At 46.2% G+C, this 57,671-nt stretch carries 41 protein-coding genes (2 of these 41 only partly in view); 11 read left to right on the plus strand and 30 right to left on the minus strand.

What is annotated here, in order from left to right; genetic code table 11:
- Positions 1–83, minus strand: partial view of a ketol-acid reductoisomerase gene (gene ilvC, locus SDE_RS13315; RefSeq protein ID WP_011469016.1) — the 5' portion only. Its footprint begins 934 nt before the window's first position; 83 of the gene's 1,017 nt are visible here — the first part of the coding sequence; its start codon is at positions 81–83; its stop codon lies off the left edge, out of view.
- Between the two features lie 126 nt (positions 84–209).
- Between ilvC and ilvY the strand changes: the two genes are divergently transcribed.
- The gene (ilvY, locus tag SDE_RS13320) at positions 210–1,094 is read left to right on the plus strand and encodes an HTH-type transcriptional activator IlvY (RefSeq protein WP_011469017.1); all 885 of its coding nucleotides are present in this window, start codon (positions 210–212) and stop codon (positions 1,092–1,094) included.
- A gap of 151 nt (positions 1,095–1,245) precedes the next feature.
- Here the strand turns inward: ilvY and SDE_RS13325 are convergent, their stop codons facing one another.
- From SDE_RS13325 to SDE_RS13340, 4 genes are all read right to left on the minus strand, one after another.
- Positions 1,246–3,798 carry a cellulase family glycosylhydrolase gene (locus SDE_RS13325; protein WP_011469018.1) on the minus strand — a complete coding sequence of 851 codons (2,553 nt, stop codon included), beginning with the start codon at positions 3,796–3,798 and terminating at the stop codon, positions 1,246–1,248.
- 76 nt (positions 3,799–3,874) lie between these two features.
- The gene (locus SDE_RS13330) at positions 3,875–7,021 is read right to left on the minus strand and encodes a TonB-dependent receptor (RefSeq protein WP_011469019.1); all 3,147 of its coding nucleotides are present in this window, start codon (positions 7,019–7,021) and stop codon (positions 3,875–3,877) included.
- Between the two features lie 549 nt (positions 7,022–7,570).
- Positions 7,571–8,062 (minus strand): acetolactate synthase small subunit, encoded by a 492-nt coding sequence (gene ilvN / locus SDE_RS13335; RefSeq protein WP_011469020.1) that lies wholly within the window; start codon positions 8,060–8,062, stop codon positions 7,571–7,573.
- Entirely contained in the window at positions 8,062–9,795 is a 1,734-nt protein-coding gene (locus SDE_RS13340; RefSeq protein ID WP_041324693.1) for an acetolactate synthase 3 large subunit, read from the minus strand. Before SDE_RS13340 ends, ilvN begins: the two co-directional genes overlap by 1 nt.
- A 442-nt stretch (positions 9,796–10,237) precedes the next feature.
- On the opposite strand from SDE_RS13340, the gene SDE_RS13345 reads away from it, so the two are divergent.
- Positions 10,238–11,221, plus strand: coding sequence for an NAD-dependent epimerase/dehydratase family protein (locus SDE_RS13345; RefSeq protein WP_011469022.1), 984 nt, complete (start codon positions 10,238–10,240; stop codon positions 11,219–11,221).
- Between the two features lie 149 nt (positions 11,222–11,370).
- Positions 11,371–11,814: a DUF4124 domain-containing protein gene (locus tag SDE_RS13350; protein ID WP_011469023.1), complete on the plus strand. Its 444-nt coding sequence runs from the start codon at positions 11,371–11,373 to the stop codon at positions 11,812–11,814.
- Positions 11,815–11,949: 135 nt separating this feature from the next.
- Here the strand turns inward: SDE_RS13350 and SDE_RS13355 are convergent, their stop codons facing one another.
- Together SDE_RS13355 and clpB are read right to left on the minus strand one after the other, a co-directional pair.
- Positions 11,950–13,785 (minus strand): polysaccharide lyase family 7 protein, encoded by a 1,836-nt coding sequence (locus tag SDE_RS13355; RefSeq protein ID WP_011469024.1) that lies wholly within the window; start codon positions 13,783–13,785, stop codon positions 11,950–11,952.
- Positions 13,786–14,379: 594 nt separating this feature from the next.
- Complete coding sequence (gene clpB / locus SDE_RS13360) at positions 14,380–17,010, minus strand: ATP-dependent chaperone ClpB (RefSeq protein WP_011469025.1); 2,631 nt, start codon at positions 17,008–17,010, stop codon at positions 14,380–14,382.
- Positions 17,011–17,292: 282 nt separating this feature from the next.
- Here clpB and SDE_RS13365 point away from each other — a divergent pair, with 282 nt between their 5' ends.
- Complete coding sequence (locus tag SDE_RS13365) at positions 17,293–17,958, plus strand: DUF3313 family protein (protein WP_011469026.1); 666 nt, start codon at positions 17,293–17,295, stop codon at positions 17,956–17,958.
- A 32-nt stretch (positions 17,959–17,990) separates the two neighbouring features.
- On the opposite strand, the gene pgeF is transcribed toward SDE_RS13365, so the two are convergent.
- Together pgeF and rluD are read right to left on the minus strand one after the other, a co-directional pair.
- Complete coding sequence (pgeF, locus tag SDE_RS13370; RefSeq protein ID WP_011469027.1) at positions 17,991–18,752, minus strand: peptidoglycan editing factor PgeF; 762 nt, start codon at positions 18,750–18,752, stop codon at positions 17,991–17,993.
- The gene (gene rluD, locus SDE_RS13375) at positions 18,745–19,710 is read right to left on the minus strand and encodes a 23S rRNA pseudouridine(1911/1915/1917) synthase RluD (protein WP_011469028.1); all 966 of its coding nucleotides are present in this window, start codon (positions 19,708–19,710) and stop codon (positions 18,745–18,747) included. The genes pgeF and rluD overlap by 8 nt, the downstream gene beginning before the upstream one ends.
- 180 nt (positions 19,711–19,890) lie before the next feature.
- On the opposite strand from rluD, the gene SDE_RS13380 reads away from it, so the two are divergent.
- Positions 19,891–20,796: an outer membrane protein assembly factor BamD gene (locus SDE_RS13380; protein ID WP_011469029.1), complete on the plus strand. Its 906-nt coding sequence runs from the start codon at positions 19,891–19,893 to the stop codon at positions 20,794–20,796.
- 333 nt (positions 20,797–21,129) lie between these two features.
- On the opposite strand, the gene SDE_RS13385 is transcribed toward SDE_RS13380, so the two are convergent.
- Entirely contained in the window at positions 21,130–22,752 is a 1,623-nt protein-coding gene (locus SDE_RS13385; RefSeq protein ID WP_011469030.1) for an NAD+ synthase, read from the minus strand.
- Positions 22,753–22,884: 132 nt separating this feature from the next.
- Between SDE_RS13385 and SDE_RS13390 the strand changes: the two genes are divergently transcribed.
- The 3 genes from SDE_RS13390 to SDE_RS13400 all read left to right on the plus strand — a co-directional run bounded on the left by SDE_RS13390 (position 22,885) and on the right by SDE_RS13400 (position 26,543).
- Positions 22,885–24,471, plus strand: a complete 1,587-nt coding sequence (locus tag SDE_RS13390; protein ID WP_011469031.1) for a sensor histidine kinase — start codon at positions 22,885–22,887, stop codon at positions 24,469–24,471.
- The gene (locus SDE_RS13395; protein WP_011469032.1) at positions 24,471–25,850 is read left to right on the plus strand and encodes a sigma-54-dependent transcriptional regulator; all 1,380 of its coding nucleotides are present in this window, start codon (positions 24,471–24,473) and stop codon (positions 25,848–25,850) included. Before SDE_RS13390 ends, SDE_RS13395 begins: the two co-directional genes overlap by 1 nt.
- A gap of 138 nt (positions 25,851–25,988) precedes the next feature.
- Positions 25,989–26,543 carry a GspH/FimT family protein gene (locus SDE_RS13400; RefSeq protein ID WP_011469033.1) on the plus strand — a complete coding sequence of 185 codons (555 nt, stop codon included), beginning with the start codon at positions 25,989–25,991 and terminating at the stop codon, positions 26,541–26,543.
- 39 nt (positions 26,544–26,582) lie between these two features.
- Here SDE_RS13400 and SDE_RS13405 read toward each other — a convergent pair whose 3' ends face one another.
- The 13 genes from SDE_RS13405 to SDE_RS13465 form a co-directional block, all read right to left on the minus strand.
- Positions 26,583–27,020 (minus strand): type IV pilin protein, encoded by a 438-nt coding sequence (locus SDE_RS13405; protein ID WP_011469034.1) that lies wholly within the window; start codon positions 27,018–27,020, stop codon positions 26,583–26,585.
- A gap of 18 nt (positions 27,021–27,038) precedes the next feature.
- Positions 27,039–32,183, minus strand: coding sequence for a pilus assembly protein (locus SDE_RS13410; protein WP_011469035.1), 5,145 nt, complete (start codon positions 32,181–32,183; stop codon positions 27,039–27,041).
- Positions 32,184–32,207: 24 nt separating this feature from the next.
- Positions 32,208–32,849: a pilus assembly PilX family protein gene (locus tag SDE_RS13415; protein WP_011469036.1), complete on the minus strand. Its 642-nt coding sequence runs from the start codon at positions 32,847–32,849 to the stop codon at positions 32,208–32,210.
- Between the two features lie 7 nt (positions 32,850–32,856).
- The gene (locus SDE_RS13420; RefSeq protein ID WP_011469037.1) at positions 32,857–33,978 is read right to left on the minus strand and encodes a PilW family protein; all 1,122 of its coding nucleotides are present in this window, start codon (positions 33,976–33,978) and stop codon (positions 32,857–32,859) included.
- Position 33,979: 1 nt separating this feature from the next.
- Positions 33,980–34,450, minus strand: coding sequence for a type IV pilus modification protein PilV (pilV, locus tag SDE_RS13425; RefSeq protein ID WP_011469038.1), 471 nt, complete (start codon positions 34,448–34,450; stop codon positions 33,980–33,982).
- A gap of 2 nt (positions 34,451–34,452) precedes the next feature.
- Entirely contained in the window at positions 34,453–35,067 is a 615-nt protein-coding gene (locus SDE_RS21370) for a GspH/FimT family protein (RefSeq protein ID WP_011469039.1), read from the minus strand.
- A gap of 167 nt (positions 35,068–35,234) precedes the next feature.
- Entirely contained in the window at positions 35,235–36,170 is a 936-nt protein-coding gene (gene ispH, locus SDE_RS13435) for a 4-hydroxy-3-methylbut-2-enyl diphosphate reductase (RefSeq protein WP_011469040.1), read from the minus strand.
- Between the two features lie 41 nt (positions 36,171–36,211).
- Positions 36,212–36,667 carry an FKBP-type peptidyl-prolyl cis-trans isomerase gene (gene fkpB, locus SDE_RS13440; RefSeq protein WP_011469041.1) on the minus strand — a complete coding sequence of 152 codons (456 nt, stop codon included), beginning with the start codon at positions 36,665–36,667 and terminating at the stop codon, positions 36,212–36,214.
- A gap of 22 nt (positions 36,668–36,689) precedes the next feature.
- Entirely contained in the window at positions 36,690–37,226 is a 537-nt protein-coding gene (gene lspA, locus SDE_RS13445) for a signal peptidase II (RefSeq protein ID WP_226986426.1), read from the minus strand.
- Positions 37,213–40,011 carry an isoleucine--tRNA ligase gene (gene ileS / locus SDE_RS13450; RefSeq protein WP_011469043.1) on the minus strand — a complete coding sequence of 933 codons (2,799 nt, stop codon included), beginning with the start codon at positions 40,009–40,011 and terminating at the stop codon, positions 37,213–37,215. Before ileS ends, lspA begins: the two co-directional genes overlap by 14 nt.
- Before the next feature lie 46 nt (positions 40,012–40,057).
- Complete coding sequence (gene ribF, locus SDE_RS13455; RefSeq protein WP_011469044.1) at positions 40,058–41,035, minus strand: bifunctional riboflavin kinase/FAD synthetase; 978 nt, start codon at positions 41,033–41,035, stop codon at positions 40,058–40,060.
- A 122-nt stretch (positions 41,036–41,157) separates the two neighbouring features.
- Positions 41,158–42,675, minus strand: a complete 1,518-nt coding sequence (murJ, locus tag SDE_RS13460) for a murein biosynthesis integral membrane protein MurJ (protein ID WP_417750317.1) — start codon at positions 42,673–42,675, stop codon at positions 41,158–41,160.
- A gap of 181 nt (positions 42,676–42,856) precedes the next feature.
- Positions 42,857–43,372 carry a CBS domain-containing protein gene (locus tag SDE_RS13465; RefSeq protein WP_011469046.1) on the minus strand — a complete coding sequence of 172 codons (516 nt, stop codon included), beginning with the start codon at positions 43,370–43,372 and terminating at the stop codon, positions 42,857–42,859.
- 219 nt (positions 43,373–43,591) lie between these two features.
- Between SDE_RS13465 and SDE_RS13470 the strand changes: the two genes are divergently transcribed.
- Positions 43,592–44,284 carry an OmpA family protein gene (locus SDE_RS13470; protein WP_011469047.1) on the plus strand — a complete coding sequence of 231 codons (693 nt, stop codon included), beginning with the start codon at positions 43,592–43,594 and terminating at the stop codon, positions 44,282–44,284.
- Between the two features lie 82 nt (positions 44,285–44,366).
- On the opposite strand, the gene nhaD is transcribed toward SDE_RS13470, so the two are convergent.
- The 5 genes from nhaD to SDE_RS13495 all read right to left on the minus strand — a co-directional run bounded on the left by nhaD (position 44,367) and on the right by SDE_RS13495 (position 52,288).
- On the minus strand, positions 44,367–45,614 hold the full coding sequence (nhaD, locus tag SDE_RS13475) for a sodium:proton antiporter NhaD (protein WP_041324698.1): 1,248 nt from the start codon (positions 45,612–45,614) through the stop codon (positions 44,367–44,369).
- A 117-nt stretch (positions 45,615–45,731) separates the two neighbouring features.
- Complete coding sequence (gene aceF, locus SDE_RS13480; protein ID WP_011469049.1) at positions 45,732–47,645, minus strand: pyruvate dehydrogenase complex dihydrolipoyllysine-residue acetyltransferase; 1,914 nt, start codon at positions 47,643–47,645, stop codon at positions 45,732–45,734.
- A gap of 16 nt (positions 47,646–47,661) precedes the next feature.
- Positions 47,662–50,316, minus strand: coding sequence for a pyruvate dehydrogenase (acetyl-transferring), homodimeric type (aceE, locus tag SDE_RS13485; RefSeq protein WP_011469050.1), 2,655 nt, complete (start codon positions 50,314–50,316; stop codon positions 47,662–47,664).
- 647 nt (positions 50,317–50,963) lie between these two features.
- A complete protein-coding gene (locus tag SDE_RS13490; protein ID WP_011469051.1) occupies positions 50,964–52,034 on the minus strand; it encodes an AI-2E family transporter in 1,071 nt (356 codons plus the stop codon).
- A complete protein-coding gene (locus tag SDE_RS13495) occupies positions 52,031–52,288 on the minus strand; it encodes a sulfurtransferase TusA family protein (protein ID WP_011469052.1) in 258 nt (85 codons plus the stop codon). The genes SDE_RS13490 and SDE_RS13495 overlap by 4 nt, the downstream gene beginning before the upstream one ends.
- A gap of 258 nt (positions 52,289–52,546) precedes the next feature.
- Between SDE_RS13495 and SDE_RS13500 the strand changes: the two genes are divergently transcribed.
- Positions 52,547–54,058, plus strand: coding sequence for a M48 family metalloprotease (locus SDE_RS13500; protein WP_011469053.1), 1,512 nt, complete (start codon positions 52,547–52,549; stop codon positions 54,056–54,058).
- 51 nt (positions 54,059–54,109) lie between these two features.
- Here SDE_RS13500 and SDE_RS13505 read toward each other — a convergent pair whose 3' ends face one another.
- Positions 54,110–56,278 carry an EAL domain-containing protein gene (locus tag SDE_RS13505; protein ID WP_011469054.1) on the minus strand — a complete coding sequence of 723 codons (2,169 nt, stop codon included), beginning with the start codon at positions 56,276–56,278 and terminating at the stop codon, positions 54,110–54,112.
- A 373-nt stretch (positions 56,279–56,651) separates the two neighbouring features.
- Here SDE_RS13505 and SDE_RS13510 point away from each other — a divergent pair, with 373 nt between their 5' ends.
- Positions 56,652–57,473, plus strand: coding sequence for a UDP-2,3-diacylglucosamine diphosphatase (locus tag SDE_RS13510; RefSeq protein WP_216065763.1), 822 nt, complete (start codon positions 56,652–56,654; stop codon positions 57,471–57,473).
- Positions 57,474–57,487: 14 nt separating this feature from the next.
- Here the strand turns inward: SDE_RS13510 and SDE_RS13515 are convergent, their stop codons facing one another.
- A protein-coding gene (locus SDE_RS13515; protein ID WP_011469056.1) for an ion transporter crosses the window boundary here: on the minus strand, positions 57,488–57,671 show its end. Its footprint extends 713 nt past the window's final position; the window shows 184 of its 897 coding nt (coding positions 714–897); its start codon lies beyond the right edge, outside the window; it ends in the stop codon at positions 57,488–57,490.

Consider the following 57,671-nt stretch of genomic DNA (forward strand, 5'->3'; position numbering starts at 1 on the left):
CCTTGTGAACCGTAACCAATGATGGCTACTTTTTTGCCTTGGATAATAGAAAGATCGCAATCTTTATCGTAATAAACCTGCATGGTGTAACTCCAAATTGAGTGTAAGTAAATTTGGGACGCATTGTAGGTAGTTTTTAATGTTACGTAAAATGAATTATTTGCAATATAATGTTGCACTTTACGCAACAACAAATTAGGCGGCAAACCATGGACATTGAGAAGCTAAAGCTATTTATCTCTCTAGCAGAAACCTTAAGCTTTAATCGCACCAGTGAGCTGTGTCATGTAAGCCCATCCACTCTAAGCAGAACAATCCAACAGCTAGAAGCTCAACTTAATAACCGCCTATTCGAGAGGGACAATCGCACCGTAACTCTCACCCATCAAGGCAATACGTTTTTGGGGTTTGCGCGCGATATTGTTCAACAATGGGAAACCGCTCAAGAATCCATGCAGGCCGATGCCAATAAACTCAAAGGCTCGCTAAGCATTTACTGCTCTGTAACAGCGAGCTACAGCTTTTTATTCGACATGCTGAAAAATTTTCGAGCTCATCAGCCAGATATTGAAATTAAGCTACATACGGGGGACCCAGCCCTCGCCTTGGAGCGGGTAATCTCCGGCAACGAAGACATGGCGATTGCGGCTCAAACACCCAATATGCCCAAAGACGTGTGCTTTAAACGCTTCACTGCGTCAGAACTAATATTTATAGGCCCCAGCGGCAGTGAAGCTTTTTTTAGAGAAGAGAAAGAACACGAAAAAGACTACTTGCAACGATTACCATTAATCGTTTCCGAGCGAGGGCTAGCAAGGCAACGGTTAGATAGCTGGTATAAAAGTAACGCCATAAAACCCAATATATACGCACAAGTATCGGGTAACGAAGCGATTGTAAGCATGGTGAGCTTGGGATTAGGTGTAGGACTTCTACCTAAGATAGTGCTAGACAACAGCCCCCTCGCAAGCAAAGTAAAACCCTTTACAGGCTTGCCTAACCTCGGGGCATTCAACGTGGGCCTCTGCGTTTTAGAAAAGCGGTTACGCAGCCCAATCATTGATGCTTTTTGGTCACAAATTAAATCTAACTAATAACCAAACTAACAGCTATTACCCCACATACAAAAAGCCCCTGCCTATAGGTGCCGCTCTAGGATCGAGCTTGCAATATAAGCAAGGGCTTGCACTGTGAGCTTAGCCTTGTGGGCTAAGCTCCATTAAAGAATAGAAAGCGGTTAGCGGGCTAGTTACCTGCAATCCCACCTTTACCATTTACGATATCTTCACCACGTTCAGTCAAGGCTGTTGCGTCGCCAACTATGGTGGTCATATCCCAGTCAGAATTTTCGATATCATTTCCGTACCAAGACCAAGCTATCCAAGAGAATGGCTCGCTGCGCTGATGAATATAAGCAAGCTCCAGAATGTCGTCCTCTAATATTTCACCCTCAATATAGTCGATAGCAAAATCTGTAAAGTGGTTAGTGTAGAAGAAATCTACCTGATCAATGATCACAACTTCTTTTTCTACTGGAACCATGCCTTCAAAAACTATTTCATCAATTAGTATTGGGTCTTGTGGTAAAGCAACTTCGGAGGACAGGTCAAAACCGAGGTATTGAGGAATTCCAGCCCGATCGAATTCAGCAGGAAACTCAACCTCAACCACCAAGTCCATCCACTCACCAGGGATAAGCTCATCTTGGTTCCAAATTTTCGCTGCAAAATGATTTTGCCAGTTAGCATCTTGTAGAAACAGCTGATACTCGAACGCCTGTCCTGTGTAGCTATCTGGAATCAATACTCGCGTTTTAATGGTGAACGGGTCCTGCAAATCCAAGTCGTCTATAGCACTTAAGTCGGTTTTATAAAGTACTATTCTCACCGCATCATTGGCATTTGGATAGAAATTCAAAGCGCCATCAATGGCCTCTACAGTAGCAGACGCCCCCCAACTCAAGTAAGCCCAGCCATCTTCAGATTCATCGAACGACGCCATATACTGCGTACCAAGTTCGAACGAGTCATTAGCTGCTACGCCACTTATAGCAAAGTCGTCCAGCAAAAAAGGCTCTGTGGAATCTGTAATGGTTGCCCCATCAGCAATACCTATGTTGCCAATCTGAATGCCTACACTGGTAGCAGCTGCAGGAAATTCGGTTTCGACGGAAATTTCTGTCCACTCTCCAGGAGTAAGCCCAGTAATTCCAACCTCTGTCCATGCCTCGCCGTTATTGAAAAATTTAGCGTACATCCATGAACCAGCATAATCCGCAGGCACAAAAAACCTGCCACTAATAACAACCGGCTGGGCAAAATCAACTACACCACCAAGCCCGTCCAGCTGGGCAATAATTTCTCCATTGTCATGGGTTAGCGATAAAGCACCGTCAGCGTGCGCAGCAACTGTGCCAGTCCAAGGCACGCCCCAACCTGCAATATCATCATCAAAGCTTTGACTGTATAACTCGACTGCACCACTACCTTCAGCCACTCGAAGGTTGTCGATAACAACGCTGCCAGCAACCTCGGCGAGCTTGCCATTTGCAACCAACTCAACACCAACTTTAGCGACGGCAGTAATATCAAACGCCTCACTTGCCCAGCCGAAAGATGCATTATTCTGAATCGCATAAGATTTAGTAGCCCATTCACCAGCCGGAAATTCAGAGGCAGAGTGCCAAGCTAAGTTTGCATATTCTCCATTTACATCTCGGAGGTACATTACAACCCCCATTTGACCATCCGTGACATATGCTTCATCCAGCTTAACGTCAAAGCTCACATCAGTGTTTGTCAGATTGATAGGTGCTGAGAATGGCACATTCATAGCCACTTTATCTGTAGCGCTCGCCCATGGCAGAATAATTTCTGCGGCGTAATCTCCTGCACCTTTATCAAGGATCGCCATATGTTTAACAGGCTTTTCACCGACACCAGAGCCACCAAACTCGCTCATTAGCACAGGGATATTTTGCGCAGCAAGCTGGCTAATTGCATCCGTAACTTTAGTAGCCGTGTTCCACTGCGAACCATAACCGTGCACGGACAACACAAGATTGTCTTTATCATCCGCAGCCATAAGCTCTTTACCGCGATTACTTAAAAAAGCGTTAAAGTCAGCACCACATCCAGGGGCATCAATTACCAAAGGCACATTAAACCCAGCCTTTCGGAACTGACGAATAGCTGCTTTATAGTTATCGGTATACGTTTTGTAACCTACACTATACCCATCAAAAATGGCTTCAGGCCCCCAGCCACTTGCGATGTTAATCATAATATTTGCTTGATAACGATCTTGAGCAATAATTGGAAGAAAATCGGTAAGCCATACTTGCTTAACTGCATCCGTAAATGCCTCATCATCTTCTTTACAATGTAAAGCTTCGTCGTAGAGACTAAGTACAGCTATTAAATTATGCTCAACAACTTTATTTAGCACCGCCTCTAAATTTGCTGTAGATGTATCTGCTAACAATTGAATTCGCACAACGTTTGAACCTGTTTCGCGAATAGCCTGTATGCCATCTATTTGCTCAATAGGATTGTCGCCAAATTGAAGGTTAATACCTCGCAGCAGCACTGGTGTACCATCTGGTAGCTGTATAGTAGTACCACTCGTTTTTAACACGGGGGCATTTTCAGACGGCCTAGCTTTAGTTGGATCTTCCGTTACTTCTTCTGGAATCAATTTATAGTCTTCGCTGTCAGAGGTGCCCAGCATGTCACCACCACATGCCTGCAACAGCATTGCACTCGCAAGAAATGAAAGTAATTTTATTTTTGTGTTCATATCAAACTCCAAATATTCAGTGTATTCGGCCTCGCTGCATTATTATTTACAAGGCCGTTAGGTTCAGGGTTAGCCATTAAAGCGATAGATTTACACCTATGCTGTAACGTGTTTCCTGTACCCATAGAGAGTGAAATTGCCCTTCGTATTGGGCATAACTTTTTCTACTTTGCTCTGTTAAGTTGTTGCCGCTCGCGAAAAAGTTAAGGTGCTCGTTCACCCAATAATTCACAGAAAGATCTAAGTAACCAGCAGGCTCTAACCACTGACCAAGCTCCATAACCGCAGCGTTAGAATTCACGCCTACACGGCCAAGGTACTCTTCACTGCGCCAGTTATACGCCAAACGAACATTCAACCCTGCTCTGTCGTACCACAAAATGAAGTTAGATTGGTGTTGCGAGTTTGATGGCAACGGGAAAGCATTGCCTTCCACATCCTCACCGCCCGACTCACTATCAGAATAGGTGTAGTTAAATTCTACCCCAGTAGAACTTAAGAACTCACCAGGTAAGAAAGTAAACGGCTGCTTGTAACCTAGCTCAGCACCAAATAAGTCGGAAGCACCAACGTTTCTAGTCGTCCAAACATTAGCTACACGGTCGCGGTCGATACCATCTAAATCTACAAATGGACGCTGCTCTTGAAAGCTTTCTACAGAACTATCAACCTTAATTAAAAACACACCTAAACCTAGGATGGCATTTTCATCGAAATACCATTCTGCAGACGTATTAAATACGGTAGCGGTCCAAGGCTTGATGTCTGGCTGGCCATTATCACTACCACCACCAATACACCCTACAGTATCTTGCACCTGTGTACCGTTGGATGGGTTTAGCACCATTACAGGCTCGCCATTCTCATCGGTTTTAGGACACTGTTGATACCACAGCGCCAAACTAGAACCCACATTTTCAAGATCGTTACGGGTCATAGTTTTAGATGCACCAACACGCAATATCACATCGTCGCGAGGGAATAAATTTAAATTTATTGACGGCAAAAGCTCAGTTTGAGAGTTTTCATGTGTAGCCACTTCAGAAACAAAAGCAATTTTTTGCCAATCGTCATAACCAATGGAGTTAAATGAATCCAAAGCCTCTGGCACAACTATTTGTTCTACTGTTCGGTCGACAGTAACAACTTGCAAACCGACATTACCTTGATATGGAATGCCAAATAGCCCTTCGCTCTCGTTACCAAAATCAAGCTGCGCGTAGGTATTGATTGACGCCTCTTTAACAGAGTATGTGTAACCAGGGTCGCTTGCGGTTTGAGTACCAGGGTACAGGCGGTTCATAAACTCATAGGGATTATCCCAATCGGCCGGGTCCAAAGATGCAACGCCAGCTTCAAAACCTTTGATTGGGCCAAAATCTCTAAACGCGGTTGTGTCTGCTGCGGAGAAACCATTGTCTTCTAGTCCGCCTATATCAATTAGACTAGGGTTTGTCTCTGCATAATCAAACTTCAACCAGTTAGGGTATTTTTGCCAAATTAAATTACCTGGCAATAACCGGTAGCGCTTATCCACCGGCACTCGAGGGTCTTCCCAATCTGTGTAACGCCCTGTACGCGTTACATAATAGAATTTATTATGATTTGCTTCGCGCTCGCTATATCGCACACCGCCAGATACCGATTGAATAAAATCGCCATCTAACGCTAATTTAATATCGCCACGAAGAGCGCCAAGTGTTGCATCTGTGTTCGCGCCATCAGCAAACCCTTGGTACTGTTTTAATAAACTGGCATTAGATAAATCATCTGTGAAACTGAACGCAGGCATATCACCGCGGTAATCTACAGTTACATGGTAACCATCGATAGGATCTTTCCCTGGAACACCGTTTTCATCGACCCAAAGCCACGCAGGTGTACCCTGCTGAAACGTCGCTTTACGATATTGCTTTTCGGCTTTGGCATATATAGCGCGAACCGATGCATCGATATTGTCGTTATTGGTGTAGTTAAATTCTAAATTGGTATTTAACGCTGCAGTTTTATCTATTTCATTAGTAGATGATGTTTGGAAATCTGCGGCCCATACCTCAGCCACTTGCAGAGTATGCAAATCTCTATATTGCGTGACGCCATCGGAGTCTACAAACGAAATAGTCGAACCTTCACCAACAATAGAATTTGGCTGCAAAGTGTTGTACACATCTGTTTGATACAGCGCAGCATCAGCATCCGCCTGGAATGACTCGGGAGTAGATTTACCGTTAAAGCCCGCTTTTACTCCACGGTTGTACTGTTCCATTGCGGTGTAAAAAATATCGCCGCGAACCGACCAGTTATCATTGATGACAAATTCGGAAGAAATAGAACCACCAGTACGATCACGCTCCACAAAACTACTGCTAGCACCGTACTCCCCAGGCACTATATACCAATCATTAACTAAATCACCGTCGCCATCTAAATCGTAAGGGTCACTAGGCGTACCGCCTTGACCATCTAAAAAGGCCAAACGCTGGTCTTCGTACATTGAATAATTTGCAGCGTATGAATTGGCTGTATATAGGTTTGTGACTACGGAAAAGCGATCATCGTCATTAAAGCCAAGCACCAAGCTCACGCTATGGTCGGGGGCACGAGTACTTTTCGAGCCATCTTCTTCGTATTTATCTTTAGATCTAGATCCGGTCGCGCCTTCAATGCGCAGCTTGCCAGTAAAACCCGCGTCTAAACTTGTTGGGTCCAACGTTTTTAAATCCACAACCCCTGAAATACCGCCTGCAAGTACGTTTGCAGATTGCGATTTATATACGTCGGCGCCACTAATCATGCCTGCTGGCACATCAGAATAGTTCGCTTGCACACCAGTAATTGCCCAAGGGCTTAGGAATTGTTCGCCGTTCAAGGTTGTGAGAACCTGTGGCATACCACGAATATTTAGCGATGTACCTTCACCCGCTGAGCGAGTAATTTGCACACCGGTTACACGTTGAAGCGAATCAGTAATGGTTGTATCTGGCAACTTACCAATATCTTCCGCAACAATAGAGTCCACTACGTTGGCAGAGTTGCGTTTAATATCAATAGCTTTGGCTTGGGAGGCGCGAACGCCGGTGACGATAACCTCTTCTAGGTTTGCGTCGTCTTCCACTGTGCTAGTGTCTTCCTCTTGCGCCAAGGCAGAGGTGTTGTAGAGCGCGCAGCTTATTAGCATCGCCAGTAGTTTTTTCTTATGCTGGATACCGCTGGTGAACGTCATGAAGTTTTCCTCGATATTTTATTATGTTTAAAACGTAAATTCGGTACTCTCGCCTGAAATCTATGCCTCAGGCCGCCGACGCGCCAAAGCGTGCCCGGCGTTTGGGTTACGCGACCACCTCTCACCAACCGCGTAACCGATATGCATTTTTATGTACATGTAGCCTTAAAAAGCTTGTTCAGTTATAGCTTAGAAAAAAAGCGGCTACCTAGTAACCGCCTAAATTTAAGACCTTAGAAAATGCAAACCTACAAAAGCGCCTCTCAGCAACCAATGTAACCGTTTACATGACAACAATAACCAAACCTCTCGCGTAAATCAACATCTGATTAATGAATAAAAAGCGAACAGAGGCAGATTAACAAGCAAAACAAGGGTTTACAGGCAAACTTAAAATCAAATTTATATTGTTTTTCAGAAACTTAGAAGCGTAAACCGCCCCAGAAGAAGGATGCAGACGCCAAAGAAAGGATTAAGAATGCGTTTAAATAAAAGAGGAGGAAATTAGCGCCAATGACCTCTATAGCCATTGGCGCCAACTCAAAGTGATTAGAGACTTAGTACTTTTTCGCCGCGCGCGATGCCAGATACGCCTGAACGCACAACTTCAACAATAGAGGCTTCGCCAACAGCCTGGAAAAACGAGTCAAGCTTTTCACTCGCACCCGTTATTTGAATGGTGTAAACCGATGCGGTTACATCCACTATTTGACCGCGGAAAATATCCACACAACGCTTAACTTCTGCTCGCTGAGCGCCTGTCGCGCGCACTTTAACCAACATGAGCTCTCGCTCTATGTGAGCACCTTCTGTAAGGTCCACCAGCTTAACCACGTCTATCAAGCGATTGAGATGCTTGGTTATCTGCTCTATTTTGTGGTCGTCTCCCATAGTGGTTAGCGTTAGGCGAGACAAGGTGTTGTCTTCGGTTGGGGCCACAGTAAGAGACTCAATGTTATAACCGCGCTGAGAAAACAAGCCAACTACACGAGACAATGCGCCTGGTTCGTTTTCCATTAATAAAGATATGATTCTTCTCATTATGTACGCTCCGACTTACTCAACCACATATCGCGCATAGAACCGTTAGGTGCTACCTGCATGGGGTAAACATGCTCGTTCGGGTCGACATAGATATCCATAAACACAGTTTTGTCTTTCATGGCAAAACACTCTTCTAGCTTGCTTTTAAGCTCTTCACGCTTGGTTACCTTCATACCAACATGGCCGTAGGCTTCCATCAACTTAACAAAATCTGGCAGAGAATCTTCGTACAAGCTTTCTGAGTAGCGGCTTTCGTATTGCATATCTTGCCACTGTCTAACCATACCTAGCGCTTGGTTATTGATACAAATAATCTTAACCGGCAAGTGATACTGCGTGCAGGTAGAAAGCTCTTGAATACACATTTGTATACTGCCTTCACCTGTTACACACACCACATTGGCGTCACGATGTGCAATTTGCACGCCCATCGCAGCAGGTAAACCAAAGCCCATAGTGCCCAAGCCACCAGAGTTGATCCAGCGGCGCGGCTTATCAAACTGGTAGTACTGCGCACTAAACATTTGGTGCTGACCCACATCGGAACACACATAAGCGTCGCCACCTGTCACTTCGTGAACCATGCGCACTACTTCTTGCGGCTTAATCATGCCGCCCGTGTCGTAACGCGGGGTATCTATGATGCTATAGCGGTCGCGCCATTCGTCTATTTGCTTCCACCAAGAGGCAATCGCTGAGGTATCTGGGCGCTCTTTAGTAGCTTTAACCAGCTCGAGCATTTCATCTAACACACCTTCCACGGGGCCAACAATTGGCACGTCTGCGGTTACTGTTTTAGATATTGATGCTGGGTCTATATCAATATGAATAATTTTGGCAGACGGGCAGAACTTTGACGGCGTGTTAGTTACGCGGTCATCAAAGCGAGCACCTACGGCAAATATCACATCGGCGTGATGCATTGCTGTATTCGCCTCTACCGTGCCGTGCATGCCCAACATGCCCAAAAATTGCTTATCGGTACCAGGAAATGCACCTAGCCCCATCAACGTATTGGTAACGGGGAAGTTAAGTAGCTTGGCTATTTCAGTAAGTTGATTACTAGCATTACCCTGCACAACACCGCCGCCGGCATAAATAATAGGGCGTCGAGCGCCTAGTAAAAGCTGAACGGCCTTTTTGATTTGACCAGTATGACCTTTCGCTGCAGGCGTGTAAGAGCGAATTTTTACTTTGTCTGGGTAGCTGTATTCAAACTTATCTACTGGGTTAGTAATATCTTTGGGGATATCAATAACCACAGGCCCAGGGCGGCCAGTAGAAGCAATATAGAAAGCTTTTTTGACAATCTCGGGTATGTCTTTGGCATGCTTAACAAGAAAGCTGTGCTTAACGATTGGGCGCGACACCCCCACCATATCGGTTTCTTGGAACGCGTCTTCACCAATCTTATCGGAAGCCACCTGCCCCGAAATTACAACCATTGGAATTGAATCCATATAGGCTGTAGCAATACCCGTAATGGCATTGGTAGCACCTGGACCAGAAGTCACCAGCACCGTGCCCACCTTACCGGTTGAACGTGCGTAGCCATCTGCAGCGTGTGTTGCAGCTTGCTCGTGGCGCACCAAAATGTGCTGGACTCGCTTCTGACGAAATACTGCATCATATATATGCAGTGCGGCACCGCCTGGGTAACCAAATAAATATTCAACGCCTTCGTCTGCAAGCGCGCGAATTAACATGTCTCCGCCGGAGAGTTTTTCCACCTGCTTTATCCTCTGATGTCCATCATATTTCATCTATGATGGAGTATTTAACGGCTTAATAGGCCCGTACCCCTCTAACCTAGCGATGGAGGGTAATTAGGGCAAATAACTGGAATAGAAGTTCCGGTAAGGGCGATGTGGGCGCACTTCAAAGCAAACATTATTAGGCCAATACACCTATAAATAGTATTTACTTATTACCGGAAGGGCGCATGGTTTAGCACCCTTGCACTTCAGGATGGTTTGGTAAGCGGTTGACTTACCAGAGCAGAGCAAGAGGCCGAGGTTATTCGGCAAATCTACTAGCCACCTGGTGATTGGGGGACATTCTCTCAGGTATGCCATTAATGTCAAGAGAACCGCCAAATCCCGCATCGTCTGATAGACTTAATAATTAGCAAATTTGACAAATAAACGCGCATTTAACCAGAAGTCTCCCATTATGAAAGTACTTTTTATTGGCGGAACAGGAAACATTAGCACCGCGAGCAGCTGCCTTGCGGTTGAAAAGGGCATAGAGCTTTGGCACATTAACCGCGGTAAATCTGTATGCGGCGTGCACGGCGTACGCACAATTACCTGTGATGTAACCAATAGCGCGGCACTAGAAACCGCACTTGCCCCACACAAATGGGATTGCGTGGTTAACTGGATTGCCTTTAACGCCAAAGACGTAGAGCGCGATATTGCGCTGTTTTCGGGCAAGACAAAACATTACATCTATATTAGCTCTGGCTCCTGCTACGACTTACCTCAGCACTCCCCCGTCATTACCGAGAACACGCCACTAGGCAACCCTTACTGGCAGTATTCAAGAGATAAGATTGCCGGCGAACAAGCGCTTATGCGTGCTCACATAGAAAAGGGCTTCCCAGGCACTATCGTCCGCCCCTCCCACACCTATTCGACTATAATACCAATCACCCTAGGCGGCGGGAATAAATACAATGCAGTAAACCGTATGAAGCTAGGTAAACCCACGGTGGTACACGGTGACGGCACCTCGCTATGGGTAGTCACTCACGCAGAAGATTTTGCCCTTGGCCTTGTGGGCTTATTAAACTTAGAAGCGGCAATAGGGGAAGCAGTTCATATAACCTCTGACGAAGTGCTTACCTGGAACCAGATTTATCGCCACGTTGGAGCAGCACTTGGCTTAGAACCCAATCTCATACATGTTGCCAGCGATACCATTTGCACACTGGAACCCAGCTACACGGGCACCCTGCTTGGCGATAAATCCCACAGCGTGATGTTCGATAACAGCAAAATACGCAGCCTAGTACCCAGTTTTGTACCGATTATTCCATTTAGTGAAGGCATACGTACCACCATTGAATGGTTTGAAGCCTCTAGTGACCGGCAATATATTGACCCAGACACGGAGATTTTACTGGATAAATTGACGGGTATCGCAACCACTTAACAAAACAGCAGTAATAATGGACCTCAATTTTGTGGCGTGCAGCAACAACAGCTACAATTATTTGGTTATACTGGCACCAAAGTAGGCATAACTGTGCGGCGCCCCCTCCAATGTAATGAGGTAAAAGCTGCAAAACGTAGGAAGGATTTATGAATAAATTTAAAACTCTTACCATCGGCTGCGTTATTGCGGCCTGCGCACTTAGCAGCGCTTCCACAGTGATGGCTGCAGAATACTGGCGCTGGAAAGGTGCAGATGGCGTTATACATTACGGCTCCACCCCACCCAAAGGTGTAGAAGCCGAAAAAGTAGTGACCTATGGCGGTGTATCTAAATCTGCCAATACGAACACCAACTCACAAACGAATGGCGACACAGCTGAAGACACAGAACCTAAAGTGGAACTAACCCCAGAAATGCAAGCACTAAAAAAAGAGCGCTGTGAAGAAGAAAGAAAACGCCTAGCAGTATTTGAAAAACCCGGACGCATCCGCATGAAACAAGCGGACGGGAGCACTAAATATTTAAGCGTTGAAGAAATCCAAAAAGAAATTGCCACCACCAAACAGGTTATAGCCGATACCTGCAACTAACCTAAATGCAGTTAATTGCTCACCACAAAGAAGCCCGCAGACGCGGGCTTTTTATTTGACTGAACTTCAACCTCATTGCCAAGTAACGCTAACATACAAAACCTCTGCGTTACTCGGTAGTTGCCATTCTATGAGCTAGTCGTGAGTATGCGTAAGCGAGTAGAACGTCGCTTGCACATAGTCTGAACCATTTCCAGTATTGTTCTGATTGTATACGCCCGCTTTGAAATACATCCAATCGTCGGAGTCGTCGTAACCACTATTAACCATGTTGTACTGGCTTGTTACTGTTGATTTACCATCACGGTAAATTTTCACAGTTAACATATTGTTAGTTACATCAATCTCGTAGCTAAACACCTCGTTCAATGCAATGCCATCTGAAGGATTAGAAGCACTACTGCTGCGCGAACCAATCATATCTACCCAAACCTCACCGCCATCGGCATCTTCGTGAGCGTAATAAATACCGCCTTTAGAGTTACCGGGTAGCTTGCGATAGTACAGGCGAATAGGCTCGTTTTTTTCGGCGTGAATCTGACCGATAATGACGCGCCCCACCTGTGAGCTATCGCCCGTGGTTGTTACATAATTCACTGCTAGGGTTGCTTTCATGTTGCCGTCAACACCGCCAGCCGCTGCCTGCGCACTGCTAGGTGCCGAACCAAACACCCAGTTATTTTTATTTACACCACTGGTAGCAATTGATGTATTACCCGCACGCAACATTTCACGCAATTCGGTGCGCGTATAGCTGGTACCAGTAGATGTTTTATAGCCAGAAATTGGACACTTAAATACCATGCCACCATCAGAACCCGTGTAAAAGTAACTGTTATTCTCGTAGCCCGAGTTCAACTCACCTTCTTTAATGCTGTCTGCCGTACCGCTACCATCTGTATCGGTAGGCACGCTGAGGTACCACTGAGAAAGGTTAAAATTACTTGAAGGAGGCGCGTTAGGGTTCAGGTTAAACCCGCCCGAGCTAGAACTTGTGCTGGAAGTAGAACTAGTACTAGACGTAGAGCTAGATGAACTAGAACTGCTAGATGACCCGCCATCAGCCCCATAAATTTCAACCTCGGTAATATTCGTCCAAGTGGTACCAGCAGTATTCTCAAAAGTTTTTACTCGAATTTGCTGAGCATCAATATCAGTAATATCAAACACTTCAATACCCGCCGTCGAACCGCTACTCACATCATCAAACACTTTTGTCCAAGAGCCGCTAGTGCCTGGTCGCGCATAGATTTCGAACGTATACGCGCGAGAGCCGCCCTGCCCCCATGCAATGCCCACTTCAGTTACGCGGCTAGTTTGTTCAAGCTGAATAGTTAGATTTACTGGCGAGCCAGAAGCAGCCCAGCGCGAAGCCCAAGCGGTGTTGCCGTCAATGGCTTTTGATGCTGGGTAGCTGCTGTGACTTGAACCGTCGTCAAATGCAGTTGCAATAGCAAGCTTGCCATCACCTGTATCTTCATCTGTGCGAATAAATTCCCACTGCTGGTTAACGTTATTACTGTTTGAATTCCATAAATAAATCGCCTGCCTTGCAGCCGCTCCACCGTTACCATCTATAGAGAAACCCGGTGCATTGCGCTTTTCCATGCGATAAATTTCGGTGCCCGTGTATACTTTCACTTTGTTCCAGTGCTGGTCGTAATTGCTCGAATCACACACCTCTAGTGTGACAGGCTGAAGGCGGGCACCACCACTGCCACCGTCTAAGCATAAATTCGTATTTTGTTTTTTATAGGAGTAGTAACCGCCACCATGGCTAATTTGAACCCAGTTCTGGTTGACGTTATTGGTATTTGTTTCCCAAAGGTAAACCTGACGCGCCTCCACAGCGCCGTTGCCACCGTCGACGGAAAACCCTGTATTTACCTTTTCTAAAACAAAAGTTGCAGCATTCGCGAGCGACGCAGAAGCTATTAACGCACCTGCGCCCATGATTTTGATGAATGTCATATACAATCCCGTAGTATCTACTTAATTATTTTTTATGAAGCCAAACTGAGTTAACTACACATTCTTCTTACAGCGCATATTTGTAAAAACGGCTTAGAATTTTTTAAATAAAAGAAGACTACAACTCAAGGCACCCAGCCTGAACAGCCGAGCCGCTAGATATTACGGCAAGTGGGCACCACCACAGATATTGTCAATAAAACACTAAGGTTAAATTGATGCACCTTTCGTTACACAAGGTAACGCAGGTAACAAGTTAATCGATTTAATTTAATTGGTTATATTTCTAGCGCGAATATAGAAACAGGAAAGACAAATAGGTTTACATATATAAAACCAATTATTACGACCAATAACCTCTTTTAAGCACTCATTATTGTGACGCATATCACAAATAAAGCAGGTTTAGACAGCGGTAACACTTTTTAAACAAAAAATAAGTACAATCCAGAGCGAGAACGAGCAGAAAAACACCAAAAGGATGGTCGATCAATTTGTTTACCAAAAAGCAACGCGCGAAGGGCAAACACTGTGCAGATAGGAAGAGAGGAAAGCGGGGCTCGTGCTATGCGAACCCCGGCAAGCGAGCAGCCATTACTTTCTAAAGGTAATTTCACCTTCTTCAAGCGTGGCGCTGATGGTGTCACCAGCGATAAACTCCCCTTTCAATATATGTTGCGCCAAGGGGTTTTCTACCAACTGTTGTATAGCTCTTTTTAGCGGCCTTGCGCCGTATACAGGGTCGAAGCCCGCCTCCGCCAGCTTCGCCATTACTTCTGGTGTTACGTTCAAGCGTAAATCTCTTTCTGCCAAGCGCTTGCGTAATGTTTCCAGTTGTATATCGGCAATGCCCGCTATTTGCTGCTGTGCCAATGGGTGGAACACTACAGCCTCATCGATACGATTGATAAATTCTGGGCGGAAGTGACCTGTTACCACCTCCATTACCGCATCTTTCATAGCTTGGTAACGGTATTGGTTCTGCTCCTCGGCACCAGATTCGTTATCGAAACTGATCGTATCGAAAGATTTATTTTGCGCAATATCTTGAATGGCACTGGAGCCTAGGTTCGACGTCATTACAACCACCGTGTTGCGGAAGTCGACAGTTCTACCTTGGCCATCCGTTAAGCGGCCATCTTCTAATACTTGCAACAAAATATTGAATACGTCTGGATGCGCTTTTTCAATTTCATCTAGCAATACGAGCGAATAGGGCTTGCGGCGCACCGCCTCGGTTAAGTAGCCGCCCTCTTCGTAACCTACGTACCCAGGGGGCGCACCAATTAAACGGGCAACGGAGTGTTTCTCCATAAATTCCGACATATCAATGCGTACCATGGCATCTTGGCTGTCGAATAAAAACTCTGCCAACGCTTTGCACAACTCGGTTTTACCTACACCTGTAGGGCCTAAAAACAAAAATGATCCATTGGGGCGGTTCGGGTCAGAAAGGCCTGCGCGCGAACGGCGAACAGCGTTAGAGACAGCCACAACAGACTCGTGCTGACCAATTACACGCTTGTGCAAATCGTCTTCCATACGCAATAGTTTATCGCGCTCACCCTCTAGCATTTTAGAAACCGGAATACCCGTCCATTTGGACACTACTTCCGCAATTTCTTCTTCGGTAACCTTGTTGCGCAATAATTTCATTTCATGCATATCGGCTTGCGCGGCCATATCTAGTTGTTTTTCTAAATCTGGAATAATGCCGTACTGCAATTCAGACATGCGCCCTAAATCGCCAGCGCGACGCGCGGCTTCTAGGTCTAATCGCGCCTTTTCTAAATGCGATTTAATTTCTTGCGACCCCTGCAGCGCGGCTTTTTCTGCCCGCCAAATTTCATCTAAATCTGCAAACGATTTTTCTATTTCATTAATTTGACTGTCTATTTTTTTGAGTCGTTCTTTAGAGGCGATGTCTTCATCTTTTTTAACCGCTTCGCGCTCAATTTTTAATTGAATTAAGCGGCGCTCTAGCTTGTCCATTTCCTCCGGTTTGGAGTCAATTTCCATGCGAATACGGCTAGCGGATTCATCAATTAAATCAATTGCTTTATCGGGCAGTTGTCTATCGGTGATATAGCGTTGCGACAATTTCGCCGCAGCAATAATGGCGGAATCTGTAATATTTACACCGTGATGAACCTCATAGCGCTCTTTTAACCCGCGCAAAATAGCGATGGTGTCTTCTTCGTTTGGCTCATCCACTTGTACTTTTTGGAAGCGGCGCTCAAGGGCAGCATCTTTTTCAATATATTGGCGATATTCATCTAGCGTTGTTGCGCCCACGCAATGTAACTCACCACGCGCCAGCGCTGGTTTTAGCATATTACCTGCATCCATAGCGCCGTCGGCTTTACCCGCCCCCACCATGGTGTGCAACTCATCTACGAATAAAATAATGCGCCCTTCTTGCTTGGAAAGCTCATTAAGCACAGCTTTTAAACGCTCTTCAAATTCACCGCGAAATTTTGCGCCCGCCAACAGCGAGCCTAAATCTAACGATAATAAACGTTTATTTTTTAGGCCTTCTGGCACCTCGCCATTAATAATGCGTTGCGCCAAGCCTTCTACAATGGCGGTTTTACCTACACCGGGCTCACCTATTAGCACAGGGTTATTTTTGGTGCGGCGCTGCAACACTTGAATTGTGCGACGGATTTCATCGTCTCTACCAATAACGGGGTCGAGCTTACCGGCCTCTGCACGCGCAGTAAGGTCCACTGTGAATTTCTCTAAAGCTTGACGGTTACCTTCGGCCTCGGGGTCGTCCACGGTTTCACCGCCGCGTACGGCGGCTATAGCTTGCTTTAACCTGTCTGGCTGGCCGTATGTATTAAGTAATTTACCTAAGTTGCTGGCTTTATCTGAAATGCCGGCAAACAACACCGCTTCGCTAGAGATAAATTTATCGCCCACTTTCTGCGCGTATTTGTCTGCAAGGTTTAGTAAGCGCCCCAACTCCTGCGACATGTTCACATCGCCGGTTGGATTAGTTACGGTTGCCAGCGCTTCTAGCTGCTTGGTTAATTCGTTGCGCAAACCGGGCACATCAAAACCCGCGCGAGCTAATAGCGGCCGCACTGCACCACCTTGCTGGTCTAGCATGGCCTGCATAAGGTGTATGGATTCAATTTGCGAATGATCGCGGCCAACGGCCAGAGATTGAGCATCCGACAAGGCAACTTGAAGTTGGTTAGTTAATCGATCAATTCTCATAAAACAGGGTTCCTACAAAAACCTAACGTTACAACTATAATTGGGGGCATACGCAAGGAATACAACAGATTAAAATAGCGCCATTTTTCACTTTAGAATGCTAAGATTCGTTCACCCTCAATAAAATATTACAATTGGGTACATTTCAATCACCCACCTTCTGTTAAAACTGTTGTCATAGTAGTGGGCCTGCCGCAAGCCTACGACGCCGATTTGAAGCGAGCCGCAGCACAGCCGCATAGGCCATACTTACACGTAGCGGAGAGAAATGAGAGGTAGAAAATGAAACGCTTTAACATTGCCAAAACATGCCAAATACTTACCACGTGCATAGCATTAGGGCTGTTTACCAGCTTTGCGCACGCAGAACCAAAACCCCAGGTACAAACTGTTAAGCCCGAACTTACCGAAGTGAAGCACGACTTTTTTGATAAGTTCTCGGTAGCAGAAAACGTTGCGCTACCTAACGCGAAAAAAGTTTTTATAGAGCCGATTACGGTAAGTTTTGACAAGCGCTGGCTGCGCGACAATCGCACCGAGGTTTCAGAACGTTACAAAGAGGCCACAAAAGAGCGTTATAGCAAACTATTACGCGATCAATTGGTTAAAGCGCTAGAAAAGAACGAGCGCTTCGAAGTGGTTGAAACAGCGGAGGCTGCGGACATTACGCTCGCGCCGGAGATATTAAGTTTAAATATTTTTGGGCCTGACGATGGCTTTAAGAAAACCTACGTTTACACCGCCGGTTACGCAGCACTAGATTTAGATATTTACAACACCAAAACCAATAAACTTATCGCCGAAGTGTACGACCGTCGCGAAACAGACTACACCGACTTTACCCGCACAGAACTGGCCACGCGCGCGACCAATTACCGTTACTTCAAAAGGCTAATGGGTAAATGGAGCAGTAATATTGCGGAGCAATTAGACGCTTTTGCTAAGTAGCCTCTATATTTTACGTGGCTCTCATTAAGCAACTATGCGGCCAGCCATATTAGGCTGGCCATTCTGCCGCACTGCCCATCCCGTCTATACGAATAAAAACGTTGTTCATCTGCATAGGTGCAGTAATCGCCACCATATATAGCATCAACCCCAACGCTATTTAGTGCAGCAGTAGCCAATAGGTAAAGGTCCAAATACGCTTTACTGGTATTTTTTGTATGCGGCTTAATCGCATTTTGCCATTTCGTCGGCCAATTGTTTTTGACAGCCACTTGGCGAAAACTGTTTACAACCTCTGGCCCCACCTCAAAATGCTGTGCCGAAATAGCTGGGCCCAAATACACTAGTAATTCGTTAGGGTTAGTATCGAACGCAAGCGCAGTTTTTTCAATTATCCCCGTAGCTAGCCCACGCCAGCCTGCGTGAATTGCGGCCACCTGCGAGCCTTTTTTGTCGCACATTAATAGAGGTAAACAATCGGCGGTTTGCACTGCGCAAACGGTATTGTATTGTTTGGTTGCAACGGCATCAGCTTGAGGGCTGGCAGCGAGATCGCTTTTTAGTTGTAACTCATAAATGTCTACACCGTGCACTTGCGTTGGCCAGCACACATCTAACCCCAGCTCACGAGTTAGAATTTGCCTATTTTGCATTACGGCTTGTGGCGCATCATCTACATGGGTAGCCAAGTTAAAGCTATTATAGGGAGCTTTACTTACCCCTCCTTGCCGAGTAGTAATTAACGACCTTACATTTGCTGGCGCTGGCCAATGGGGAATAATAGGCTCAATCACCCTCGCCCTCCGCAAGCTGATCAATGAGTTGCACCATATCTTCTGGTAAATCCGCCTCCCAAAAAACCGTTTCTTCGGTTACAGGGTGAACCAAACTTAATCGCCAAGCGTGTAGAGCTTGGCGAGGGAAGGCTTCGGCATGCACAGCACCAGGGTTGTGATTGCGCACCTTTGTAGGGACTTTTTTACCGTATACCTGATCCCCAACCAACGGGTAACCAATGTGGGCCATATGTACCCTTATTTGATGGGTGCGGCCGGTTTCTAGCTGTAAATGCACATGGGCAAACCCTTGTAGATCTTTTACTACGCGATAATGGGTAACCGCAGGCTTGCCGCTGTTTTCTAATGCCGCCATTTTTACCCGCTGAGTTGGGTGCCTGCCTATGGCAATGTCTACCGTTCCCAGCTTATCTTTTGCTGCAAAAGTGCCATGCACTACAGCTTGGTAATGCCTCGATACCGTTCGGGCCTGCAATTGCGCCACAAGGTGGGTTTGGGTGGGCAATGACTTGGCTACTACCATTAAGCCCGTGGTGTCTTTATCTAAGCGGTGCACTATGCCCGCGCGCGGCACATTCACAAGGCTTGGCACGTGGTGTAACAAGCCATTTAGTAGGGTTCCAGACCAATTACCTGCAGCAGGGTGCACAACTAAGCCGGCTTGCTTGTTTATTACAAGAATATGCTCATCTTCGTACACAATATTTAAGTTTATTGGCTCGGGCAGCCACTCGCCCTCTTCTTGCAATTCGGGCTCGAGAACCAAGTTTTCGCCACCAAACACCTTTTGTTTGGCCTTACCGGTTTTATCGTCAACCAGTAATTTTCCACTTTTTATCCATTGCTGGATGCGTGAACGGGAGTAATCAGGGAACAAATCGGCACAAACCTGATCCAAGCGATTACCCGCCATTTCTTGAGGTACTCGGGCTGTTAGGGCTGCACTTATCGACATAGTGTTTGTACCCTGTCGGTCACTCGATTACACTTGTGCGCCTCTAAGCAGGCCGTAAACGCCAGAAAGGGTTGAATAGTTGGTAGTACGTGCGCCCAATGGGCACATAAATTAATCACTGGGCAACACCTCGGCGCAGTTGGTAAATACGAAAGTAATAACAAAGAGCTAATAAGTAACATGCGTAAATTTGGATTATTGGGTGGTCTAATCACCATTATATTGGTGCTAAGCGCCTGTGCTAGCGAGAAAGACAAAATTGCAGCAGGTAGCGAAAAGGACATATACCAACGGGCTCAATACGCCCTAAACCATTCCAGTTGGGACGCAGCCGTAGAGTACTTACAGCTTTTAGAGGAGCATTATCCCTTTGGCGTGTACGCGGAGCAATCACAACTTGAATTGATTTTTGCCTACTACCAATCAGATGAGCACGAAGCCGCTATTGCTTCTGCAGACCGTTTTATACGATTGCACCCTCAACACCGCAGTGTGGATTACGCCTACTATATGCGCGGTGTAGCAAGCTTTAGTAACGATACAGCAATTACTTCCTTCCTGCCCACCGATGTTACACAGCGCGATATTGGTACAGCGCGCGAAGCGTTTAACTACTTTAACCAGTTTTTAAACCGCTACCCCGATAGCCCCTACGCACTGGATGCGCAAAAACGTATGATTTACCTGCGCAACACCATGGCTCGCAGCGAAATTCACGTAGCCAACTATTACTTTAAGCGCGAAGCATACCTAGCCGCAGCAAATCGCGGCCGCTATGTAGTGGAAAACATGCAAGGCACACCAGCAGTACCCGATGGTTTAGCCGTAATGGCGATGGGCTACCACATGCTGAACATGCCCGAGCTAGCTAACGACGCAGTAAAAGTGCTAATCGCCAACTACCCTAACCACCCAGCCATTAAAAACGGTAAGTTTAACTTTGAATACTCCACCGCTAAAAAGCGCAGCTGGGTAAGCTATGTAACATTTGGGCTATTCGATAAACGCCCTGTTATTAAATTTGATTCGCGCAAGCAGTATGACCCTTTCTATGCTGAAGCGCCGCCAGCACCTCCTGCTGCTTAAAATCACACAAGTAATAAACTTCACCCATAAAAAAGGCCAGAATTTCTGGCCTTTTTTATGGGTGAAGTTTATTTAAACCCGTCTATTATTTCTGCGAAGGGCTTAATCATTCTAAATCCGTAAACTCTTAGGGTGAAAGCTCAAAAAACGTATGAATATGTCCCTATAACTTGCTCAATTCGTCCATGAATTGAGCATTTTTGATCTTCCACCCTAAGAATTTACTCGCTGCATTACTTAGGTCAGGTTTGTCATCACTCTGAAGGGCAGAAAATCTGGGCTTTTTTGTGTCCTCTGATTACCTTTGGGCTAAAGCAACTATTTAATTCCCGACTAATCCCCCACTTTCCAACCATTTGTAATGGGGTAACGTCTATCTCGGCCAAAGGCGCGCTTGCTAATACGAATGCCTACCGGCGCCTGCCTGCGTTTGTATTCGTTTAAATCCACTAGGCGTAAAACGCGGTAAACCTGCTCTTTATCAAAGCCCTTTGCCACTATACTTTCTGCACTTTCATCTTGCTCGATATACAGTTCGAGTATTTGGTCGAGTATTTCATAGGGCGGCAAAGAGTCTTCGTCTTTTTGGTCTGGCGCCAATTCGGCTGACGGCGGGCGATCTATTACCGCGGGCGGTATCACCTCGCCCAATGTATTGCGATAGCGCGAAAGTGCGAACACTTGGGTTTTAGGCACATCTTTAAGTACATCTAAGCCGCCCGCCATATCACCATACAGTGTGGCGTAACCCACAGCCATTTCGCTTTTGTTGCCTGTTGTAAGTACCAAATACCCTAGCTTATTCGACAGAGCCATTAGCAACACACCACGCGAGCGAGCTTGAATGTTTTCTTCGGTTGTATCTTTTTGTTGGCCTTCAAACGCCTCGTTTAATGCCTGCGTAAACGCATCGTACATGGGTTCTATATGGATAACGCGGTACTTAACCCCCAATCTACGTGCTTCGTCTTCGGCGCCATCTAAACTTAACTGAGAGGTGTATTTAAAGGGCATCATTACCGCTTCTACCCGCTCTTTACCTAAAGCATCTACAGCAATAGCCAAGGTTAGCGCGGAATCGATACCGCCGGATAAACCCAGTACAACCCCTTTAAAACGATTTTTATTAACGTAATCGCGCACACCAACCACAAGGGCTTCATAGGTATCGGCCAATGGGTCTGCAGGGTGACCACTCTTACTTGCCTGTGGCGATACCTGCTTAGTAGCGGTATCTAGCTCAACACTCAAGCAGGCGTTTTTGAATAACTCCGTACGCCCCACTATTTCGCCCTGTGCGGTGGCAACCATGGAGCCACCATCAAATACCAATTCATCTTGGCCACCAACCTGGTTTACATACAAAATTGGCGCACCTAGTTTTTTGGCTCGAGCTGCAATTAGTGCTTCGCGCTCTGCTTGCTTTTCTTGATGAAAAGGTGAAGCGTTTAAATTGAGCACTGCATGCACATCTGCGCTTTGCAATTGATCCAAGGGAGAGCCATCCCATATATCTTCGCAAATGGATAAGCCCAAATTCACACCGTTTAGTTGGAATACCCCAGGCTTGCTACCCGCTTCGAAGTAGCGCTTTTCGTCAAATACCTGATAATTAGGCAAGCACTGTTTTGCGTATTCAAATAGGACTTGCCCCTGCGCCAATACACCAGCCATATTAAATAGCTTCCCGCCTTCGCGTTTGGGGTAGCCCACAACCACCGCAGCAGAAATATTTGAGTCTAATATTTGTTGAATTGCTCGATCTACGCGCAATGCAATGCTAGGGCGTAGCAGCAAATCCTCTGGCGGATAACCAGTTAAAGTCAACTCAGGAAACACAATCACATCGTGCTTGTTCGCAAGTGCCAGCGCCTCATCGATAATAAGCTGAGTATTGCCGTCTATATCCCCTACTAGCGGGTTTATCTGCGCAAGCGCAATGTTTAGTGTTGACATTTTTTCTCTATACTCCAGTATCTGCTTAGTGCTTAAACCCTGTTTTTTGCCGATTACGACGAAGATTAAAACAAGGCCAGCTATACAGCGCCGCATTATACAGTAAGTTAACCCAACAGCTGCACACGCCCTATGGAAAACCAGTACCAACACAACCCGCAACTACTGCGCGTATATTTATTTTACCGCGTTGCCCTTTCGACTATTTTGCTCGCCATGTATGAAACTGGCCTAGGTCAGAATGCACTGGGCACCCACGAACCAGAGTTGTTTCGCTGGACCATCGCACTGTATACGGCCATATCCATTGGCTCGCTGTACGTTTTTCGCCCAAGTTTATTAACGCGCTCGCTTCACCGGTTAACTTTTTTACTTGTATTAGATCTTATTGCCATGCTACTGGTTATCCATTCTAGCGGTGGCCCAGATAGCGGCTTGGGCTATTTACTACTTGTATGCACAGCCATGGCCAGTGTGTTTATCCGCGGTCAACTTGCTTTAGCCTACGCAGCACTTATTACTTTGTTTCTTATTGCAGAAACCATCTACATTACCCAAGACCCCAAAGACCTTACCAAAGGCCTATTTTCTACCGGTATTCTTGGCATTCTGGTGTTTGCCACCACAATTACTTTTTTGTATTTAACCGAGAAAATTCGCTCGAGTGATATTGCGGCCGTAACACAAGCAAAATACGCAGAACACTTAGAAAAATTGGCACAACATATCGTCACACGTATGCGCACCGGCGTTGTAGTTATAGATGGCGAAAACAAAATAGAGCTGATTAATGAATCTGCACTGCAACTGCTAGATTTACCGCAAGACACCGCCTACATAGGCGCCCCACTCTCTGATTTCTCTAATTTGGAAGATATGCTCCAGCAATGGCAGTACAACCCCATTGTAGGTTTACCCAAGGTACATACATTGCGTGACGGGCATGAGGTGCGTATAAACTTTGCACAACTTGAAACGAATGAACTTGCGCGCACTATTTTGTATATAGAAGATCACCGCGCCATAGTGCAGCAAGCTCAACAGTTAAAGCTTGCATCTCTAGGTAGGCTCACAGCGAGTATCGCGCACGAAGTACGCAACCCTCTCGGAGCAATCGCCCATGCTGCTCAGCTACTGAAAGAGTCCGAGACCATCGATGCTGGCGACAATCGCTTAACCGAAATTATTTTGCAGCATTCTGAGCGTGTAAACCAAATTATTAATAACACCCTGATCCTGTCACGCCGAAAAGAACCTAAACCAGAAATGCTCGACTTGGCCACTTGGCTGCCACACTTTATTAACTCGTTTAAGCTCGCGATTGAAGGCAAAATAGACTTACATATAGTGCACGCTCAAATTCAAGCTAAAGCAGACCCCTCGCAACTTACTCAGGTACTTACCAACTTGTGCGAAAATGGTTTGCGACACAGCAAATTGCTAACAGGGGAAGCACGCATTAAAATTTGCGCAAATATAAGTGTTAACGATCACACCCCCTATATAGATGTGATCGACTTTGGCGCGGGCGTCCCTGAGCACCAACTGCAACAAATATTCGACCCATTCTTTACAACGGACGATAAAGGTACAGGGCTAGGGCTGTATATTTCCAAAGAGCTATGTGAAATTAACCAAGCCTCGTTGCACTACAACCGCACACAAGACAATCAAAGCTGCTTTAGAATAAGCTTTTCGCACCACCAGAGAAAAATATAATGACGACACAACCAAAAGTATTGGTTATTGATGACGAGCCAGATATTCGCGAACTGCTTACTATTACCTTAAGCAGAATGGACATAGCTGCCGATACTGCTGCCGATGTAGCTGAAGCTAAAGCCCAGCTAAGTAAAAACAAATACAATTTATGCCTAACCGACATGAAACTGCCCGACGGCAACGGCATAGATATTGTGCATTATATTCAACAGCATTCGCCCAGCTTGCCGGTGGCGCTAATAACCGCACACGGCAATATGGATATAGCAATTCAAGCCATGAAAGCTGGTGCATTTGACTTTCTAAATAAGCCCGTCGACCTAGCCAGCCTGCGTAAACTCGTTGCCACGGCTATTGCATCTAGCGAACTACCCGAAGAGGAATGCGACGAAAATACTCGCATTATTGGCAAGTCTCCAGCCATACAAAAATTGACGGGCAGTATTAAAAAGCTAGCCCGCTCACAGGCGCCTGTTTACATAAGTGGCGAATCCGGTAGCGGTAAAGAATTAGTCGCACGCTCAATCCACGAGCTTGGCCCCCGCAGCAACAAACCGTTTATGCCCGTTAATTGCGGCGCCATCCAAAAAGAACTAATGGAAAGTGAATTGTTTGGTCACAAAAAAGGGGCTTTTACGGGGGCAGTGCAAGACAAACAAGGTATTTTTCAAGCTGCTGAAGGCGGTACGCTATTTCTAGATGAAGTTGCCGATTTGCCGTTAGACATGCAAGTAAAATTACTACGTGCTATACAAGAAAAAGCGGTACGCCCCGTGGGTGCAGAAGCCGAAATAAGCACCGATGTACGCATACTTTGCGCCACGCACAAAAACTTAGAAGAACTCGTTCAAAAAGGCGACTTCCGCCAAGATTTATTTTACAGACTTAACGTTATACAACTGGCCGTACCACCGCTTCGCGATCGCACAGATGACGTTGAAGTACTCGCCAAACATGTACTTAAAAAAATTATAGGCCCCGACGAAACACCGCCCAAATTAGATAAGAGCGCCATTAACGCGCTTAAACAATATAGCTTCCCGGGCAACGTACGTGAGCTAGAAAATATTTTAGAGCGCGCTTACACGTTGTGTGAGGAAGATGTAATAAAAGACACAGACCTTCAGCTATCAAGTTCACCCAAAATAGAAAGCGCTTCTTCCTACACAGGAACGGTCAATCACTATAAACAATCCCAGCAATACGAATCGTTGGACGACTACCTAGCAGAAATAGAAAAAGAAATATTAAGTGAAGTACTAGAACAAGTCCGCTGGAATAAAACATTAGCAGCCAAAAAACTGGGCATCAGCTTTCGATCTTTTCGTTATCGACTAAGTAAACTCGGTTTGGCTAAAGACTGGCAAGATGAATAGTCAATATCTCACAACCAGAAGCGAATTAACCTCTTAAAAAACTATTCGCTAACTTATACCATTTATACAAGCTTACGGATTGAGCTTCTTGAAACCCAACAATGAACAAAAATTTATTATTTGCACGGAGGCAAAAGAATGGGATACACCAGACGTTTAGGCTTTACCCTATTAGACCTATTAATAGCACTCGCCATACTAAGCTTACTTACCAACCTCGCAATACCGAACTTAATATCCTCTTTAGAAAAATCGAAATCAAAGTCGTTGACGGCAAGTGTTCGCTCAGCAATCGCCTTAGCAAGAACAAAAGCTATTACTACAGAGCAAACAGTAAGCGTATGCGGCTTACACAATAATAATGAATGTACAAACACCCAATTTACTCAAATTGCTGTATTTGTAGATAACAATAAGAATGGACAAATAGATGACGGTGAAAATGTACTGCTACTAAATGATCTTCAATACTCTGGGCAATTAAGACTAGGGGCTTCGTTTGGTAGAGACTATATACGCTTTAAAAAAGACGGTAGCGCACAACAGGCTGGGAGCTTTACTTATTGCAACCCACAGCATCCAACACATTCAACCCGAGTAACCATTAGCATGCCAGGTAGGCTGTACGTAGCTCGAGATTTAGATGGCGACGGGATAGTTGAAAATTCAGACGGCAGCCCAGTAAGGTGCTAGTAATTTAACTAGCACCTTACTTTTAGCTAATTACAACATTTACCAACAGTTTTGTGTTTCTGTGGTTGTGCCAAGCCGATAGGAACGCTTACGGCCAATATTATCAACCGTTAAAATGCCACATTCGGTATCACTCACTTGGGCACCAGTAGCTGTAGCGGTGATGGTAAAGCACGTTCTAGTCGCACAGGCTACACCGTTTAAAGTGTTGGCCGCTGTTAATGTGTAATACCCCTCGCTCGAAGTAGCCCCACCCAGCACCGACATATCCGCCGAATATTGGTTATTCTGTGCGTACCACTTTTCTTGCGCTGCTGCTGCACGTAGTACCGCCGCTTTGCCATCCGCTCGTCGAGTTTTTTCTACTGAACCAGAATAAGTAGAAATAGCGAACGCTGATATAATTCCAACAATCGCCACAACAACAATTGCTTCAATCAAGGTAAAGCCAGCTGAAACATTCCTATAATTTCGCATATACAAACCTACTTTTAATTACATTTCCCATGTTACAGGGATTTCACGCCAGCTTTGACGACCAGAAGTGTAAGATTCACAGCCAAGCATTTCATTAACAATTTCACCAGTCGACTTTTGTACTAGCGCCATATACTCATCACACCCCGAATCACCACTATCAGAATCCGCACTTGGTCTGGTCACAATTGGGCTAGAAGGAACACCAATACCCAATGGCACACCCCAGAGTACGCGCTCTTCATTCGGGTCGCCACTTACTGCAGCGCTAATGGTATCGCTACTATCAGTCCCAACTGGGGCAAAGGGGCCAGGAGCACCGCCATTGCTATAAGGCGCAAATAAATAACCATTCCCTTCGGAATCACAATACTCGCCGGTCGCATCATAGGCGGTGAAAATAACAGAGTTACCAGCCATAGCAGCCTTTGTTGTAACCCTCATACGCGGCGCAATAATATCCCAAACAGGATAGTACAAGTCAAACCGCCACCCTCCGTGGGCTCCGATAAACTCCTGAACATCTTCAAAGGTTTCCGGCACCAGCGTGGCACCATTAGCCGTTAGGGTAACAGCGGCACCTTCGTCAAAGACTCTCCCATCGGTATATACATCTACAGTCGACGTATCTACCAAACTGGCATTTGCCACAGTTGTATTCAAAGCAGCTATACCAGAAGCCTTCGGTTCTTTAATACCAAAAAACGACTGCTGCTGAGTAGATAAGTTATCTGCTGCGACATAATACCTACCAGTCCCAGCAAAAACCCAGTAGTCATTGTTTACATCCCTAAATGCCAGAGGCGACGCGCTGAACGCCAAGCTAGTGCCATTAAACAAATCACGAGAGAAATCGATATTCAAATCACCACTTTCAGAAAAGCTTAATTTACCACGCTTGAGTTTGCCCCCTGGCGTTGCAGCGTCACCCGAAACCAGCCCGAAATAAATAGCGTCGTCAACAAAATCTGAAGTCCAATCTACCGACTCTACACCGCCCACAAAACTGGCCAATTCAGGGTCGCCATTGTTATCGGTCAACTCACTCATAGAAAGAGATTTATTGTTAAGATCAAAAACAAATAATTTAGCGCTCTTACTACTCACCGCTTCATCAAGGGCTGCTTGCCTTTCTGCATCGGTGTCACCGGCTGGCCCAGAACCAAATACAATGTACCAACGATTTCGAGAGGTACCCTCGTAAGAACCTGTATCAGGATTTGGCATTCTGTACTTTATAAGCGCAGGCTCTGAAACACTGTAGCCTAAATCTGGGTGCGTGATTTCAGCTATAAGTTTTGGTGCAACTTCCGGGTTTGTAACATCTAAAATCACGTAACCAGAACGCATAGCTATTCTATCTGTTGGGTTGGTTTCACCTTCATCGGCATCGTGATCTACATAAAATTCACCGCCACCAAAACGCATACCGGCAACAACTATTGTGCCCCAACCATCAGGGTGATCAGTATCGTCTTCAAAAATATTTACATCAAAAGTTTTTACAATACCATCCATATAATACACATGGGGGTATAGCTCAGATTTCAACCACTGTAAATGAGGCAATAAATTAAAAGGCACATAGCCCCAAAGCTCACTGCCCAATGGGTGAGGAGTGGCACGACCTGAAGCGTCAGTTAAACTAAACGATGTATTTGTAGAATTAAAAAAGCCAGCATTAAATGCATGTAGCATTCCATCGTTCGCCCCTACATAAATAACATTGCGCCTAGCGCGATAGTGCTCGGCAAATTCCCTATAGGTTCTATCCCTATAAGTCAAATGGTAGCCTGCCGCAGGTTTCGCTACAATTGCAGGAGTAGAGTGCACAATGTCGCCAATTAAATATTTAGTTGCATTGCCATCACCATCATAAATGGAGCGAGACCTGGAATTGGGCAACCCTTCTTGGCCGCGAATAAAGTTTATTAAATTTTCAACTGACGCTTCAGTTACGCCACTAGCTAAACCTAAATAACCGTGATCGGTAGCGGTACTGCCAGATAAAGCAAAGTTAGAGGCAACGAATGCGTGGGCTTTGTCTGTTACACCTGGTCCAGAGTTTGTTGTTTCATACTCCGGGCTTATTACATTGCCATCGCCATCTCGGTCGAAGCTTGTAAATATATAGCGCCCGTCACTAGCGTTAGATGTATAAGTTCGGTTACTAATATAATCGGTTACCGCACCCAACTGCTCCCTCGCCGACCAAATGGGGCTAAATGAACTATCGGTGAAGGTTATTGGGTCTCCTACTGCTACACCACCCACGGTATAACGTTGAATTTTTGTTTCATCCTCCACATCGTCAAAGTAAAAAGATAATACATTATCAGCATCGGTGAGCTGTGCTTTGGGGGCTGCGGAGTCCTCTCTGATTCTACCCTGATCGTCAATAAACAAAGAATGTATAGAACCAACCCAACTAACCTCACCATTACTTCCCTCAACTGTAGGAGCATAAAGGGCTTGGTAAACAGCCCCCTCACCGCTACCTGTTTGAGCATTCACTGCCGCTGCGCTACCGGCAGAAACGCGCTCGCTTAAATTATCGAAAATACGCTTAATTGCTGTAGGTAAATTTGCTGGATTTGACACTGGAAAATATCCATCGGGAATCCCATCAGAACCCACGGTTCCATCGACATTAAGAACATCCCACTCACCGGTTAAGTCAGGCGTACTTGAATTATTAAAGTCTGTAAAGTTCCCATATTTTGCAGCATACCAAAGGGGGTTCTCCAGTGTAGAAGGTGTTCCTGGGGTAGCTCTTACCTTTTTAGCATCTCGACTCCAAATGGTTCGATTCGAGTCTGGCCCATCAAAAATAGCAGTGGATACAATATTGTCATTACCTTCTTTGAGAAGTTCATTGACGTGCGCCCCATCATCATCACTCCCCAAAAGAACATAACCAAACTTCAACGAGTTCCCCCCCGCGGAAGCCACCAATGCAAATCGGATTTGAATTTCACCCGTCGCAGCTTCATCCCACTCCGGCACAACATGTGAAATATGGGTGTTTGTGAAGTCACCGCTGGAATGATTAATTACGGCACTTGGGCTTGTATTGTTCCCAAACTCATCTTGTGCATCTTCATTTAATCCTTTTGGACATGCAGTTCGAACCTGGCTTGCGGTACCAGTTTTGGTACAATATTCAAAATAGATATAACCATCCATATCATAGTCATTACCCCACATCGAATCTTCCCAAGATATTAGAAGTGCCCCCCCAAAATCATGCTTATCCACTACAGTTAGATCAACCAAGCTACATGCAGTCCACCCACTATCCGTTACCCTCCTTCTACCATTACTATGCGCTTGACAAGTTGGTACAAACTTAACACTTTCTCCAGAGCTTGTTGTTATATCGAAGCTTGGCATCGTCTCAGATAGTGAAACAGCATAGGTATTAACAGTTTGTTCACCGATCAACGAGGTTCGTAAATCAGTTTTCTTTGCGTAATAGGAAGCACCTGCTATTTTATAGGTACCCTGCAAACGGGGCACCTCTGGACACGGACCACTCGCAGCACTTAGACTAGGTATTGATTTAGCGTCACATTCATCTGCGGTGCCACCAGTTGCATTACCAACCACGTATTGCCCTATATTCAAACCTTCCGCTATACCAACTAAATCCGTTTCATTTTCAATTGATGTCAAATTAGGGAGCGCGTTCGTATACAAGTCACCATCAAAGTTATTCAAGCCCGTCGAAAGCACAATAATGGAACATTTGGAGCAAGGAGCGTCAGCACTAAATGGATCTGTCCAAGCCGCCGTTGGAATAAAACCATCATCAGTAACATAGGCAGAATTAGCGGAACCACCAGCAAAATACCTAAGGGCTTCTACATAGAGCTCCGAAATCGGATTTCCCCAGTCTTTACACTTTCTATTATTCGAAGCAGTAGTAGAGAGGAAATTGTTAATTGAAAGGCCGTATGTATCACAATCATCATAATGTGTGTCACCATAGTCCCATCCCTGTATACGAAGGCGATTGATTGTATTAATAATTCCTGGGTCACCAGAGCCTTTCGTCAGGAACACTCCTGTTTCCAAATCTATTTCTAAATCTGCGGCTGCAGCATCAACTCCGCCCATGAGCGCAATATTTTTCCTAAGTACTCCACCGCGGTCTTTTTTCTCATAACTACCGGTCATCAAACCGAATCTAAACTCTCCGGTTTCTCCATAGCTTTGTAAAATGCCATATGGTTTACGAACGATATTACCCGAATCGTCTTCATATTCTTTACAGCTCTTAGCATCTGGCGAGTCCAATGCAGTGGAACAAGTTTCAACGCGAACAATTAACTCACCATCTGACGCTATACTTGTAATAGCTGAATCAGTAGGCCTCCCAGGTGAGAATTGAGACCGCCCTCCTTCACCACCAGATCCAGAATATTGGCATTGATTACGCTCACTTCCAGACCATGCTTTTTGATCTCCTTCAGCCATTTTTAGCTTTGGAGGGTTATCAATTGCTGACATATCGCCAGATATATCGCTTGCCCCCACATCGTAATCAGTAACATTACAAAAACTAACAACTGACAACCCTGTAATAGGCGTATAATCCGCTATAACCCCGTCAATTTTTGAAGCATCAACCACTTTAACAAATGCATGGTTGTCAGCAGGAATAAACGCACGCTGTAAAACAGTAGACGTGGCTGTATCCGTAGAGCGATAACCACCGTAGAGCACTTTACGCACAACATCTATACGCGTTGTGGTCAGCCAGTTCATAAAGTTACCAGACCACTGACCGCTACACTTGTGCGAGTTTTCAGCGACTTCGGCAGCAGGCGAGAACATGCCGTTGGCGTATGTATAGCAAAGATCTGAACGAAAATAGCCGTAGTACTCGAATCGATCGTTATAGGTAGTATCTATAGTGCCGTCGCCATCAAGATCGGTATAATCCGTATAGGCTTTGTGCCAGAGCTGGTTATCTCGCGACATTACAAGCATTACAAGCGGCGTAGTTGAGTCTACAACGGTAGGAGGGATCGCATCGAAATCTGCGACTGTTTGCAATTGCGCATTAGCATTTATAGCAATAGACGCCGTTATCGCCAACATCGCTTTACTTATTAAATTTACAAACTTAATGATTCGATTTCTTTTCACGATTTGCATTTCAATCACCATCAGCCTTTGCATTTACAGCTCAACAACTACTGTTGATTGCAACATTATAGGAGCGCGGTCGCCCTCACTTTCTGAGTACGCCGTAATTCGAAACAGTGGCTCACCGCTGTTGTAATTTGCTGGATCATCACCATTGAAAGGCGCAGTTCCCGCTGGAACGAAACATAGAAATTCGTAAAAATATTTAACAATTTTTTCTTGAACCTCTATCTCTAAATACTTACCTGCCGTAGACCATAAAGTGGCTTGTTCCCAAAACTTAACTCGTTCGGTTGTGCCTGCGGTAGGTGCAACTTCGCACTCTATTTCGGTCATACCACTATCAAACACACCGTCAAAACATAACCCATTAGCACAGGTTGAAGTAAAACACTTTCCTGTGGTGCATGTATCACTTTGCAAATCAACAAGCTTTAAGTTCATTTGCGTAGATAAACTAAGCTCTGCTTCTCGCAAGCCAGCATCAACAATAGCGAACGATCTTTCTCGCTCAAAGGTAGATGCAGCCATTCGCATTTCTAGCGTAGAGGATTGCATGTTAGCCACACCGATAAGCGAAATAGCGGCCAACAAAACCAGAGCCACAATTAAGGCTGCCCCGCTTTGCGGTTTCGAAAGATTAGCTACATGGTTAGCATTAATAGTAGAAGCCATTTTCAAACTACAACCCTCTGTTCCGAACTTGCACAGTACTGCTAGACAGCTTACGCATATATTTATCTGTGTAAGTAACGCCATTTATCGTAACGCTCTGGTCTTGATCAAACATTTCAATTTGCGAGCGGAAAATCAAATTAAATCGCACGGCTAAAACTGCGGTCCAATCGCTAACGTTATCGGCGCTTACAAACCTATCAATGTCGCCATCCAACGGTGTATCAACATCGACACCGTAGAGTAATTCCATACTCTCAACACCCTGAGCAATTTCTTCTGCGCGCGTAGACATTTCAGATAAAACCTGCCGCTTTAACGCTGTCACACCAGGCAAAACTGTTGAAGGGCCAATATAGTATGCGTTTGCAACAAATTGCATCACCTCTGAACCATCCCCATAAGCGGCGGCAGAATAGCCGCCGCAAGACGTCGGGCCGCAACTTGGCGAGGTGCAGTCAATACTCGTTGGCGCAAACAACACCTTCGTACAATTTCCTGCATCGCCCCGGTTACTGCCGGCGTTGTGTTTAATTTGGTTGTTATTACCCGCTGTTAGCTGGAAAACCCCTACATGGCGACAAGTTGAATCCACCACCATTAAAATATCGTCTTCATTGAACCTATGCGGCTGGTGCAGCTGCATTACAGCAGCATTAGGGCTATGACCGCTTATAGAAACAGATGTATCTGGGTCTGCATAACGCAATATAATTGCATCGGAGCCAACCGTTGCATTAGCCTGAAAGCCAGATGGAAAGGTGGATTTATCCGTACTCCCCTCGTACCCCATCAATGCGCCTCCATCAAGTAAACCGCCATCGGCAACAACGAGAGGGTCAACTGAATTAACAACTGATGCTCGCTCAGTAGACCCGCAACCAAAGCTACCAGCCAAACGAATATCACGTGTAAGCAGTGCTGTGGCAAAACGCTGGTTTTCTTGAAGTATTCCTGTTTCTTGTTCAGATATATGGGCATTCCTACCGGACAGCATCACCGATAGCACGCCGCCAAAAATAAATGCGGCAATTAACATCGAAATCAAAAGCTCTATAAGCGATAACCCTAGTTGAGCGCTCGATTTACCATCTGAACAACCCAACACACGACCCGCAATATTTGACATTCTAAATTCTCACATCCAAATCGACTTGCTCATACACAGGCTCGTCGGTATCTTTATCGTACCCAGTTACAAAACGAATACTAATTACATACTCTTTATCGCCAGATGCCTCTATTTGGCCTTCGCCACCTGGTAACAGGTTCTGTACATTCGTCAACCAGTGATGCTTATTCCACGCTGCGATTTGAGACGGCGAGCATTCAGATGTGCTTGCCGTACAAGCCGGCGCAGCAGGGATTGCGTCATCAAAGTTGATGGTGTAACTACCAGGTGAAGAGGGAGAGGTTAGCATTGCCTCGTATATATCGGCTGCCAAGGTTGTGGCTTGCGAATATTGTGCAGAGTTCTGATTCATCTGAATGGCACGCGTTTGCATGGCTAGCACTCCAAGCATACCAATTGCCAGCACAAATAGAGCAACCATAACTTCGATCAATGATGAACCGTTCTGTGATTTGACGCACTTAACCATAATTAACAGTCCAAATTAGTTGATACGGCCACGCCAGCATCATTTTGAAAAATTCTGTCATGAACTCCATCGCCATTATCATCACGAGAGTAAACGACTCTTCCGGACCGCTCTAACATTAGCCCCCTTGCGAAAGAATCCTCCGAATCACTGGGGCAAATCTGAACGTATACCCGATTGGAGTTATAGGTAAACCCGCGCAAACTAAAAGTAACAAAGCTTACTGCTGCATCTGCATCTGGATCGACAACACTAGGAACAGCGCTTCCCTCATACACATTGGCACGAAGTAAAGTCTCACCGTTATCCAACACGCCGTTACCAAAACCCGCTGTACTGCTATCAATAAAAATTATCCATCCATCAGACCATACACCGGCATTACACGATGCACCATTAGAACTAGAACAAACACTAATCACCCTATTGCGAGTAACAGCTTCACTGCGTGCGTATACTAATGCACTGTGAAAATCACGCTGCAATGATCTAATGGACTGAGTTTTGATTGTTGAATCCATCATGGGTGCTGCAAGCGCCACAAGAACCGCAGCCATGAGGAGCGTTAACATCAACTCTAAAAGGGTAAAACCAGAATGGGGAATAATCTTTTTCATAGCATGCACTCTAGCAAACAGTTTTGGCTAGTGTAACGCGGATACAGATAACCGGTATAGACGTACGACAAGTGGTTATGATGGGCTTAAAAGTGAGAAAAGTGTCACACCGGAACAGTGATGAGCGCCCAAAGCGGCCTCTTTCAGCACGCTTTGGGAAGGTAGCGCTATACGCGCAGCTCTTTGGGCAAACTAAAGCTGATGTTTTCTTCTTGCCCTTGCAACTCAACAGGGGCAGATGCACCAATGGCTTTTAGGCCTTCTATTACATCTCTCACCAATACCTCTGGTGCTGAAGCGCCTGCGGTAATGCCGATGTTTTTACAGTTTGCGAACCAGCTTTTATCTAGGTCTTCTGGGCCATCAATAAGGTAGGCGGCGGTACCGCAGCGCTCGGCAAGCTCGCGCAGGCGGTTGGAGTTAGAGCTATTGGGAGAGCCCACTACAAGCACTAGGTCGCACTCTAAGGCCAACTGTTTTACAGCATCTTGCCGGTTTTGGGTGGCATAGCAAATATCATCTTTCCGCGGGCCTGTAATGTGGGGGAATTTGGCGCGCAGCGAATCGATAACCCTCGCGGTATCGTCCATCGAAAGCGTTGTTTGGGTAACGTAAGATAAGCGCGTTGGGTCGCGTACCTCTAGCTGCTCTACGTCGCTCTCGTCTTCCACCAAGTAGATAGCTCCACCATTGGCGGTATCATACTGGCCCATGGTGCCCTCTACTTCTGGGTGGCCCTCGTGGCCAATCAGCACACACTCGCAACCATCGTTACTGTATTTGGCCACTTCCATATGCACTTTGGTTACCAGTGGGCAGGTGGCATCAAACACTTTCAAACCACGGCGATCCGCTTCTTGGCGCACGGCTTGCGATACACCGTGGGCGCTAAAGATGACGATCACGTCGTCTGGCACGGCTTCAAGCTCGTCCACAAATATCGCACCGCGCTCTTTTAAGCGCTCGACTACAAATTTATTGTGTACAACTTCGTGACGCACATATATAGGGGCACCGAACACATCCAGGGCGCGATTCACAATATCAATTGCGCGGTCTACACCGGCACAAAAACCGCGCGGGTTGGCTAATTTTATTTCCATAAATAAGAACGCTCTCTACCTAGGCAGAAGGTTAATTATGTTTAGTGAGTCGTCGCCGGCTTTACGGAGACTATCTCAACTTCAAAGGTAATTTCTCGCCCTGCTAATGGGTGGTTAAAATCAACTTTAACAATTTCTTCGCCAATTTCAGCAATCACTCCGGGCATTTCACCACCGTTAGCATCTGCAAACGACACCACCAAGCCTTGCGCTAGCTCCATATCGGCGGCAAACACTTTACGCTTTACTTCTTGAATATTATTTGGGTTGGGCTGACCGAAACCCTGTTCGGGCGGAATGTGCATGGCTTTTTTATCGCCGGCGATTAACCCGAAAATAGCTTGCTCAAAACCTGGGAGCAGCTTGCCATCGCCAACTACAAAGGTGGCGGGCTTAGATTCGAAATTACTGTCTACTACGGCACCATCTTCTAGGGTCAACGCGAAGTGCAAAGTCACTTCCATACCGGCGCCAACTGCTAATACATCGTTTGTCACAATTAGTCCTGCTACCGCGCGCTTAAGCGTCGGCTGTCTTTTTTAATTTAGGTTGAATAAATAGCGCATCGTAAATAAGTATGCCTGCGCCTACAGTAATTGCAGAATCGGCAATATTAAATGCGGGAAAGTAGTATCCCCAGCCGTGCACTTCAATAAAGTCAATTACGTGACCAAGCAGCATGCGGTCGTAAAGGTTGCCTATTGCACCGCCCAGCACCAGCGCCAAAGCCAAAGCTTCTGTCCACCGGCTTTTATCTAGCTTGGCAATCCAAATAGTAATAGCAACACTCACCCCTGCCGCCAACGCACCCAAGCCCCAGCGCTGCGCACCGCCCCAATCGGCAAACATACTAAATGCCGCACCGGGGTTGTAGCGCAAGGTAAAGTTAAAGAAGCCAGTAATTTCTACCGGTTGGTTATACAACAGTTGTGCTTCAGCTATTTGCTTAGTGATTTGATCTAACACAATCACAACAAACGCTATGGCATACCAAACCCACGGGCTTTTCGCTAAAAAAGCATTGAGCGACTCATTTGATTGACTAGGCGAATTCACGCGATTCCCCTTCTCCATCAATATTTTCTACGCAACGCCCACAAATTTCTGGGTGCGCAGTGTTTTGGCCCACGTCTTCGCGGTGATGCCAGCAGCGCGCACATTTTTCGTGGCTAGACTTAGCAACCGCAACACGCAATCCTTCCACCTCGGTAGCCTCGCCTTCGGTTTCGCTGGCCGCAACCACCGTTACCGAAGAACAAATCAACACAAAGCGCAATTCGTCTTTTAGCAAAGTAAGCTTTTGTGCAACACTCTCTGAACAATACAGCGTCACCTCTGCAGCCAACGAGCCACCCACTTCGCCGGCACTGCGCTTGGCTTCTATGGTTTTGTTTACTGCCGTTTTTACTTTGGCAATAAATTGCCAGTAACTATTACCCAACTCAGCGCCTTCAGCCAAACGTGGCAAGTTGTACCATTCAGCAGTAAATACTGTGCCAGTTTTTTCACCTGGCATTGCTTGCCAAATTTCGTCAGCGGTGAACGAGCAAATTGGTGCTATCCAGCGCACAAACGCTTCCACAATATGATACAAAGCGCTTTGCGCAGAGCGGCGCGCATGGCTGGTTTCTTTGGTGGTGTACTGGCGATCTTTAATAATATCTAGGTAAAAGCCACCCATTTCTACAACACAGAAGTTGTGTAGTTTTTGATAGATTTGGTGCAGCTGATATGTGTCGTAGCTTTTTAATATATCGGCTTGCAACGCGGCGGCGCGATCGACTGCCCAGCGGTCTAACGACAACATTTCTTCGGCTGGCAGTAAATCGGTTTGTGGGTTAAAACCGGTAAGGTTAGACAGGAAGAAACGCGCAGTATTGCGAATACGGCGATAGGAATCTGCTGTACGCTTTAAAATTTCGTCAGATACACTCATGTCACCGCTAAAATCGGTAGCCGCGACCCACAAGCGTAAAACATCTGCGCCTAAGTCGTTCATCACCTTTTGTGGCGACACGGTATTACCAATCGACTTCGACATTTTTTTGCCATCGGCATCCACAGTAAAACCGTGGGTAAGCACTTGTTTGTAGGGTGCAGAGCCGTTTATAGCCATTGATGTTTTTAAAGAAGATTGGAACCAGCCGCGATGCTGATCCGAGCCTTCTAGGTACAAATCTGCGGGGTAACGTAAGTTTTCACGCGCGTTAACCACCGAATAGTGAGTTACACCAGAGTCGAACCACACGTCTAAGGTATCTGTCACCTTTTGGTACTGATCGGCTTCGTCACCTAGTAGCTCTACTGCATCTAATTCAAACCAAGCATCCATCCCCTTTTCTTCTATGCGCTTGGCAACGTCTTCTACCAATGCAGCTGTGTTGGGGTGCAGCTCTTGCGTTTCTTTGTGCACAAATAAAGTAATTGGCACGCCCCACGTACGCTGACGAGAGATACACCAATCTGGGCTGCTATCTAACATGCTATCTATACGTGCACGGCCCCAATCGGGCACCCAATTAACTCCCTCTACTGCCTGTTTTACATCTTTTAACAGGTTGTTTTTGGTCATACTTACAAACCATTGCGGTGTCGCGCGGAATATAAGCGGGGTTTTAGTTCGCCAGCAATGTGGGAAGCTATGCACCAATTTAGCTTGATGCAGTAAACGGCCATTTTCTTCTAACAGACCTATAACCTTTTCATCCACTTTATAAACGTGGTCGCCCGCGAATATTTCAACGTTATCGCGATAGATACCATTTTCGTCTACATAATTAAGCGTTTCTATGCCGTATTTGTTGGATACTACAAAGTCATCTGCGCCGTGATCGGGTGCAGTGTGAACACAGCCAGTACCGGCATCGGTGGTAACGTGATCGCCCAACAAAACAGGCACTTGCTTAGCGTAGAAAGGATGATTTAATTTCAACCCTTCTATGGCCGCACCCTTGAAGGTAGCGACAGTAGCTAGCTCTTCTACGCCTAAACGTTTAGCAACAGATTCCACCAGCGCTTCTGCCAGCACCAATCGCTGCTCGCCATGCTGAACCACTACATAATCTAGCTCGCCATTTACACTAACGGCTTGGTTAGCCGGTAAGGTCCACGGTGTGGTTGTCCAAATAACAACAGAGATATTACCGGTGCCAGCAACGCTGCCAACGCGTGCGGCAAAGTCTTCTACATCTGCAACACCAAAGCATACGTCTATCGCGAAGGATGTTTTATCTTGGTATTCCACTTCGGCTTCAGCCAATGCAGAGGCACCCACTACACTCCAGTACACAGGTTTAAAACCTTTGTGTAAGTGACCGTTTTCTACAATTTTACCCAAAGCGCGCACGGTATCGGCTTCGGTTTTAAAATCCATAGTGAGGTATGGTGTATCCCACTCGCCAAGCACACCCAAGCGAATAAAATCTTTTTTCTGACCTTCAACCTGCTTGCGAGCGTAATCGCGGCATTTTTGACGAAATGCAACGTGATCAATTTTAACGCCTGCTTTGCCCACTTTCTTTTCTACGTTGTGCTCAATAGGCAAGCCGTGACAATCCCAGCCGGGCACATAGGGGGCGTCAAAGCCGCTCAAGGTTTTGGCTTTGATGATGATGTCTTTTAAAATTTTGTTTACGGCGTGACCGATATGAATATCGCCGTTTGCATAGGGAGGCCCATCGTGCAAAATAAATTGCTCGCGACCTTTACGCGCTTCGCGGATTTGCTCATACAATTTGCTTTGCTGCCATTGTTTTAGCATGCCTGGCTCGCGCTGAGCGAGGTTTGCTTTCATGGCAAAAGACGTTTGCGGAAGATTGAGTGTCGCTTTGTAGTCGGTCATATAAATTTTCTTTTGTTAAAAAGCTAATTTCTGTTTAAATTTTTAGTTAATCGTTAGATTGAAAATAACGTTTCGCTGTGCTCACATCGTCAGCTATTTGATTTTTTAAAGCATCTAACGAAGTAAATTTCATTTCTTGGCGAATTTTGAATTTAAATTCAACCCGCACAAACTCGCCATACAAATTGCCGGTAGGCGTAAGTGCATGTACTTCTAAAATTGGTTTATTGCGCCCACCCAGGGTAGGCCTTACCCCAACATTCGCTACCGCGTTGTAGCGCTGGTCATTGGCGATTAGCACTACGCCATACACACCATTTACCGGCGAACGATAACGCCCCAAACCAATGTTTGCCGTAGGAAACCCCAGGGTTCGGCCCAACTGTTTGCCGTATACAACCCGCCCAGCAACGCTAAAAGGCGCGCCCAATAATGCAGCGGCTTGATCAAACTTATCGGTTTCTAGCAACGCACGTATGCGCGTACTACTAATTCTATCGGTACCATCGTGTTCGGTAGTCGCTAGCTGGGTTTGCGTGTCTACCACGCTAAAACCGTGTTTCTCGCCCTGCTGCTGTAAGGCTGCAAAGTCGCCACTGCGATCACAGCCAAACTTAAAATCGTCCCCTACTACAAGGTATTTAACCCCTAGCCCCTTTACCAGCACCTGTTCCACAAAATCATTCGCCGTTAGATTGCGAAGCTGCTGGTTAAACCTTAAACACAACACCTTATCTACCCCCGCAGCAAACAGGGCCTGCACCTTCTCGCGCAGGCGCATTAAGCGTGCGGGGGCGTTTTCTTTCGAAAAGAACTCGTGAGGTTGCGGTTCAAAAACAATCACTACCGAAGGTAGCTGCAAGTGCGCCGCCTGAGCAACCACTTGCTGCAATAGCTGCTGATGCCCCAAATGCACCCCATCGAACGAGCCAATGGTTACCACACAAGCCTTGTGAGTAGCATCAAACGGTGGCAAAAATTGCGCTTGTTTAAAGCGGCCACAGGCAAATTGGTGGGAGGTCATGATTGTTTAGGTAACCCGCAATTGTCGTTCTTGAAAGCGGTAGAACCCCGCATAACAGGAGCGGGAGTATACCCTACGCAGCGCTCACTATTAAGCCAGAAGCGAGCCATTGCGTGAAAAAACTACTCAGAACTGTGATGACGCAGGTGCCCAGGCCGCAAGCCAGTAATCGCCAAGCCAAGAACATAGGCAAATAGACCAATTGCCACATACAACGCCATGTAAATGCACCTATCTAGCCATGCTAAAAATTCAAAGCTGGGCACATAATACGCCGCCGCCATAAGGGCTGCGAACATGCATATTGAGCCACCAACCAGCTGCACAAAAAACCTCAGCCATCCGCTGCCAGGCTGATACACGCCCGCCCTGCGTAAACCGCGGTAAAGCAACCCGGCATTCAAAAACGCTGAGCATGCCGTCGCCATTGCCAAACCCATGTGGCCAATTTGATAAATGAAGTGCAGAGGCACCACAAACAGTAGGTTTAGCACCATATTTGCACCCATAGCTATGATGCCGATCCGCACCGGCGTACGGGTATCTTGGCGGGAGAAATAAGCGCTAGCCAATACTTTAATAAGCATAAAAGCGGTAAGCCCTAACGAATAAGCGCACAAACTCAAAGCCGCCATATTCACATCGTTTACCGATGTTTTGCCGTATTGAAACAGGGTGAACAACACGGGCTTTGCCAACACAATTAATGCTATGGCCGCAGGCACAGCAATAAGCATAACCATGCGCAACGCCCAGTCCAGCGTTGTACCATAGCCTTCATGAGTATTCTTACTAAACTGGCGCGATAGCGTAGGCAGCACAACCGTGGCAATAGCAATACCAAACACTCCTAAAGGCAGCTCGGTTAAGCGGTCTGAATAATATAACCACGCAATACTTTCCGACTGCAGGAAAGTGGCCAACATGGTATCTAGCATAAGGTTAATTTGGCTAACCGAGACCCCAAACATAGCCGGCGCCATTAGAGTGAGCACTTTTTTAACGGCCGGGTCTTTCCAATCAACTTTAGGCCTAGGTAGTAAGCCCAGATGCGCTAAAAACGGCAACTGAAACACAAATTGAACCACCCCTGCCGCCAATACACCCCACGCCAACCCCACTACAGGCTCATCCATAAGTGGCGATACGAACACCGCGGCCACAATTAGGCACACATTTAAGAACACTGGGGTTATGGCTGGAATAGCAAAGCGATCGTAACTATTGAGAATTGCGCCAGCAAACCCAGTTAACGAGATAAGCAACAAATAGGGAAAGGTAATACGCAACAGGTCGCTAGCAAGCCAAAACATAGCCGTTTCGCCTTTCACCAGCAAGCCAACACCCCAAACGGCTGTAAATGCTGGTGCCGCCACAACAGCAACTACCGTAATAGCAATAAGGGATAACCCAAGACAGCCAGCAATTCTATCTATCAAGCCCCGCACTGCATCTACACTGCCGCTCGTACGGTATTCGGATAGCACAGGCACAAACGCCTGCGCAAAAGCGCCTTCTGCGAACAACCTGCGTAAAAAGTTAGGGATTTTAAAAGCCAAGAAGAAAGCACTGGCATCGGGGCCAGCACCAATATAACGGGCGAAGAGCACATCGCGGGCCAAACCAAGCACACGCGACATCATTGTCATTATTCCAACGAGCGCAGTAGACCTAAGTAGACCGGGCGCTTTTTTAACTGGGGGAGTAGAACTTTCTTCGCTCACTAGGGCTCACATTTATCGACTGTGGAATCTGCGACGCATTGAGCCACGAGTTAACGGGCAAATCAAGGCGCGGTGTTAACCGCACCAAGAAGATTAACTACTCGACCAGCTTGCGCAAACAATCCATGGCGGTGAGCACACCAATTAAGCGGCCATTTTCAGTAACAAATAGCCGGTGGATATTTTTTTCCAACATGGTGGCGCACGCCTTCCCTGCAAACTCGGTTGCCTCCACCGAAATAACCTGTGGCGTCATTATTGAGTTAACGGTGCAGGTCTCGCTGGCCTTTTCTTTAAGGTGGGTAACCTCTTGCGGAGTGAGCTCCGCGCTGTAGGGGCCGCAATACTGACGAATTAAGCGCTGAATCTCATCGTCCGTTGGGCTTCTACTCTCAAAACGCACCACATCGGACTGAGATACAACCCCAACCAACTCTTCATCTGACGCCACAACCGGAGCGGCAGAAATATCGTGGCGCACGAAAAATGCGGCCAACCGCTTAACAGACCAACCTTCATATGCGGTAAGCAAAGTACCGCTCATTAAATCTGCCACGCGGTAGTGGTCTAGCTGCTCCACTCCAACAGGTAATGTTTGTGCTTCTACTCCCATAACACGCTCCTAGTTGCTTAAGAATTTTGCGGGCTCACTCAACAACCAACCCTACAACAAGTATAGAAGATGTACAAAATATCGCCCAACGCCATTTTTTGCCACTTTCTATCGCCAACTCGCCACAACCCCGCCATATGGTTGCCCTTATCCCTGTGTTTAATAACACCATAGACAAAACAAACACACCAACGCACTTTTACATCTAGGAGCAACACAATGAAAACTAAACAACTTATCTCTGCTGCAACCTTCTCTGCCCTACTTATTGTAAGCAACAGCGCATTTGCCGGCGAAACCAAAACTCAAAAGCAGCGCGACAACGACAAAGCTGCAGCCACATTAAGCACCATGGTAATTGGTGGCCTAGTTGGCGGCCCAGTTGGAGCATTTATAGGTGCGGTAACAGGCTCGCTTGCAGCTGAGCACGCAGATACTAAACACCAACAACAGGAACTCACCATAGCCATGAACGAGGTAGAAGAAATGAAAGCACAACTAGAAAAAGATCAACAACGCGCTAGCGCCATGGAACAGAAAGCTGCCGAAAAATTAGAGTTTCAAGTGCTATTCACCACCGGCAGCGACGAGCTTTCGCAAACCGATTTAAAGCGGGTAAATAGTGTTGCACGCTACTTAAACACCAACCCAGAGCTTAAAGTGAATTTAGAGGGGCACGCCGATCCACGCGGCACAGACGAATACAACTATGTGCTTTCGGAAGAACGCGTTAAATCTGTGATTAAAGCGTTGGAAGAAAAAGGGATTGACCGCTCTCGAGTTACCTACTCTGCTTACGGCTCAGACCTTTCAACGGCTTATCAAGGTGACTTAGAAGCTTACGCCTTAGATAGACGAGTAAAAATAGATGTGGTTATGAAAACAGACAATAGCGTGGCAAGCAGTCACTAAGGGGTTAAATACTAAATATCTTCATGTCTGCCTGACCGCTTTGCCCGGCACAACGCCGGGCTTTTTTTAGCGGTAACTAAACCTAAAAGAACGCCTTACTCATAAAGAGAGTCATTAAGTAGCCGGCCGTGTACGCCACTAACAGGTACGGAAAGAACTTTAAGTAAGCAACAAAAGTAAGTGCCTTCTCTTTACTCATAGCAATAATACCGGCAGCCGAACCAATAACCAGCACCGAACCACCCACGCCCACAGCGTAAGTAAGCGTTAACCATTGCGCTACGGTTAAACTAGGCTCGGCTTTCAATAACGCGGCAGTTAAAGGGACGTTATCGAGCAATGCAGACCCCAGCCCCACGATGTAGTTAGCCCAATCGGGGTTAGATTGCGAATAAATTGCCGCCACACTGGTTAACACACCAATTTCTTTTAACACACCTACAATTAATAAAATTCCCAAGAAAAACAACAGAGTATCAAACTCGATTTGACGGATGTACTGTAAAAGTTTTACCTGCTCGTTGTGGGTATGCACCACGCCGCCAATCAAAAACATTATCGACAAACCAAACAGGAAGGTAAGTACTGGCGGAATCGAAAAGAAGAAGTTGAATAACATAGTGGAAATAATCGTGCTAAAAAATAACGCAGCAATAACTAAATCCAACGTTTCAAATGGCTTTATCTCAACGTCGTTAGCCACACGCCCCTTAGCACGCACACTAAACAACGCCGCTAACAGCACTACACTCAAAAAAGACGGCACCATAAGCGAAATAAGCTCTAGCATAGTTACGTGACCGCGCATAAACACCATAAGCGTGGTTACATCACCCGTAATAAGCGATACACCACCGGAGTTAACTGCGAACACCACAAGTACAATTAACTTAAGACGGTCTTGCACGCTTAACTTAAAGGCCTGCACCAACCCAATACTTACCAACGTTGCGGTTACGTTGTCACAAATCATGGAAAGCAATAAAGCGAAACTGCCAACCAATAGCACTAACTTGCGTAAACTCAGCTCACTGGGAAACACCCTTTGAACAACATTCTGCACAAACCCTCTAGCATTCAAATAGGCAACAAAAGTCATAGTGGCCATTAAAAATAACCAGAGAGTCGCAATCTCTAGCAGGTTTTCGTTCAAACTTTCTTGCAGCTCTGCCGTTTCCGCACCTGCGTGCGCATGCATAAATAAAACCACCCACGCCGTACAACCAAAAAACAAAGTGGTTTTTGCTTTGTTAATGTGTATCCATTCTTCAAGAACAATACTTAACATAGCAAGAACAACAAGAGCGATAACAAGATAATGAACAAACATAGAAAAACCACGAAATGTTAAATATTGCCAATGCGCATTAGCAATAAGTTGCGATTAATAATGAAAGGGAACGAAAAAGCGGGCCGTAGCCCGCTTTATTTAATCTGGATGTGGCGCTTAAAGGAGTAAGCGACGCACATCAGACAATACTGCAGATAAGAACGTAAAGAAGCGACCTGCATCACCACCGTTAATTGCACGGTGATCGTAAGATAAGCACAAAGGCAACATCTGACGAGGCTCAAACTCTTTACCGTTCCAACGCGGTTTAATATCCGCTTTAGAAACACCCAAAATAGCAACTTCAGGCGCGTTCACAATTGGGGTAAAACCAGTACCGCCAATTGGGCCAAGGCTAGAAATAGTAAAACATCCGCCCTGCATATCTTTAGGCATCAACTTACCATCGCGCGCTTTCTTAGCTAAAGCTACTGTTTCAGCCGCAAGTTCGAACAAACCTTTTTTGTCTACGTCGCGAATAACAGGTACAACCAAACCGTTTGGCGTATCTACAGCCATACCAATGTGGATGTATTTCTTCTGCACAATATGCTCGCCGTCTGGGTGCATAGAAACATTAAAGCTAGGCTCCGCTTTAAGCGCTGCCGCACAAGCTTTTAGCAGGAACGGTAATGGTGTTAACTTCACACCTGCCGCTTCGGCTTCTGCTTTCATGTTCTTACGGAATGCTTCAAGCTCGGTAATATCAGCATCGTCGAACTGAGTAACGTGTGGCACGTTCAACCAGTTGCGAACCATTGCAGCAGCGGTAACCTTTTTGATTTTGCTCATTTTCTGCATTTCGATCTCGCCGAACTGAGAAAAATCTACTGCTGGTACTGCAGGAATACCCGAACCACCTGTAACTGCTGCGCCGCCAGTGCTGCGTTGCTTCATTACAGTTTTAACAAACTCGCGTACATCGTCTTTAGTATGACGCTTACGAGGGCCGGTTGGCTTCACTTCTGAAAGGTTTACACCTAACTGACGCGCTAACTTGCGTACTGCAGGGCCGGCATACACTTCACCAGTAGTGGCAGACACTTCCGCAGGGTGTAACTCTTGCGTGGTCTTCACTGGCTGCTCAACAGGCTTAGCAGGCGCTTGTGGCGCTGCGGGTGCCGCAGCAGGCGCAGGAGCTGCAGCAGGGGCAGCACCAACAATTTCTAATTTAAGCAGTGCCGCACCTTCAGATACTTTATCGCCTTCTTTAACGGTAATGCTTACAACTTTACCGCTAGCAGGTGATGGGATCTCCATGGATGCTTTATCGCTTTCCAACACAACAATGGAGTCGCCTTCGCTAATTTCATCGCCTTCTGCAACGCAAACTTCGATAACTTCAACGTTTTCTGAGCCGCCAATGTCAGGAACATTTACATCGGTCACACCGCCACTTGCAGCAGGTGCAGGTGCAGGGGCCGCGGCTACAGGAGCAGACTCAGCAGGAGCGGCAGCTGGTGCAGCTGCGCCACCACTTACTTCTAACACAAGAATATCGTCGCCTTCAGAAAGCTTATCGCCTTCTTTGATAGCAAAGCTAACCACTTTACCGCTTGCTGGCGCAGGCACTTCCATTGAAGCCTTGTCGCTTTCTAGCACGATAATGGAATCGCCTTCGGCAACCTCATCGCCCACAGCAACACATAACTCGATCACTTCAACGTTTTCGGAACCACCAATATCTGGAACCTTCACCAACTGCTCAGAAGATGCTGCAGGTGCAGCCGCCTCTGGGGCTGGCGCCGCCGCAGGAGCGGCTGCCGGTTCAGCAGCAGGCGCATCAGCTGCGCCCTCTGCTTCAATTTCAAATATGGCATCGCCTTCAGAAACTTTACCGCCCTCTTTAACAAGAATGCCAACCACTTTACCAGAAACAGGCGAAGGCACTTCCATAGAGGCCTTATCTGATTCTAAAACAAGCAAAGAGTCTTCAGCAGAAACGGTATCGCCTACAGCAACACATATCTCAATAATATCTACGTTGTCCGCCCCACCAATATCTGGGACGTTGATAATTTGCTTAGCCACTAACAACTCTCCTTAATTAGACGGTCATTGGATCTGGTTTGTCAGAATCGATACCGTATTTCTTCAATGCGGCAGTTACATCTTTAGCTGGTACTTTACCTTCGTCAGCAAGCGACTTAAGTGCAGCAACAGTTACGTAGTAACGATCCACTTCGAAGAAACCGCGCAATTTCGCGCGAGTATCAGAGCGACCAAAACCGTCTGTACCCAATACGGTGTAAGTACCAGGAATATAAGCACGCAATTGCTCAGAATAGCTCTTCATGTAATCAGTAGAGATAATGAACGGGCCTTCTGCTGCTTCTAGTACTTCGGTAATGTAAGGCTTACGTAGAGCAGCTTCTGGGTTCAACAAATTATGGCGCTGCGCTTTTTGACCATCGCGCGCCAATTCGTTAACGCTTGTTACGCTCCAAATGTCAGACTCAACACCCCAGTCGTCGCGCAACAATTCTGCTGCCGCTTCAACTTCACGTAAAATAGAGCCTGCACCCATAAGCTGAACACGCTTCTTCTTAGCGGCTTTTTTGCCATCTTTCAGCTTGTAGATACCGCGAATAATGCCTTCTTCTGCACCTAAAGGCATATCTGGGTGCTGGTAGTTTTCGTTCATGGTGGTGATGTAATAGAAGACATTTTCTTTGTCTCCATACATGCGCTGTAAACCATCGCGAATAATTACAGCTAGCTCATAGCTGTAAGTTGGGTCGTAGGTGCGACAGTTAGGAATGGTGTTAGCCATTAAGTGGCTGTGACCATCCTGATGCTGCAAGCCTTCGCCGTTCAGCGTGGTACGACCAGAAGTTGCACCTACCAAGAAACCGCGCGCTTGAATATCACCCGCCAACCATGCCAAGTCACCAATACGTTGGAAACCGAACATAGAGTAGTAAATGTAGAACGGTACCATTGGCTTGCGGTAAGTACTGTAAGCAGTTGCAGCCGCAATCCAAGCAGACATAGCGCCCGCCTCATTAATACCTTCTTCAAGGATTTGACCTTTTTTGTCTTCCTTGTAGTACATGATCTGATCGTGATCATGCGGGGTATATTTTTGACCTTCAGAAGAGTAAATACCCAACTGACGGAACATACCTTCCATACCAAAAGTACGCGCTTCGTCTGGCACGATAGGTACAACGTTCGCACCCATGTTTTTATCTTTAACCAAGGTAGAGATAAAACGCACAAACGCCATAGTGGAAGAAATTTCGCGCTCACCGCTAGATTTCAACAACGCTTTAAACTTATCCAACTCAGGAATAGTTAGCGCTTCGAAGTCGTTTACACGCGCAGGCAAGTAACCGTTTAACGCGTTACGACGCTCTTGCATGTAAACCATTTCAGGTGAATCGGGTGATGGACGGTAGTAAGGAACGCTCTTAAGATCTTCGTCAGAAACAGGAATACCGAAACGATCGCGGAATTTCTTCAAGCTTTCGATATCTAGCTTTTTAACAGAATGAGTGATGTTGGCAGATTCGCCAGCTGCACCCAAGCCGTAACCTTTAACCGTTTGAGCCAAAATAACAGTTGGCTGGGACTTGTGGTTAACGGCTTCGCTATATGCTGCGTAAACTTTTTGTGGGTCGTGACCACCACGAGCCAAAGCGAAGATTTCGTCATCAGACATATCTTCAACAAGCTTTAACAACTCTGGGTACTTACCGAAGAAGTGCTTACGGGTATAGGCACCGCCGTTGGCTTTGTAGTTTTGCAACTCGCCATCAACCACTTCGTCCATACGTTTTTGCAGTAAGCCTGTGGTGTCTTTTTCTAGGAGTTTATCCCAGCCTGCACCCCAAACAACTTTAATTACGTTCCAGCCTGCGCCGCGGAAGATACCTTCCAATTCCTGCATCACTTTACCGTTACCGCGAACAGGGCCATCTAAGCGCTGTAGGTTACAGTTGATAACAAAAATAAGGTTTTCTAATTGCTCGCGGCCTGCAAGCGAAATAGCACCTAAGGTTTCTGGCTCATCACACTCACCGTCACCTAAGAATGCCCACACTTTACGATCGCCACGCTCGCACATTTGACGGGCAGACATGTAGCGCATGAAGTGTGCTTGATAAATAGCAGAGATTGGGCCCAAGCCCATAGATACAGTTGGGAACTGCCAGTAGTCCGGCATCAACCAAGGGTGCGGGTAAGAAGACAAACCATTGCCATCTACTTCGCGACGGAAGTTATCTAGTTGCTCTTCCGACAAACGCCCTTCTAAGTAAGAACGCGCATAAATACCAGGGGAAATGTGGCCCTGGAAGTAAATCAAATCGCCGCGCTGATCACCGTCGTCACCGCGGAAGAAGTGGTTAAAACCTACTTCATACAAAGTCGCAGATGATGAGAAGGAGGAAATGTGTCCACCCAAGCCTTCGTCGTTGTCGTTAGCACGCATAACCATCGCCATAGCGTTCCAACGTACCAAAGAACGAATTTTACGCTCTAGGTGAGCATCACCTGGAGAACGCGCTTCGTCTTTAGCTGCAATAGTGTTGGCGTAGGGAGTGGTGATAGCCGAGGGTAGTCTTACACCGGTTTTAGTCGCAGTGTTGGCTAGCTGAGACAAAAGAAATGACGCGCGCTCCGAACCACTGTACTTAATAACTGACGCTAGAGCATCTAGCCATTCCTGTGTTTCGAGAGCATCGATATCCTCAAGCATTAAAGCCTCCTAAATCATGCTGCGGTTAATTCCGCAGGTTGAAATAAATTTATCTCGTGACCCAAAGCTCAGTGCTACTGGCTTTGAGTCTGAATATTTGGACTTACTATTGGGTATAACTGGATTACACAGGTAATTAACGCAATGCACACTTAATTTAATGCTTTACCTTTCCTCTAACATTGCTAATCAAAAACTGCGTAAACGAAATGTACGGTTATGGCATTCCTCTAGCATAAAAGCCGATTACCCAATAATTTGGGCAAAGCCTTTAGTACTAGCAGAATGAGATAAAGGTGAGCACATCAAGCAATTACGCTTCCCCAACTTTAACTGCCTAAATGACAGACCGCTATTTATGGCATGTTTTAAACATGCTTCTTTTAGAAAATGGGTTCGAGCGCCCGTTCTCTTCACCTGCAAACCCTTTGGTTGCGGGTGTTGTAGCCTTGGCGATGTCTCTTTGTACACTCTACCAAAACAACTTATTTGCACCGACCTTAGTTTAAGGTGTCACGATTCTACACACATGAGTAAGACATTTCCAGTCGCCAATTTAGCTGCAGTGCAGCATTGGCGCGGCCTGCGGCTAAATGGTGCGAATTAACGTGAACGCACCACCAACTGCCAATGCCACTAACGTTACCCTATACGTTACCCGCAATAGGCGAGCCTTTAGTCGGCCACGCATTTAAAATGGCCTTGCACAGAGTTGCAAGCGGAATTGCAAAAAACACACCCCAAAAGCCCCAGAAACCGCCAAAAACCAACACGGAAAGGATAATCATAACCGGATGCATCTTCACCGCTTCAGAAAACAATAGCGGCACAAGCACGTTGCCATCTAATGCTTGGATAATGGTGTAAGCAATCATGATGTACAAAAATTCTGTACCCCAGCCAAATTGGAAAAAACCAATAGCCGCCACAGGCAGCGTTACAATAGCCGCGCCTATATAAGGTACAAGCACCGAAAACCCTACCGCGATACCTAAAAGTAGCGCATATCGCAGACCTAGCAAGCTAAACGTTAAGCTGCTCACCCCACCTACAATAACAATTTCAATTACCTTGCCGCGTACGTAGTTGGCTATTTGTTGGTTCATTTCTCGCCAAATCTTTTGCATTACTGGGCGCTCACGCGGTAACACACTCGCAACCCAACCCAGCATTTGCTGGCCATCTTTTAAAAAGAAGAACACTAATATAGGCACCAATACCAAATAGATAAGTGCAGCAACAATAATAGGCAGCTGGGCCAGCGAAAAAGAAACCGCCGTTTGGCCTGCTTGCGCGAGATCTGTTCGCAGAGCGCCCATTAACTGTTTTACTTGATCCTCGGTTATAAGCGCAGGGTATTCTTGAGGCAGCAATAAGAGTAATGACTGGCCGTCTTTTAACATGCGCGGAGCCTCTGCAAACAAGTTAAGCACCTGCTGCCACAGCGCTGGCAAGAGGTAAATAAGCATCACTACCAGCGAACCGGCCAAAATCAGAAAGGCAATACTTACCGCAACAATGTGGCTAACCCCCCAAGTTTTTAACCGAGCCACAATACCCTGCATTAAAAAGGCGATAATTACCGCGGCAATCATAGGAGCAAGCACCACGCCCATGGTTACGATAATGATAACGCTCGCGACCAATAGCACTGCCACCAGAACAGCTTCTTCGTCAGCGAAATAGCGTTCGAGCCAACGTTTAAATACGGTAATCATGGCGATTTACTCTCTCCTTTTTCTAACACATAGGTTAATTCGTTATCAGACTTTTGAAAATAAAGAAGACTGTGCTCTGAAAGCTTTACAAACGCGTGAAAGTCGCGCTCGCTTCCGGGGTCGGAGGCAATTAATTTTACCGTTTGGCCGGCACTCAATCTATTTAAGGCCTGCTTTGCTTTAAGTAACGGCATAGGGCAAGCGAGGCCTCTAGCATCTACTGTTAGGTCACATTGCGGAAGAGTATTAGACACGTTTATTTACGATTGATTTTGACGTTTATTCACAGCTAGTTCAGACTAGCCAACTCAATATAACAACAAGCTTACAATTGCTGTAAAAACCATGTGAGATAAGCCCTGTAACTGTGGCCATCAATGCCACAACTGAACTAAGCTTACAGACACAAGTCGAAGTTACAGCCATAAAACAATGTTATTGTCTTATTTTTAGGCAACACCGCTAACTTTGCGCGCGCCAACAATAGCATATTAAATAGGGTAATTCTGAAATTGTTTAGCCGTTTAGTTCTAAATCACACTCATCAACGCAAGCAACTATTTAAGGGCTTAGGTATTAAATGCTTAGGTGCTTTTATTAAATGCTCGGGCACCTTCGCTGTAACGCTTGCGCTTGCCCTACCCAGCCAGGCTGCTGACCTGCCTCTTCCCGACTTAGGCTCAGCCGGCTCGGGCGTGATTACTCCTGCTCAAGAATATGAGCTTGGCCAAAAATGGCTGCGTATTTATCGCGCGCAGGTGCCCACTACCAACGACCCGTTTGTGCTCTCGTACACAGAAAAGCTCATTTATGGGATCTCCCGCTACAGCGATCTCACCGACTCGAGATTAAGCATTTTAGTGGTAGAGAACCCCTCCTTAAACGCATTTGCTGTACCCGGTGGCGTGGTGGGTATTCATACCGGCCTTTTTAATTACGCCGAAAACGAACAGCAGTTCTCTTCGGTAATTGCCCACGAATTGGCGCACCTTAGCCAGCGTCACTATGCCCGTAAGGTAGAAGAGCAACAGCAAAACACTATGATTACTCTCGCTGCGCTATTGGCCAGTGTCATTGTGGCCGCCACCACTGATGGCGACGCAGGTATCGCTGCAATTTCGGCCACTCAAGCCGCTGCGATAGATGCCCAACTGCGTTTTAGCCGCGGCATGGAACAAGAAGCAGATCGCATTGGCATGGAAACCCTAGTACGCGCAGGTATGGACCCCTACGCAATGCCGGCCATGTTTGAGCAAATTTTAAAATCTACCCGCTATTCACGCAGGCCCCCAGAATTTTTACTTACCCACCCTGTTACCGAATCGCGTATTTCGGATTCGCGCAACCGCGCGCAGCAGTACCCGAAAAAGTTTTACGAAAAAAGCACCGAGTACGAGCTTGTTAAAATTCGCGTTAGCCTAAACAACACCAATAATTATGGGGAAGATGTTCGCCGCTTTGAAAATGAATTGCGAGGTAACCGTTTCAGCAAACTGGCCGCACAGTATGGCTTGGTGTTATCGCTTACCCGTGCGGGTAAAACCGAGCGCGCGCTTACTTTAGCAGAAGAGTTGGTGGCCGCAGAGCCAGAGAACATTTATTTCACCGTCGCGCGTGCAGATGTATATGCCGAAAAAGGCGATTTCGAAACAGCAGTAAAAGCGCTGCAAGAAAAACTAAAAACCCACCCTAATCACCATGCACTTAACGTGCGCCTAGCCGAAGTGCTAATGAAAGCCGGACGCTACAACGAGTGCGCAGAGCTGCTGAATCGCCATGTGCAACGCCGCCCCAATGACGACTATGTGTGGTATTTACTCGCAGAGGTACAAGGTTTAACAGGTAACATTTTACAAGTGCACTTAGCTCGCGCAGAGTACTTTGCTTTAAACGGCATTTTTTCTAAGTCGGAAATACAGCTGCGTCACGCGCTTAAACGCGTGAAGGATGATGAGCATCAAAAAGCTAAAATTGAAGAGCGCTTAAAAGAAGTAAGGCAGTTAGAAAGGGAGACTCTTCTTTAAAAATCAAACAATCTTCGGCGCTTGGTAAATGAGCCGCTTTCTACATAATTACTAAGACTGATAATCTGCAAGCCAAGCGCCAACACTTTCAATTGGCATTGGCTTCGCTATGTAATAGCCTTGCACGCTATCACACTCCAAACTATTTAAACGATCGTATACCTCTAGGGTTTCCACTCCTTCCGCTACAACATCTAAACCTAAGTTGTGCGCTAAATGAATAGTGGACTTAACAATAATTTCATCTTGCTCACTTTCGAGCATATTCATAATAAACGAACCATCAATTTTTAAGGTTTTGACGGGTAATCGTTTTAAGTACGCTAGCGAAGAATAACCTGTACCAAAATCATCTATCGACAAGCGCACACCTAGTTTATTTATACGCTCTAATATGCGGCTAGCACGATTGGGGTCGGACATTAACATACTTTCTGTAATTTCCATTTCCAACATTCCACCGCGCACATTGTACTTTTTAAGCAGCACTTCCAAGTCGTTAACAATGCGATCATCCGCTAAATTGCGCGGCGATAAGTTCATCGCTAGAGTTAAATCCAACCCCGCATCTCGCCACATGGCGCACTGCTTAATTGTTTGTTCCAGCACCCATAATGTCATGGGGTATATCCAACTGGATAACTCCACCATAGGCACAAAATCGCTTGGGGGGATAAAACCCAGCTCTGGGTGAATCCAACGAATTAGCGCTTCAAACCCATAAACTCTGTGTGTTTTTAAGTCCACTTTTGGTTGGTAAAAAAGCACCAACTGCTCTTCGCGGATTGCCCTGCCCAAAGCCCCTGTAACCGTTAACCGCTTAGCAGAATTCGGATCGTATTCGGCATCGTAAATAGATACGGCCTTCATATTGTTTTTTGCGTGATACATAGCCACATCGGCATAGCGCATCAACGTGCTTACATCTTCGGCTTGGTCTGGGCAAATAACCACACCGATACTCGATTGCAGCTCGGTGCTGAAGGTATCCAAATCAAAGCGCTCGGCAATCGCATCGGCAAACCTGTGCGCGGTAACTACCGCATGCTGCCGATTGCGAATATTGGATAGTAAAATAGCAAATTCATCGCCCCCCAATCGCGCAACCATACCCGGGGTGTCGCCAAGCTCAACCTCTAAACGCGGGCCTAACTGCTTTAGCACTTTATCGCCAGCTTGATGGCCAAGGGTGTCGTTAATCTCTTTAAATCTATCTAAATCGACTAGCAACAGGGCAACTTTTTGATTTTGGCTGCGATTGGATAGTACGCGCTCTAATTCTTTGTATAACAAGTTACGATTCGGCAGGGAGGTGAGCGTATCATGGTTTGCGAGATATCGCATTCGATCCAAATAGCGCCGTTGGTCTGTCACATCGCGTGTAGAGCCCCATGCGCGCATCAGCTTACCGTTCTCTATCACGCCCGTCGCACTTGATAACATGTACCCCAGTTCGCCAAACTTATCTATACGCGTAAACTCGTGGTCTTCAACACGGTAGTTGTTGAGTACAAAACGCCGTATATCCTCTTTGTTGGACATGGAACCATTAAGGTAAATGGGCCGACCAACCACACTGGTTATATCGGATACACCGTATATACGCGCCATTTTTTCATTGCACTCTGTTAGTAGTGCCCGGCGCATAATTAAATCTACCTGCTGATTAACGGGTAGCGAGATATCGACAGGTGGCACAAGCTCATAGGCCCAAATAGCATCTGCACTACTGGCGATGAAAGCCCTATGGCGCGATTCACTATCGCGCAGCGCGCGTAAACTGTCTTCTTGATGGGTAATGTCTGTAAGCGTAAGAAAAACACCTACTGGGGAGTGAGCATGTTTACTCGCGGGGGCAATATCAACGCAGTAACAGCGCATTTGCCCTTCAACAAAAATATTTTCAACTGAGCCACGCTTTGCTAAGCCGCTTCGAACTACGTATAGAATATCGCGCTGGCACGCACTGGCATCTTGCCAGCCACAATCAAGCTCCATCACATTTTTGCCAACGGGATTTTCACCGTTACACAATTTTAATGCGAGACTATTTGCCAGCTGAATCACACCCCAGCGATCTAATAAGAACACCATCCCGGACATGGCATCTAGAATCCCTGCCAGATCGAAATAACTATCCTTTGCCGAGCTATCATTCGCTTGCTTGTTAGTGGGGAGCTGACCAATCACCCCTGTTGTGCTTGAAAACACAGTCGCCATAAACGCTCACAATAGTTAATACATTGTTGCGACCGAACCAGACCGCGATAACAGATGCGCAAAACGAATAGCCAACATAGGCGACATATCTTCTGCCCTGCCAGCTAATCGATGTGTACATTATTAATGTGCTTAATGGAGTATAGACAAGGATAACGACCGCGTTGGGTGACTTAAGTATGGATGCTGCCAAATCAAAGCTTATGGCGCCAATATTTGGCGTTATTTACCGCTTCTGCTTCACCAACTTTTAACCAAACTGTCACAAACCGGTCACACGCCTAGCTAACACTAGAGCAACTCAATATCTAAGTGGTTTGTAACCATGTACCTAGACACCTACGCGACGCAGAAGACGGCCAAGGAACTTAGCTTGAAATACCGCACTTTATTTATCTCCGATGTACATTTAGGCACCAAAGACTGCAAAGCTGACGCACTTAACGACTTTTTAAAGCACTACTCCTGTGATCAGCTGTACTTAGTGGGGGATATTTTTGACGGCTGGAAAATGCGCTCTGGCGTCTTTTGGCACAAACACTTCAATAAAGTGATTCGCCGTATTTTAAAACTCGCCAAAAATGGAACCCCTATCTACTACATTACGGGCAACCATGACGAATTCTTGCGCAAGTACGCCAACATGCAATTCGACAACATACAACTGCATAATCGGTTTACCCACGTAACCGCGCAAAATAAGCGCTTTCTAATTATTCATGGCGACCAATTTGAAAGCGTAACCCGCTGCAGCAAAGCGTTAAAATATATAGGCGACAAGGGCTACGACATACTGATGCAAATTAACCGTCTATCCAACCGCATACGCGCGCGCTACGGTTATGGGTATTGGTCATTCGCGGCCTTTTTAAAAACGCATATAAAACGCGCCAAAGAATACATACACGACTACGAAGTCGCAGTAGCCCATGGCGCCAAACGACAGGGGTTTGATGGTGTAGTGTGTGGCCACATACACCAAGCTGCGAACAAAACAATTGAAGGTATTAGCTATTTAAATACCGGAGACTGGGTGGAATCGTGTACCGCCATTGCTGAAGATTATGACGGTAATTTTCACCTAATAGACTGGTTAAACCACCCTAAAAACATCGAGAAGCAAGCGCGGCGTCAATCCAAACTATACGGCACTCGCCCGCGTCAAAAAGAGCTGTCCCTTACTGAGGCAGACTAAACCACTGCCCCACTCTACAGCCGCCCGCGCGGTATGGGTTCGGGCTTATCGGCTATCGATTCCAAAACACTGCCACAGTGCTTGCAGTGTTTGGCATCGCGCTCATGGCCCAGCTTTTCACAACTATTGCAGCGCGCAAACTGTCTTTCGCGGGTCATTTCTTGGAACAATTCCGCTGTAAGAATACCCGTGGGTACC

The sequence above is a fragment of the Saccharophagus degradans 2-40 genome (genome assembly GCF_000013665.1).
Lineage (GTDB): Bacteria > Pseudomonadota > Gammaproteobacteria > Pseudomonadales > Cellvibrionaceae > Saccharophagus > Saccharophagus degradans.

Bases quoted from the DNA above. Each gene is read 5' to 3' on its own strand.
- ilvY (WP_011469017.1), top strand. From the start codon at position 210: ATGGACATTGAGAAGCTAAAGCTATTTATCTCTCTAGCAGAAACCTTA.
- SDE_RS13325 (WP_011469018.1), bottom strand. From the start codon at position 3,798: ATGAACACAAAAATAAAATTACTTTCATTTCTTGCGAGTGCAATGCTG.
- SDE_RS13330 (WP_011469019.1), bottom strand. From the start codon at position 7,021: ATGACGTTCACCAGCGGTATCCAGCATAAGAAAAAACTACTGGCGATG.
- ilvN (WP_011469020.1), bottom strand. From the start codon at position 8,062: ATGAGAAGAATCATATCTTTATTAATGGAAAACGAACCAGGCGCATTG.
- SDE_RS13345 (WP_011469022.1), top strand. From the start codon at position 10,238: ATGAAAGTACTTTTTATTGGCGGAACAGGAAACATTAGCACCGCGAGC.
- SDE_RS13350 (WP_011469023.1), top strand. From the start codon at position 11,371: ATGAATAAATTTAAAACTCTTACCATCGGCTGCGTTATTGCGGCCTGC.
- SDE_RS13355 (WP_011469024.1), bottom strand. From the start codon at position 13,785: ATGACATTCATCAAAATCATGGGCGCAGGTGCGTTAATAGCTTCTGCG.
- clpB (WP_011469025.1), bottom strand. From the start codon at position 17,010: ATGAGAATTGATCGATTAACTAACCAACTTCAAGTTGCCTTGTCGGAT.
- SDE_RS13365 (WP_011469026.1), top strand. From the start codon at position 17,293: ATGAAACGCTTTAACATTGCCAAAACATGCCAAATACTTACCACGTGC.
- rluD (WP_011469028.1), bottom strand. From the start codon at position 19,710: ATGTCGATAAGTGCAGCCCTAACAGCCCGAGTACCTCAAGAAATGGCG.
- SDE_RS13380 (WP_011469029.1), top strand. From the start codon at position 19,891: ATGCGTAAATTTGGATTATTGGGTGGTCTAATCACCATTATATTGGTG.
- SDE_RS13385 (WP_011469030.1), bottom strand. From the start codon at position 22,752: ATGTCAACACTAAACATTGCGCTTGCGCAGATAAACCCGCTAGTAGGG.
- SDE_RS13390 (WP_011469031.1), top strand. From the start codon at position 22,885: ATGGAAAACCAGTACCAACACAACCCGCAACTACTGCGCGTATATTTA.
- SDE_RS13395 (WP_011469032.1), top strand. From the start codon at position 24,471: ATGACGACACAACCAAAAGTATTGGTTATTGATGACGAGCCAGATATT.
- SDE_RS13400 (WP_011469033.1), top strand. From the start codon at position 25,989: ATGGGATACACCAGACGTTTAGGCTTTACCCTATTAGACCTATTAATA.
- SDE_RS13405 (WP_011469034.1), bottom strand. From the start codon at position 27,020: ATGCGAAATTATAGGAATGTTTCAGCTGGCTTTACCTTGATTGAAGCA.
- SDE_RS13410 (WP_011469035.1), bottom strand. From the start codon at position 32,183: ATGCAAATCGTGAAAAGAAATCGAATCATTAAGTTTGTAAATTTAATA.
- SDE_RS13415 (WP_011469036.1), bottom strand. From the start codon at position 32,849: ATGGCTTCTACTATTAATGCTAACCATGTAGCTAATCTTTCGAAACCG.
- SDE_RS13420 (WP_011469037.1), bottom strand. From the start codon at position 33,978: ATGTCAAATATTGCGGGTCGTGTGTTGGGTTGTTCAGATGGTAAATCG.
- pilV (WP_011469038.1), bottom strand. From the start codon at position 34,450: ATGGTTAAGTGCGTCAAATCACAGAACGGTTCATCATTGATCGAAGTT.
- SDE_RS21370 (WP_011469039.1), bottom strand. From the start codon at position 35,067: ATGAAAAAGATTATTCCCCATTCTGGTTTTACCCTTTTAGAGTTGATG.
- ispH (WP_011469040.1), bottom strand. From the start codon at position 36,170: ATGGAAATAAAATTAGCCAACCCGCGCGGTTTTTGTGCCGGTGTAGAC.
- ileS (WP_011469043.1), bottom strand. From the start codon at position 40,011: ATGACCGACTACAAAGCGACACTCAATCTTCCGCAAACGTCTTTTGCC.
- ribF (WP_011469044.1), bottom strand. From the start codon at position 41,035: ATGACCTCCCACCAATTTGCCTGTGGCCGCTTTAAACAAGCGCAATTT.
- murJ (WP_417750317.1), bottom strand. From the start codon at position 42,675: ATGTCGCGTGTGCTTGGTTTGGCCCGCGATGTGCTCTTCGCCCGTTAT.
- SDE_RS13465 (WP_011469046.1), bottom strand. From the start codon at position 43,372: ATGGGAGTAGAAGCACAAACATTACCTGTTGGAGTGGAGCAGCTAGAC.
- SDE_RS13470 (WP_011469047.1), top strand. From the start codon at position 43,592: ATGAAAACTAAACAACTTATCTCTGCTGCAACCTTCTCTGCCCTACTT.
- nhaD (WP_041324698.1), bottom strand. From the start codon at position 45,614: ATGTTTGTTCATTATCTTGTTATCGCTCTTGTTGTTCTTGCTATGTTA.
- aceE (WP_011469050.1), bottom strand. From the start codon at position 50,316: ATGCTTGAGGATATCGATGCTCTCGAAACACAGGAATGGCTAGATGCT.
- SDE_RS13490 (WP_011469051.1), bottom strand. From the start codon at position 52,034: ATGATTACCGTATTTAAACGTTGGCTCGAACGCTATTTCGCTGACGAA.
- SDE_RS13505 (WP_011469054.1), bottom strand. From the start codon at position 56,278: ATGGCGACTGTGTTTTCAAGCACAACAGGGGTGATTGGTCAGCTCCCC.